At 67.4% G+C, this 57671-nt stretch carries 46 protein-coding genes (2 of these 46 cut by a window edge); 24 read left to right on the top strand and 22 right to left on the bottom strand.

Features of this window, described 5'->3' with window-relative positions:
• Positions 1-1408, top strand: the 3' portion of a protein-coding gene (locus tag QF031_RS12095; protein ID WP_307428225.1) for a bifunctional [glutamine synthetase] adenylyltransferase/[glutamine synthetase]-adenylyl-L-tyrosine phosphorylase. 1604 nt of this gene lie to the left of the window's left edge; 1408 of the gene's 3012 nt are visible here — the last part of the coding sequence; its start codon lies beyond the left edge, outside the window; it ends in the stop codon at positions 1406-1408.
• Positions 1398-1946: a GNAT family N-acetyltransferase gene (locus QF031_RS12090; protein WP_307428222.1), complete on the top strand. Its 549-nt coding sequence runs from the start codon at positions 1398-1400 to the stop codon at positions 1944-1946. Before QF031_RS12095 ends, QF031_RS12090 begins: the two co-directional genes overlap by 11 nt.
• Before the next feature lie 258 nt (positions 1947-2204).
• On the opposite strand, the gene glnA is transcribed toward QF031_RS12090, so the two are convergent.
• The gene (gene glnA / locus QF031_RS12085; RefSeq protein WP_307428219.1) at positions 2205-3629 is read right to left on the bottom strand and encodes a type I glutamate--ammonia ligase; all 1425 of its coding nucleotides are present in this window, start codon (positions 3627-3629) and stop codon (positions 2205-2207) included.
• A gap of 283 nt (positions 3630-3912) precedes the next feature.
• On the opposite strand from glnA, the gene QF031_RS12080 reads away from it, so the two are divergent.
• Positions 3913-4350, top strand: a complete 438-nt coding sequence (locus QF031_RS12080) for an RDD family protein (RefSeq protein ID WP_307428216.1) — start codon at positions 3913-3915, stop codon at positions 4348-4350.
• Between the two features lie 15 nt (positions 4351-4365).
• Here QF031_RS12080 and QF031_RS12075 read toward each other — a convergent pair whose 3' ends face one another.
• From QF031_RS12075 to lipB, 5 genes are all read right to left on the bottom strand, one after another.
• Positions 4366-5331 carry a DMT family transporter gene (locus tag QF031_RS12075; protein WP_307428213.1) on the bottom strand — a complete coding sequence of 322 codons (966 nt, stop codon included), beginning with the start codon at positions 5329-5331 and terminating at the stop codon, positions 4366-4368.
• Between the two features lie 19 nt (positions 5332-5350).
• Entirely contained in the window at positions 5351-5704 is a 354-nt protein-coding gene (locus tag QF031_RS12070; protein ID WP_307428210.1) for a DUF3817 domain-containing protein, read from the bottom strand.
• Positions 5705-5797: 93 nt separating this feature from the next.
• Positions 5798-6550, bottom strand: coding sequence for a DUF4191 domain-containing protein (locus QF031_RS12065; RefSeq protein WP_307428207.1), 753 nt, complete (start codon positions 6548-6550; stop codon positions 5798-5800).
• 88 nt (positions 6551-6638) lie between these two features.
• Positions 6639-7658, bottom strand: a complete 1020-nt coding sequence (lipA, locus tag QF031_RS12060; protein WP_307428204.1) for a lipoyl synthase — start codon at positions 7656-7658, stop codon at positions 6639-6641.
• A complete protein-coding gene (gene lipB / locus QF031_RS12055) occupies positions 7655-8350 on the bottom strand; it encodes a lipoyl(octanoyl) transferase LipB (RefSeq protein ID WP_307428202.1) in 696 nt (231 codons plus the stop codon). Before lipB ends, lipA begins: the two co-directional genes overlap by 4 nt.
• Before the next feature lie 109 nt (positions 8351-8459).
• On the opposite strand from lipB, the gene QF031_RS12050 reads away from it, so the two are divergent.
• Entirely contained in the window at positions 8460-10169 is a 1710-nt protein-coding gene (locus tag QF031_RS12050) for a serine/threonine-protein kinase (RefSeq protein ID WP_307428200.1), read from the top strand.
• Positions 10170-10222: 53 nt separating this feature from the next.
• Here QF031_RS12050 and QF031_RS12045 read toward each other — a convergent pair whose 3' ends face one another.
• A complete protein-coding gene (locus tag QF031_RS12045) occupies positions 10223-11125 on the bottom strand; it encodes a TIGR01777 family oxidoreductase (protein WP_307428198.1) in 903 nt (300 codons plus the stop codon).
• A gap of 73 nt (positions 11126-11198) precedes the next feature.
• On the opposite strand from QF031_RS12045, the gene QF031_RS12040 reads away from it, so the two are divergent.
• Positions 11199-14729 (top strand): S41 family peptidase, encoded by a 3531-nt coding sequence (locus QF031_RS12040; protein WP_307428196.1) that lies wholly within the window; start codon positions 11199-11201, stop codon positions 14727-14729.
• 81 nt (positions 14730-14810) lie between these two features.
• Here the strand turns inward: QF031_RS12040 and QF031_RS12035 are convergent, their stop codons facing one another.
• The 5 genes from QF031_RS12035 to QF031_RS12015 form a co-directional block, all read right to left on the bottom strand.
• Positions 14811-15239 (bottom strand): OsmC family protein, encoded by a 429-nt coding sequence (locus QF031_RS12035; protein WP_175319382.1) that lies wholly within the window; start codon positions 15237-15239, stop codon positions 14811-14813.
• Positions 15240-15378: 139 nt separating this feature from the next.
• Positions 15379-15732, bottom strand: coding sequence for a hypothetical protein (locus tag QF031_RS12030; RefSeq protein WP_255175169.1), 354 nt, complete (start codon positions 15730-15732; stop codon positions 15379-15381).
• A 185-nt stretch (positions 15733-15917) separates the two neighbouring features.
• On the bottom strand, positions 15918-17693 hold the full coding sequence (gene sucB, locus QF031_RS12025) for a 2-oxoglutarate dehydrogenase, E2 component, dihydrolipoamide succinyltransferase (RefSeq protein ID WP_307428185.1): 1776 nt from the start codon (positions 17691-17693) through the stop codon (positions 15918-15920).
• Between the two features lie 115 nt (positions 17694-17808).
• Positions 17809-19191: a dihydrolipoyl dehydrogenase gene (gene lpdA, locus QF031_RS12020; RefSeq protein WP_214944470.1), complete on the bottom strand. Its 1383-nt coding sequence runs from the start codon at positions 19189-19191 to the stop codon at positions 17809-17811.
• A 253-nt stretch (positions 19192-19444) separates the two neighbouring features.
• Complete coding sequence (locus QF031_RS12015) at positions 19445-20968, bottom strand: leucyl aminopeptidase (protein WP_307428178.1); 1524 nt, start codon at positions 20966-20968, stop codon at positions 19445-19447.
• 256 nt (positions 20969-21224) lie between these two features.
• On the opposite strand from QF031_RS12015, the gene QF031_RS12010 reads away from it, so the two are divergent.
• From QF031_RS12010 to QF031_RS11995, 4 genes are all read left to right on the top strand, one after another.
• Positions 21225-22163 (top strand): proteasome assembly chaperone family protein, encoded by a 939-nt coding sequence (locus QF031_RS12010; RefSeq protein ID WP_307428175.1) that lies wholly within the window; start codon positions 21225-21227, stop codon positions 22161-22163.
• Between the two features lie 51 nt (positions 22164-22214).
• Positions 22215-23561 carry an MFS transporter gene (locus tag QF031_RS12005; protein ID WP_307428173.1) on the top strand — a complete coding sequence of 449 codons (1347 nt, stop codon included), beginning with the start codon at positions 22215-22217 and terminating at the stop codon, positions 23559-23561.
• Between the two features lie 122 nt (positions 23562-23683).
• Complete coding sequence (locus tag QF031_RS12000; protein WP_307428170.1) at positions 23684-24997, top strand: DUF4192 family protein; 1314 nt, start codon at positions 23684-23686, stop codon at positions 24995-24997.
• A gap of 328 nt (positions 24998-25325) precedes the next feature.
• The gene (locus QF031_RS11995; RefSeq protein ID WP_307428167.1) at positions 25326-26630 is read left to right on the top strand and encodes an RNA polymerase sigma factor; all 1305 of its coding nucleotides are present in this window, start codon (positions 25326-25328) and stop codon (positions 26628-26630) included.
• Positions 26631-26798: 168 nt separating this feature from the next.
• Here QF031_RS11995 and QF031_RS11990 read toward each other — a convergent pair whose 3' ends face one another.
• Positions 26799-27020: a DUF7455 domain-containing protein gene (locus QF031_RS11990; RefSeq protein WP_013600696.1), complete on the bottom strand. Its 222-nt coding sequence runs from the start codon at positions 27018-27020 to the stop codon at positions 26799-26801.
• A gap of 256 nt (positions 27021-27276) precedes the next feature.
• Between QF031_RS11990 and QF031_RS11985 the strand changes: the two genes are divergently transcribed.
• Entirely contained in the window at positions 27277-29385 is a 2109-nt protein-coding gene (locus tag QF031_RS11985) for a DNA gyrase/topoisomerase IV subunit B (protein ID WP_307428164.1), read from the top strand.
• A 10-nt stretch (positions 29386-29395) separates the two neighbouring features.
• Here QF031_RS11985 and QF031_RS11980 read toward each other — a convergent pair whose 3' ends face one another.
• Both QF031_RS11980 and QF031_RS11975 read right to left on the bottom strand, forming a co-directional pair.
• On the bottom strand, positions 29396-30388 hold the full coding sequence (locus tag QF031_RS11980) for a M56 family metallopeptidase (protein WP_307428162.1): 993 nt from the start codon (positions 30386-30388) through the stop codon (positions 29396-29398).
• Between the two features lie 6 nt (positions 30389-30394).
• Positions 30395-30778, bottom strand: coding sequence for a BlaI/MecI/CopY family transcriptional regulator (locus QF031_RS11975; protein ID WP_307428159.1), 384 nt, complete (start codon positions 30776-30778; stop codon positions 30395-30397).
• A 260-nt stretch (positions 30779-31038) separates the two neighbouring features.
• Here QF031_RS11975 and QF031_RS11970 point away from each other — a divergent pair, with 260 nt between their 5' ends.
• Genes QF031_RS11970 through cydD form a run of 3 tightly spaced genes read left to right on the top strand, consistent with a single transcriptional unit; the run spans position 31039 to position 37213 of the window.
• The gene (locus QF031_RS11970) at positions 31039-32643 is read left to right on the top strand and encodes a cytochrome ubiquinol oxidase subunit I (protein ID WP_307428156.1); all 1605 of its coding nucleotides are present in this window, start codon (positions 31039-31041) and stop codon (positions 32641-32643) included.
• Positions 32644-32658: 15 nt separating this feature from the next.
• Positions 32659-33708, top strand: coding sequence for a cytochrome d ubiquinol oxidase subunit II (cydB, locus tag QF031_RS11965; RefSeq protein WP_307428153.1), 1050 nt, complete (start codon positions 32659-32661; stop codon positions 33706-33708).
• A gap of 1 nt (position 33709) precedes the next feature.
• Complete coding sequence (gene cydD / locus QF031_RS11960; RefSeq protein ID WP_307428150.1) at positions 33710-37213, top strand: thiol reductant ABC exporter subunit CydD; 3504 nt, start codon at positions 33710-33712, stop codon at positions 37211-37213.
• A 29-nt stretch (positions 37214-37242) separates the two neighbouring features.
• Here the strand turns inward: cydD and QF031_RS11955 are convergent, their stop codons facing one another.
• Both QF031_RS11955 and QF031_RS11950 read right to left on the bottom strand, forming a co-directional pair.
• A complete protein-coding gene (locus QF031_RS11955; RefSeq protein WP_307428148.1) occupies positions 37243-37761 on the bottom strand; it encodes a DinB family protein in 519 nt (172 codons plus the stop codon).
• Between the two features lie 56 nt (positions 37762-37817).
• Positions 37818-40328, bottom strand: a complete 2511-nt coding sequence (locus QF031_RS11950) for a DNA gyrase/topoisomerase IV subunit A (protein WP_307428146.1) — start codon at positions 40326-40328, stop codon at positions 37818-37820.
• A gap of 77 nt (positions 40329-40405) precedes the next feature.
• Here QF031_RS11950 and QF031_RS11945 point away from each other — a divergent pair, with 77 nt between their 5' ends.
• The 5 genes from QF031_RS11945 to QF031_RS11925 all read left to right on the top strand — a co-directional run bounded on the left by QF031_RS11945 (position 40406) and on the right by QF031_RS11925 (position 47371).
• The gene (locus tag QF031_RS11945) at positions 40406-43090 is read left to right on the top strand and encodes a bifunctional acetate--CoA ligase family protein/GNAT family N-acetyltransferase (protein ID WP_307428143.1); all 2685 of its coding nucleotides are present in this window, start codon (positions 40406-40408) and stop codon (positions 43088-43090) included.
• 41 nt (positions 43091-43131) lie between these two features.
• Positions 43132-43875, top strand: a complete 744-nt coding sequence (locus QF031_RS11940; protein WP_307428141.1) for a DUF5998 family protein — start codon at positions 43132-43134, stop codon at positions 43873-43875.
• A gap of 1 nt (position 43876) precedes the next feature.
• Positions 43877-45094 carry an alkaline phosphatase family protein gene (locus tag QF031_RS11935; RefSeq protein WP_307428136.1) on the top strand — a complete coding sequence of 406 codons (1218 nt, stop codon included), beginning with the start codon at positions 43877-43879 and terminating at the stop codon, positions 45092-45094.
• Positions 45087-45815: a thymidine kinase gene (locus QF031_RS11930; RefSeq protein ID WP_307428134.1), complete on the top strand. Its 729-nt coding sequence runs from the start codon at positions 45087-45089 to the stop codon at positions 45813-45815. Before QF031_RS11935 ends, QF031_RS11930 begins: the two co-directional genes overlap by 8 nt.
• Before the next feature lie 89 nt (positions 45816-45904).
• Positions 45905-47371 carry an HNH endonuclease signature motif containing protein gene (locus QF031_RS11925; protein WP_307428131.1) on the top strand — a complete coding sequence of 489 codons (1467 nt, stop codon included), beginning with the start codon at positions 45905-45907 and terminating at the stop codon, positions 47369-47371.
• A gap of 129 nt (positions 47372-47500) precedes the next feature.
• Here the strand turns inward: QF031_RS11925 and QF031_RS11920 are convergent, their stop codons facing one another.
• The 3 genes from QF031_RS11920 to QF031_RS11910 all read right to left on the bottom strand — a co-directional run bounded on the left by QF031_RS11920 (position 47501) and on the right by QF031_RS11910 (position 50173).
• Positions 47501-48109: a dihydrofolate reductase family protein gene (locus tag QF031_RS11920; protein ID WP_307428128.1), complete on the bottom strand. Its 609-nt coding sequence runs from the start codon at positions 48107-48109 to the stop codon at positions 47501-47503.
• 93 nt (positions 48110-48202) lie between these two features.
• Positions 48203-49534 (bottom strand): septation protein SepH, encoded by a 1332-nt coding sequence (gene sepH / locus QF031_RS11915; RefSeq protein ID WP_307428125.1) that lies wholly within the window; start codon positions 49532-49534, stop codon positions 48203-48205.
• Between the two features lie 150 nt (positions 49535-49684).
• On the bottom strand, positions 49685-50173 hold the full coding sequence (locus QF031_RS11910) for a DUF3093 domain-containing protein (RefSeq protein ID WP_307428121.1): 489 nt from the start codon (positions 50171-50173) through the stop codon (positions 49685-49687).
• A 128-nt stretch (positions 50174-50301) separates the two neighbouring features.
• Here QF031_RS11910 and dut point away from each other — a divergent pair, with 128 nt between their 5' ends.
• From dut to QF031_RS11890, 4 genes are all read left to right on the top strand, one after another.
• A complete protein-coding gene (gene dut, locus QF031_RS11905; RefSeq protein ID WP_307428118.1) occupies positions 50302-50820 on the top strand; it encodes a dUTP diphosphatase in 519 nt (172 codons plus the stop codon).
• 105 nt (positions 50821-50925) lie between these two features.
• The gene (locus QF031_RS11900) at positions 50926-51639 is read left to right on the top strand and encodes a DUF3710 domain-containing protein (protein WP_307428115.1); all 714 of its coding nucleotides are present in this window, start codon (positions 50926-50928) and stop codon (positions 51637-51639) included.
• 43 nt (positions 51640-51682) lie between these two features.
• The gene (locus QF031_RS11895; protein WP_370874563.1) at positions 51683-51991 is read left to right on the top strand and encodes a hypothetical protein; all 309 of its coding nucleotides are present in this window, start codon (positions 51683-51685) and stop codon (positions 51989-51991) included.
• The gene (locus QF031_RS11890) at positions 51988-52758 is read left to right on the top strand and encodes a DUF3159 domain-containing protein (protein ID WP_307428107.1); all 771 of its coding nucleotides are present in this window, start codon (positions 51988-51990) and stop codon (positions 52756-52758) included. The genes QF031_RS11895 and QF031_RS11890 overlap by 4 nt, the downstream gene beginning before the upstream one ends.
• 21 nt (positions 52759-52779) lie before the next feature.
• On the opposite strand, the gene QF031_RS11885 is transcribed toward QF031_RS11890, so the two are convergent.
• Together QF031_RS11885 and QF031_RS11880 are read right to left on the bottom strand one after the other, a co-directional pair.
• Positions 52780-53535 carry a potassium channel family protein gene (locus QF031_RS11885; RefSeq protein ID WP_307428103.1) on the bottom strand — a complete coding sequence of 252 codons (756 nt, stop codon included), beginning with the start codon at positions 53533-53535 and terminating at the stop codon, positions 52780-52782.
• Positions 53532-54206 (bottom strand): potassium channel family protein, encoded by a 675-nt coding sequence (locus QF031_RS11880; protein WP_307428100.1) that lies wholly within the window; start codon positions 54204-54206, stop codon positions 53532-53534. Before QF031_RS11880 ends, QF031_RS11885 begins: the two co-directional genes overlap by 4 nt.
• A 118-nt stretch (positions 54207-54324) precedes the next feature.
• Here QF031_RS11880 and QF031_RS11875 point away from each other — a divergent pair, with 118 nt between their 5' ends.
• Together QF031_RS11875 and QF031_RS11870 are read left to right on the top strand one after the other, a co-directional pair.
• Positions 54325-56301, top strand: a complete 1977-nt coding sequence (locus QF031_RS11875; protein ID WP_307428096.1) for an APC family permease — start codon at positions 54325-54327, stop codon at positions 56299-56301.
• Positions 56298-57671, top strand: the 5' portion of a protein-coding gene (locus QF031_RS11870; protein WP_307428093.1) for a class I SAM-dependent RNA methyltransferase. It continues 9 nt past the right edge of the window; 1374 of the gene's 1383 nt are visible here — the first part of the coding sequence; it begins with the start codon at positions 56298-56300; the stop codon falls past the right edge of the window. Before QF031_RS11875 ends, QF031_RS11870 begins: the two co-directional genes overlap by 4 nt.

Genomic DNA, 57671 nt, shown 5'->3' with positions numbered 1-57671 from the left:
GGCGCTGACGGCCGGGGTGAGCCGCCGGGCCGCGCTGCAGCGCCAGCTCCTGCCCATCCTGCTTGACTGGCTCGCCGAAGGCGTGGACCCCGACGCCGGCCTCCTCGCCTTCCGCCGCGTCAGTGAGGCGCTGGGCACCACGCACTGGTACCTGGGCCTGCTTCGCGACTCCAATGCCGCCGCCGAACGCCTGTGCCACATGCTCGCCAACTCCCGGCTGATCGCGGACCTTTTGGAGGTGTCGCCGGAGTCGGTGGCCTGGCTGGGACAGGACAAGGACCTGGTACCGCTGGGCTTCGAAGCCCAGTGGCAGGAGATCACGGCCAAGATGTCCCGGCACTCGGACCCGGAAAGCGCCATGCGCCTGATCCGGCTGATCCGGCGCAGGGAGATTTTGCGCATCGCCATCGCTGATTCGGCCGGGCTTCTGGACCAGGACCAGGTGGGCAGCGCTTTGGCGGACACGGACCGGGCCGCCGTCCTCGGTGCCCTGCGGGTGGCCGAAGGCATAGTCTCCGCGGACGGACCGCTCAAGACCACGGTCCTGGTGGTGGCCATGGGCCGCCAGGGTGGACGTGAGATCGGCTACGGCTCGGACGCCGATGTCATGTATGTGCACCGCGCCCTTCCCGGCTTCTCCGACGCGGAGGCACAGGAACAGGCCGGCAGGATCGTTGCCAAAGTCTCCAGCCTGCTCACCCAGCCGCTGAAACCGGCCATCATGGCGGAACGGGTCCTGCAGATGGATGCGGACCTGCGGCCCGAGGGCAAGAACGGAGCCATGGTGCGCTCTTTGGACTCCTTCGCCGAGTACTACCGCCGCTGGTCCCTGATCTGGGAAGCCCAGGCCCTGCTGCGTGCACGGCCCATGGCAGGTGACGACACCCTGGCGGCCGACTTCCTCAAGCTCATCGATCCCATCCGGTACCCGGAGTCAGTGGCGGAACAGGACGTGCGGGAGATCCGGCGCGTCAAGGCGCGGGTGGAATCCGAGCGGCTGCCGCGCGGTGCTGACCCCGCACGCCACCTCAAACTGGGCCGCGGCGGCCTCAGCGACGTTGAGTGGCTGGTCCAGCTGCTCCAGCTGCAGCACGCCGGGAAGCATCCGGAACTACGGACCACGTCCACCCTGGAGGCCCTCGCAGCCGCCGAGGAGCTTGGCCTGCTGGATGCTGCCGACGCCGGTCTGCTGGCGGAGGCCTGGCGCCTTGCCAGCCGCATCCGGTCCGCGAACGTCATTTGGAGCGGTAAGGCCTCCGACCTCCTGCCGTCCTCGCGCCGCGACCTGGAGGCCGTGGCGCGCTGGTGCGGCTACGAGCCGGGTCATGCAGCCGCGCTGGAGGAGGACTACCTGAGGGTGAGCCGGCGGGCACGTGCCGTTTTTGAACGCGTCTTCTATGGCCACTGACTGGGTCTGGCTGATATCCCTGCGGGACCTCGATGAAGGTGCCCGTGCCATCCAGCTGGGTGCGATCGCGGACCTGTCGCTGCTGCCCGGCCAGGACCGCTTCGTGGGCGACCCGCTGCGCATGGCCCTGGCAGGACTGGCGGAAGAGTTACGGCACCCCTATGTCGTGGAGTCCGGCGGCGATGCTGTCGGCCTGTTGACCCTTCAGGAAGGAGCGGCCGGCCTGGCCGGCTGGCCCGACGACTGGTCGGCCTGGCTGCTGCGCGGCTTCCTCATCGACCGGCGGCACCAGGGAAAAGGGCTGGGCGCCCTTGCGGCGGCCGCCGCTGTGGAGGCAGCCCGGAAACTTACCGCCCGGCACCAAAGCTGCGAGACCGGCGTCGTACTCTCCGTCAATGACGAAAATCCTGCGGGCCAGGCCGCTTACCGCCGTGCCGGCTTCGTTGATGCGGGACCGTATCTGGGAGGCCCGGCAGGGCCGCAGCGCACCATGTTCCACAGCTTCGCCACACCTGACGTCCCTGCTGTGCGGGCGTAACGCGCCGGGCCGGCATTGCGCTTAGTAAGCGTTTGCCCGATTATGTGGGTGGCGGTGTTCTCCAACCTTGTTGGGGGGAAGGCTGGACAGTCTTCGTCTCGGGGGGCATTCGCCAGGGGGTCCGGCTCCCGGTCTCAGCACGTCTGGAGGCGGGCCCCCACCTTAGGTCTCCGTCCGCGGCCTAACCGTCCGGACAACGCAAAAGGCGGCCACCGGGTGTACCGGTGGCCGCCTTCGCTGCTTCAGGAAGCGTTGGTGCTAGACGCCGTAGTAGAGCTCGAACTCGTAGGGGTTCGGGCGCAGGGACAGCGGGCGGATCTCGTTCTCGTACTTGTACTCGATCCAGGTGTCGATCAGGTCCTGGGTGAAGACGCCGCCGGCCTGCAGAAACTCGTTGTCCTCGCGCAGGGCCTCAAGGGCCTCCTCCAGGCTGCCCGGAGCCTTGGGGATGTCCTTGGCTTCCTCGGCAGGGAGCTCGTAAAGGTCCTTGTCGATCGGAGCCGGGGGCTCGATGCGGTTGCGGATGCCGTCGATGCCGGCCATCAGCTGGGCAGCGAACGCCAGGTACGGGTTGGAGGAGGGGTCCGGCGCGCGGAATTCGATGCGCTTGGCCTTCGGGTTGGAGCCCGTGATGGGGATGCGGATACCGGCGGAGCGGTTGCCCTGCGAGTACACCATGTTGACCGGAGCCTCGAAGCCCTTGACCAGGCGGCGGTAGGAGTTCACCGTCGGGTTGGTGAACGCGAGGACAGCGTCGGCGTGCTTCAGCAGGCCGCCGATGTACCAGCGGGCGGTGTCGGACAGGCCGGCGTAGCCCTTCTCGTCGTAGAACAGCGGTTCGCCGTTGCTCCACAGCGACTGGTGGCAGTGCATGCCCGAGCCGTTGTCGCCGAAGACCGGCTTCGGCATGAAGGTGACGGACTTGCCCCAGGCGTCAGCGGTGTTCTTGATGACGTACTTGAACTTCTGCAGGTCATCGGCCGCGTGGGTCAGGGTGGTGAACTTGTAGTTGATCTCGGCCTGGCCGGCGGATCCAACTTCGTGGTGGCTGCGCTCAACTTCAAGGCCGGCTTCGTCCAGGGCAACACACATGGCGTCACGCAGGTCAGCCTGCTTGTCCGTGGGGGAGACCGGGAAGTAACCGCCCTTGACGGGGGTCTTGTAGCCCAGGTTGCCGCCCTCTTCTTCGCGGCCGGTGTTCCAGTGGGCTTCCTCGGAGTCGATCTTGTAGAAGCTGCCCTGCGGCGAGGACTGGTACTGGACGTTGTCGAACACGAAGAACTCGGCCTCGGGAGCGAAGAACGCGGTGTCCGCGATGCCGGTGGAGGCCAGGTAGGCCTCTGCCTTCTCGGCCACGCCGCGGGGGTCGCGGTGGTAGGGGTCGCCGGTGCGCGGGTTGACGATCGAGAAGTTCAGCGCGAGGGTCTTCTCCATGCGGAAGGTGTCCAGGAACGCGGTGGTGACGTCAGGGATCAGCTGCATGTCGGATTCGGCGATGCCCTGGAAACCGCGGATGGAGGAACCGTCGAAGAGCTGGCCGTTGATGAAGAAATCGGCGTCGACGCTCTTGGCGGGGACGTTGAAGTGCTGCTGGACACCCGGAAGATCGGTGAAGCGGATATCGACGAACTTTACATCTTCGTCTTTGATGAACTTGAGGACTTCGTCCGCAGTCTTGAACATCTATGCTCCTAACGCATATGTAAATATCTGGCGTGCAAGCCATTGATCCAGCGCAATCCAAAAGCAGGGAGAACATACTGTTTCCCTGCTGGGTGTACCTGCCGGGGGATTGCTTGAAACTGCTAACAGCCTAGGGATACGGGATTTCCCGTCCGTGTCCGCATTGTTTCGGGCAGGTTACAGAATGCCCTGCTATGTCCACGGTATCTTCCGTCCACAGTGTGGTCGAGTCCCATCCACACTGTGGGCGGGCTGGTGCGGGGAGGCTCGGTAAGCTTGGACAGTGGTAGATCGCAAAGACATTGGCTCCTGGCTCAGCGGACCGGACACCTCCGGCATTTCGAAGTACCCGGGCGAACGGCTGGGCCTGCCGGAATCCGGCCCGGGATCCATTGCCCGGGCGGGGCGGAGGATCGCGGCGATCATGATCGACTGGGGCATTGCGCTGGTCATCAGCAACTTCGCCTTTGGCGGCGACTCGTGGGCAACGCTTGCGGTCTTCGCCATCGAACAGATCCTGCTGGTGGGAACCCTCGGCTACAGCATCGGCCACCGCGTCATGGGCATCGCCGTGGTCAAGCCCGGCGGCGGCACTCCTGGCCCGCTCGCGGCCCTCGTCAGGGCGGTGCTCCTCTGCCTCGTCATCCCCGCAGTCATCTTCGACCCGGACCAGCGCGGCCTGCATGACAAGGCCATGAACACGCTCCTCATCCGGCGCTAAACGTCCGTTTCCGGCTTATTCCTCTGCGGCTTCCTTCAACCGGCGCGGCCGGCGGAAGGCCGGGGCGTTGGTCACCGCCACGCCTGCGATGACCACCGCGCCGCCCACCAGTTGGGCCGCCGTGTGGACCTGCCCGGCAAGAACGGTCAGGATTGCGGTGAAGACGGTGATGAGGTTGAGGAACACCCCCGCACCGGCCGCCGGCAGGACCGTCAGGGCGCGGTTCCACAGCAGGTAGGACAGCACCGACGGGAACACGGCGATAAACAACAGTGACGCCAGCGCGGTGGTCGTAGGGGGAAGCGCCAGGCCGCCCGTCGCGAAACGGACCGGGCCCAGGATGGCCACGACCACCGCTGCCTGGACCGCCGTGGCAGTAATGGGCGGGATCTTCGGTGCCCGACGGCCGGTGATCGTGTACACCGTCCACACTACGATGGCACCCACCATCAGTACTTCACCGGTGCCAAATCCCGTGGCCATAAGCCGGCCCACATTCCCTCCGCTGATGACGATCAGGACGCCCGCCAGAGCCATCAGGACGCCCGCCACCGCCAGCGGTGTGAGCCTCTCGCGCAGGAAGACCGTGGCGGCCAGCGTGATCAGAGCAGGATTAAACGCATTGATCAGCGACGCATTAAAGGCGTCCGTGTGCTCCAGAGCAAAGTAAAGCAGGAGGTTGTAGCCGAGCAGGCCGCAGACGCTCAAGGCGAGCAGCCACGGCCACGCGGCCAGCACGGAGCGCCAGGACGGCCGCTCCACCAGTTGGGCAATCACGAGCAGCGGCACCAACGCGAGAGCCCACCGCAGGAACACCAGGCTCAGCGGGTCGATGCTCTGGACTGCACCGGCGCCCACAACGTAGTTGCCGGCCCAGAACAGCGTTGCCCCGAGCAGGGAGAGGACGGCTACCACCCGCCGGCGGCCCTGCATGCCCGTCACCGGCTCCCGCAGCTTCGCCCCTGTATCAATCGACTCCAACAGGCCGGACCCTCTCCGCTTAGGCCCGGCTGGGTTCCAGGTCGGCTGCAGCCTCAGCTCCCCGGTCAGCAGCGAGGTAACCGCGCCTGCCGGCCCACACCTCGAACAGGATGGTGGCGAACGGGAAGACGGCGGAGAGCCCGGCCAATACAGCCACCAGGAACGGCCACCGCTGCAGGCGCCACAGCATCAGCGCCGCAGCCCCATAGCCGATGAACAGCGCACCGTGGACAGGCCCGGCGATCTCGACGCCAAGTTCCGTGGTGCGGGCGACCCATTTGAAGTACATTCCGGTCAGCAGCGCAGCCCAGCTGCACGCTTCGGCCACAGCGAGGATGCGGAAGATGCGGATCACGGTTGTCCGGAGGGGCATGGTCGACTCCTGTCACAGGTAAATGCGGGGCGGGTTGGGGCAAGAAAAAACGCCCCGGCGGCCGGCTGTGCCGGTACCGGGGCGTCCTGGTGGCTAACGCCCGCGGTTGGGACGGGCCTTGTAGGGATCGATGCCCTTGGGGATGGGAAGCCTGTTGCCCATGGAGGCGATGCGCTTGGAGACGGTGCTGACTTCCAGTTTGGTCAGTTCGTTCTTCATCTTGCCCATCTGCTTGGCCACCTGGCTCAGCGGCACCTGGCCCTCGCCGCGCCCCGTCTGGATGGTGTGGACAGGAACGTTGGGCAGGATCCGCGCCAGGCGCTTGCGCTCGGCATCGAGCAGCGGCTTCACCCGGTGGGTGGGGCCTTCGCTGACAAGGACGACGCCGGGACGACCAACGGCACGGAACACGGCATCCTGCGTGCGGGGGTTCACAGCCACAGGCTGTTCCTCGGTAATCCAGCCCCTACGGAGGGTCCCGAGGGCAGCGCCGGAGGCGCCGGGCTGGTTTTCAATCTGGGCAAACGCGGCCCGTTCTGCCCTGCGGGACAGGATGAAGGTGGCGGCCAGCAGGCCGAGCGGAATGCCGATGATCAGGCCGGTGATCCAGTTGTCCAGCCAGAAACCCACCAGGAAGCTTACGGCCACAACACCAAGGAAGACCGCGAGCATCAGCCACGGCACCATGGGATCGTGGCGGCGGGTCATGGTGAAGACCTCGCCGATCTGCTTGAGCCGGCTGGGCTTCTTGGCCTTTGCTTCCTTGGGCTTGCGCGTGAACAGGCCGCGCTTCACCGCGCTTGAGCCCGCGGAAGGGGAGTTGCTGGAGTCAGGGGATTTCGCCATAGTGCCTCAATTCTACGTGACTTAAACCGAAGGGCCGGACGCTTCAAACTTCCGGCGTCCGGCCCTTGGCCCCCTTACATTTCCCGGGTCAGGAGTGGGTTGCCAGGAGGGTGGCGGCTTCCTGGCGGGTGGTGCCGGAGTCCTGGATGCCTTCTGCGATGTGGGCGAGTTCGGCGGGGATGTCGCGGCCTTTTTTGCGCATGGCGGTGGCCCAGAGGCGGCCGGCGCGGTAGGAGGAGCGGACCAGGGGCCCGGACATGACGCCGAGGAACCCGATTTCTTCGGCTTCGTGCTGTAGGTCGACGAATTCCTGGGGTTTGACCCAGCGGTCCACGGGCAGGTGCCGCTCGGACGGGCGCAGGTACTGGGTAATGGTGATCAGGTCGCAGCCCGCCTCGTGGAGGTCGCGGAGGGCTTCGGAAATTTCGTCGCGGGTTTCGCCCATGCCCAGGATGAGGTTGGATTTGGTGACCATGCCGTGATTGCGGCCCTGGGTGATGACGTCCAGGGAGCGGTCGTAGCGGAAGGCGGGGCGGATCCTTTTGAAGATCCTTGGCACGGTTTCGACGTTGTGCGCGAAGACCTCGGGTTTGGAGTCGCAGATCGCGGCGATGTGGTCGGGGTTGCCGGAGAAGTCGGGGATGAGCAGTTCGACGCCGGTGCCGGGGTTCAGTTCGTGGATCTTGCGGACGGTTTCGGCGTAGAGCCAGACGCCTTCGTCTTCGAGGTCGTCGCGGGCCACACCGGTGACGGTGGCGTAGCGCAGCTGCATGGATTGGACGGAGCGGGCCACCTTGGTGGGTTCGAACCGGTCCAGGGGTGAGGGTTTACCGGTGTCGATCTGGCAGAAGTCGCAGCGGCGGGTGCATTCAGAGCCGCCGATCAGGAAGGTGGCTTCCTTGTCTTCCCAGCATTCGAAGATGTTCGGGCAGCCGGCCTCTTCACAGACGGTGTGCAGGCCTTCCTTTTTCACCAGGTTCTTCAGGCCCACGAACTCCGGGCCCATCTGGACCTTGGCCTTGATCCACTCCGGCTTGCGCTCCACCGGGACCGCAGCATTGCGCTGCTCGATCCGCAGCATCTTCCGGCCTTCAGGTGCCAATGTCACAGTAGAGCTCCTTCAGGGCTCGAAACCAATGCTTCTTCATGTTTGCGGAACTCCGCGACGAACCGGTCCATAATATCCGCGGGCCGGATCTCCCGCCCTGTCTCCAGGGACATGGTGGTTACGCCGGCGTCGGTGATGCCGCAGGCAATGATCTGCCCGTACGGCGCCAGGTCATTGCTGCAGTTGATGGCGACGCCGTGCATCGTGACGCCGTTCAGCACGCGGATGCCGATTGCGGCGATCTTGCGGTCCGGGCCTTTGGAGTCGGCCTTGATCCATACGCCGGCGCGCCCTTTGATACGTTCGGCCTTGATGCCGTGGTCCGCCATAACGGTGATCATGATGTCTTCCAGGCGCTCCACGTAATCCCGGATGCCGGAGCGGTTCTTCAGCCTCAGGATGGGGTAGGCCACCAGCTGTCCCGGGCCATGCCAGGTGAGCTTGCCGCCGCGGTCCACCGGAACCACGGGCGTGCCGTCAAACGGGCGCTCATGGTCCTCTGTCAGCTTGCCTGCCGTGTAAACGGCGGCGTGCTCCAAAAGCAGGACTGTGCTGGGGGCAACTCCGGCGACAACTTTGTCATGGAGTTCGCGCTGGGCATCCCAGCCTTCCATGTAATCAACGAGGTCGGGGGCAAGACCCAGCTGTGAAAACTCAAGAGTCATGGCATCCAGCTTAGACCCCGCGGCCACGCGGGCCCGGTTTAGTGTCCAAGCTCACCGGCGGCTTCCATTGTGACTGCGGCAGCCAGGGCTGTGGATAACTTCTGCAGCGGGCCCGGAACTCGGCTAGACATGTTCCATGGATGATGCACAGGTGCCGGATGTCCCCGGGTACGACGTCGGCCGGCTGCTGGGCAGGGGCGGCAGCGCGGATGTATGGCTGGCCCGGGAACAGCGGACCGGAAGGGATGTTGCGCTCAAGTGCTTCCGCAAAGCCGGCAGCAGGGTGCGGGGTGGCACAGCCGTTACCGAGGAGGAGATGCGGCGGGAGATCCGCATCCTGTCGGTCCTGGACCACCAGCATTTGGTCAGGGCCCACGATGCGGTGCGGGTTGCGGATTCGGGCAGCGGGAAGGCCTTGACCATGGACTATGCTGCCGGCGGCTCCCTGGCGCAGCTGGTGGCCGCGCGTGGCAGGCTCAGTGTGGGGGAGACCGTCACCGTCCTGACTCCCATCGCGCAGGCCCTGGGCTATCTGCACGGTAAAGGTTTTACCCATTCGGATGTCTCCCCGGGGAATGTGCTGTTCACCGGGCAGGGCAAACCCATGCTGTCGGATGTCGGCGTTGCCCGGATGCTCGGGGACCCCGGCGGCGCGGGAACCGCCGGAACGCTGGGCTTCCTTGATCCGTCGCCGATCGACGCCGTCCGTGCCGGCCTGCAGCCCGAACGGGACGTTTACTCCGCTGCCGCGCTTGGCTGGTTCTGCCTGACAGGTGTTGCGCCCGGCCGCACTGCCGACCGGCCGCCCTTGTCCCTCCTGGTTCCCGGCGTGCCCAAGGAACTCGCCGCAGTGCTGGAAGCAGGGCTGAATGAGGACCGGCGGCTGCGCCCTGACGCGCTGGCGCTTGCCACGGCCGTCTACCGCAGCGCCGAACCGCAGCCCGTGGACCTTTCCGACGCCGTCCACCCCACCGTCCTGCCTGAGCTGTTGACGCGGCGGCACACTGCCCCCGAAACGAGGGGTGGCGGCCTCCGGCGGAAACTCCAGGCTCTGCGCCGCCGCATGGCGACGAGCCGCTGGTCCGCCTTGTCCTATGCCCCGGCTTCCAGCACTCCACCCCTCGGCCGGTCAAGACGCCATTCCGCGGCAGAACATGTGCCCTCGGCCGGAACGAAGGCCGCCGCCGGACTGCGGAGGAAAGCCGCCGCCCGAGAGCGCAGGAAACATGCCGAGGGGTCTGCCGCCGGACGGACGGGAAGGACGCTGGTGCTGGCGCTCCTTCCCGTCATCGTCGCGGCGGTTGCCGGGATGTGGTGGCTGTCTGCCGGCGCGCAGCCGCCCTGGCCCGGCACCGCTGCGGCCGGTTGGCCGCCTGCATCAGCACCTCCGACCGGAGCCGTTGTGCACGGGGGAACAGGAACCGCAGCGCCGGTCGACGATGCCAGGCAGCGGGCCCGGGCAGCTGATCCCGCCGTTGCCGTGCAGGGCCTTGCATCGCTGCGGGATTATGCGTTCAGCAGCGGCAGGCTGGAGCTGCTCGACGACGTGAACGTGCCCGGCTCCGCTGCAGCTGCCGCCGACGAACGCATAGCCGCCCCACTCCGTTCCGCCGGGCACCGCCTGGCCGGGTTCGCCAGCACACTTTCCGGGGTGGCGGCGGAAGAGGGCGCCACCCCGGACCTCGCCGTCGTCCGGGTGGTGTCCGCAACCTCCGGCTTCCGCAGGGTCGACGCGGGGAACACCGTGCTTGCCGCGGGGGTACCCAGCCAGCCACAGGCGCTTCGGTTGGTCCTGGTCTCGAAGGATGGCCAGTGGCGGGTCAGCGACGTCCTCGCCGTCCCGTGAACCGGTGGCGGAGCCGGCCGTGTGGGGTCCTGGCCTACCCGTGGCCGGGGCAGCTAGGCGGAGCCGTCCTTGGCGGCCACCCAGCGGGCAGCGTCTTCCAGGCTGCCGTGCTGCCACTGGAAGCCGGCGGATGCCAGCACCGCCGGTTCCATCCGCTGGCTGTACAGCAGGAGCTCCTCGCCCAGTCCCGGCATCACCGTGCGCAGCACAGGGGCCGGAACCCGCAGCACGGCAGGCCGGTGAAGGGCATGGGCCAGCGCCGCCACAATCGTGTTGACGTCCGCCTGTTCAGGTGCGGTGACATTGACCGGGCCGGAGACCGGAGAGTCCAGGAGGAAAAGGAAGGCGGCGGAAACATCCGCAAGGGTGACCCAGGGCCAGAACTGGCGTCCGTTGCCAAAGGGACCGCCAACACCCAGCCGCAGCAGTGGTAGCAGTTTCCCCAGCGCTCCGCCCGAACGGCTGAACACCACTCCCGTGCGGGGCAGCACCACGCGCACGCTTGCCGGCGCCGCCAGTGCCGCCTGCTCCCACTCGACGCAGATCTGCGCGAGGGTGCCGGAGCCTGCAGGTGCGTCCTCGCGCAGGACCGTATTTCCGGCGTCGCCGTAGTAACCGGACGCCGACTGGCTGATGAAGGAGGCCGGCGGCGCATCCATTTGCGCCATGGCGTGCACCAGGGTCCTGGTGGGGCCCAAGCGGGAACTGAAGAGCTCCTCCACCCGCCCCCGCGTCCATGGCCTGTCACCTATGCCGGCGCCGGAAAGGTTGACCACGGCGTCAGCGCCGGCGAGCGCAGAGGGCTCCAGGACGCCGGCCACCGGGTCCCAGCGGACTTCGTCTGCACGGGCAGGCGGGCGCCGGACCAAGGTCACTACGGAGTGGCCGGCCGCGCGGAAGGCGGCGGACATGGAGGTGCCGATGAGCCCGGAGGCGCCGGCCATGACAATGTGCATGGTCCATCACACCACGTCACAGCGGGTTGTGTGCCTCCCGCAGGGCGGGGGAGGGGTTGACTATGATCGAACGATGACCTCTTCGAGTTACTTCCGTTTCCCGCATTTGCACGGCGATCTGGTCACCTTCGTGGCCGAGGACGACGTGTGGATCGCGCCCCTGGACGGCGGCCGTGCCTGGCGTGTCTCGTCGCTCCAACTGCCTGCCCGCAACCCGCGTTTCACCCCGGACGGCAAGCGGCTGGTGTGGACCGTGGTCCAGGGAACAGCTCCGGAGGTTGTGTCGGCACAGGTCGACGGCGGCGGGTACCGGCAGCTCACCTACTTTGGCCACAGCACCACAAAGGTCAGGGGATTCACCGCCGGAGGGGCCGTTGTGGTCACCAGCGCCTTCCGGCAGGCGGAAAGCCGGCACACCCACGCCTACAGTGTTCCCCTGGAAGGCGGCTGGGCACAGGAACTCCCCTATGGTCCGGTGGAATCCGTGGCGTACGGGCCCGAAGTAGGGGATGAGCGTCCTGTGGTGCTGGCAAGCGTGCTGTCCCGAGAACCGGCATGGTGGAAGCGGTACCGCGGTGGAACGGCCGGGAAGCTGTGGATTGACCGCGACGGCAATGGTGAATTCGAGCGCCTCCTGCCCGACCTTGACGGCAACCTCACCGACCCGCTCTGGGTGGACGGCCGGATCGCCTTCCTCTCCGACCACGAGGGCTACGGAAATCTGTACTCGGTGCTTCCCGACGGACAAGACCTCCGGCGCCACACCGACCACCAGGACTTCTACGTCCGGCACGCCGCCACCGACGGCAAGCGGGTGATCTTCGAGTCCGCCGGCGAACTCTGGGTCCTCCAGGACCTCGCCTCGGAAGCGGCCAAGCTGGACATTACCCTCGGCTCCGCCTCGCAGACCAGGCGTCCCGCTCTCCTCGACGCCGTCAAGCACCTTGGCGCCGTGGTGCCGGACACGACAGGTGCCGCCAGCGCCGTGGAAACGCACGGCACCATCCACTGGCTGCGGCACAAGGACGGGCCCTCCCGCATCGTTGAGGCCACCCCCGGAGTGCGTGGCAGGCTTCCCAGGCCCCTCGGTGACGGCCGGATCGCCTATATCGCCGACCACGGCGGTGTTGAAGCGCTGAACATCAGGGACATTGCCGCGCCCGTCCCGCACACCGCTGCCCAGGCAGAAGCAGGAAGGGGCAAGGCCGGCGCCGCTTCACGTACTGCAGTCTCCGAAACACCAGGTTCCCCGGACACGGACCAGGCGGCGGAGGGAACGGTCAGCCTGCCGCAGCCCGTTCCCGCATCCGGGGCCGCGGTGCTGGCGGCAAGTACTGCCCATGCTCCCGCGGACGACGAGCAGGCTGATGTTGCACCGCAGGCAGGCGCTCCGGGCGCGGAAGCCCAGACGCCGGCGGCAGCGGCAGGAATCAGTGTTCCCACACCTTCGCGGGCCAGCTCCCTGGAAGCAAGCCCGGACGGCCGGTGGGTAGCCCTCGGGACGTCGTTCGGCGACGTGTACGTGATGGACACGGGCAACGGTGACCTTCGCCAGGTGGCCAGCATCGGAGAAGGCAGCATCTCCGAACTGGCGTGGTCGGCGGACTCACGCTGGCTCGCGTGGTCGGAGCCGGTCACGTCCTTCGGTTCGCGCAGCCGGCTGCGCCTGGCCACCGTGGACCGGCTCGACGCCGAACCCGTGGACGTCACTGACGGCCGCTTCCGCGATGCCTCACCGGCATTCACGCCGGACGGGAAATTCCTCGCCTTCCTGTCCAACCGCAGCTTCGACCCCGTGTATGACGGGCACTCGTTCGACCTCTCCTTCCCCAGCCCCATCAAGCCGTACCTGGTGGCACTGACGGCTGAGACGCCGTCGCCCTTTGGCCCTTCGGTTGATCCCGCGGGCGCGGAACCGGACGCCGGTGCGGACGCAAAACCCACGGACGCAGACGAGGCCGGGGACAGTGCCGTGCCTGCCGTTACGGTGGATGCGGAGGGCCTGGCCCACCGCGTGATCGGTGTGCCTGTTCCGCAGGGCAACTACAGCTCGCTGGAAGCCGTTGACGGTGCACTCCTCTGGCTCGACTCGGTCCTGGCCGGCGTAACCGGCGACGGGAAGGCCAGCCAGGAGGACAAGGACGCCCGTCCCAGCCTGGTCCGGTACGACATCGCGCGGCGCAAGCAGGCGACCCTCGTGGACGCCGTGGACAGCTACCGCCTCTCCGGCGACCGCAGCAAAGTGGTGCTCGTTGCCGACAAGCAGGTGACCGTGGTTCCGTCGGATGCCAAGGCAGATGAGGAATCCGGCAAGGTGGTCAAAGTGGACCTGGGCCGGATCCGTGTCCTGATGGATCCCCTGAGCGTCTGGGGACAGGCGTTCGACGAGGCCTGGCGCCTGCAGCGCGACTTCTTCTGGACCGAGGACATGGCCGGCCAGGACTGGGAGTCCATCCACGCCCGTTACCGCCCCCTGGTGGAACGGCTGGGGTCTCACGACGACCTGGTGGACCTGCTGTGGGAACTGCACGGCGAACTGGGAACCTCCCACGCGTACGTGCGCCCTGCCGCCGTCACCGAACGCGGCAGCCGCGGACAAGGCAGGCTCGGCGCCGATCTCACGCACACTGCCCGCGGCTGGGAGATCACCCGCATCCTGGCGGGCGAGTCCTCAGACCCGCTGGCAACCTCCCCGCTCACCAGGCCGGGCGTCGGTGCCAAGGCCGGAGACGTCCTGCTGGCCATCGACGGCGTCCCGCTGTCCGAAAACGTCACTCCTGCCATGCAGCTGGTCGGGGCGGCCGGCCGCACCGTGGAGCTCACCCTCCTCAACGGCCCCGGACATGGCGGTGCTGAAGGCACCCAGCGCAGGGTCGCCGTCGTGCCTGTCAAGGATGAGGAGCGCCTGCGGTACCAGGAGTGGGTGGCGGGCAACCGGCGGACAGTCCGGGAGGCGTCGAACGGAACCTTCGGCTATCTGCACATTCCGGACATGATGGCCAACGGCTGGGCCCAGCTGCACCGGGACCTGGACACGGAAACCGCGTTCGACGGCCTGATCGTCGACGTGCGCCGCAACCGTGGGGGACACACCTCGCAGCTTGTTGCTGAGCTCATTGGCCGCAAGGTCACGGGTTGGAGCATGCCGCGCGGGGAGAAGCCGCGCACCTACCCGCACCACGCGCCGAGGGGGCCGGTGATCATCCTTGCAGACGAATTTGCCGGCTCCGACGGCGACATCATCACCCAGGTCTCGAAGCTGCGCGGCATCGGTCCGGTGATTGGAACCCGCACCTGGGGCGGTGTTGTTGGCATCGACAACCGCTTCACGCTGGCGGACGGCACCGGCGTCACGCAGCCCCGCTACGCGAACTGGTTCAGCGGCGGCGTGGGCTGGAGCGTGGAAAACTACGGCGTCGATCCGGACATCGAGGTGACGTACCCGCCGCACGCCTATGCTGCCGGACGGGATCCCCAGCTGGAGTACGGCATCGGTGCACTGAAGGAAATGATCCAGGAACTGCCCACTGACCGGCCTCCGGCCCGCTCGGGCTACCGGAAACTGTTGCCTGCTCCGCTGCCGGCGCGCCGGCACGACGGCTGACCTCACCGGCAACAACAAAGGCCCTGCCCTTCCGGAATTCCGGAGGGGCAGGGCCTTTGGCGTTGTGCGGGGCCTTGCGGCCTAGGACTGCAGCGTGGCGTCGAGGGTGATCTCGATTCCGGCCAGGGCCTGGGACACAGGGCAGCCCTTCTTGGCGGCCTCGGCAATGCGCTGGAAGTCTTCTTCAGAGATGCCCGGAATGCGGGCATTGAGGGTCAGGTGGCTGCCGGTGATGCCGGTGCCCGGCTGGAAACCGACCTCTGACTTCGTGTTGACCTCTTCAGGAGTGAAGCCTGCCTGGCTGAGTTCGTGGCTGAAAGCCATGGAGAAGCATGCCGAGTGGGCAGCGGCGATCAGCTCTTCCGGGCTGGTCTTTCCGCCGGCAGCCTCGGTGCGCGCCTTCCAGGTGACATCGAAGGTGCCCAGGCCGGAGCTGTCCAGGGTGGTGTTCCCCGAGCCCTCGGTCAGGCTTCCGGTCCATACGGTGTGGGCGTTGCGTGTTGTAGCCATGTCTCTCCTCAACGTCGATTCGGTCCGGGTCCGGCAGCATGGCCGGGCCCACCGTTTCCCATCCTAGGGACCCGGCCCCTCCGGTGCACGGATTGTCCGCTCTCAGAGGATTATGACCGGGTGCCCGGATGTGGGTGGGCTACTGCCAGATGGTGGCGATGGCGATGTTGACCAGTGCCAGGCCGCCGACGCCGTGGGCGAGCCCGGTGGAGACGGGCTGTCCGTTCTTGACCTTGCGGGTTCCGATCACGGCCAGGACCGCAACCACGACAGCGATGACGAACTTGATGCCCAGCTTGGCGTAGTTGGGATCCTTGTCCGGCAGGAACGGAAGGATGCCCATCATGGCGATGCCGGTGAGCAGCTGCAGGAAGGCGCCATCACGCTGGCGCGGATGCACGGTGGGGGTCCGCATCGTGGCGATCCAATAGCCCACGATCATGGCTGCGCCCACCACGTGCAGGAAAACCAGGATGTTGAAGAGAATAGTCATGCCTCCAGCTTAGCCAGTCATTTCTACCGCCTGTAGCAAAGCCACGCGGTCCCGGAGTTCCGGCCCTGCCGAACGTTGGGGCGCTTTGGATTAACCAACGACGGCGGCTTAAACAACGACGGCGGCGCGCGCCGCCGGTGGTTGTCCCACCGTTGGCGCCCGCCGCCGTCGTTCGTGGCTGACTGTTACAGTCCCAGGTCCGCTTCGAATGCGCCTTCTTCAAGGCGCGCCTTCAGGGTCTGGAGGAACCGGCCTGCATCGGCGCCGTCCACCAGGCGGTGGTCGTACGTCAGGGACAGGTACATCATGGAGCGGATGGCGATCGAGTCGTCACCGTTTTCATCCACGACCACTACGGGCCGCTTGACGATGGCACCGGTGCCCAGGATGCCCACCTGGGGCTGGTTGATGATCGGAGTGTCGAACAGGGCTCCGACCGAACCGATGTTGGTGATGCTGAACGTGCCGCCGGACAGTTCGTCCGGACCGATCTTGCCGTCGCGGGTGCGGGAAGCAACGTCGGCGATCTTGCCCGCCAGTCCGGCGAGGTTCAGGCTGCCGGCGTCTGAGATGACCGGGACCAGCAGGCCCTTGTCGGTGTCGACGGCGATCGCCAGGTGCTCGGCGTTGTGGTAGGTGATTTCCTGCTTTTCCTCATCGTAGGCAGCGTTGAGCTTGGGGTGCTGCTTGAGGGCCTCGGCAACCGCCTTGGCAATGAAGGGCAGGAAGGTCAGCTTGGTGCCGTTCTGGGCCTGGAACGAGTTCTTGGCACGGGCACGCAGCTTGGCGACCTTGGTCATGTCCACTTCGTGGACCTGGGTCAGCTGGGTGGAGATTTCCAGCGACTCACGCATGCGCCGGGCGATGACCTGGCGAATGCGGGGAGCCTTCTGGGTGGTGCCACGCAGTGACGAGGCGGCTGCACCGGATGCGGCGGGGGCAGACGCGGCCGGGGCTGCCGACGGAGCCGCAGCAGGAGCGGGGGCGGCCTTTGCCTCGGCGGCGGCGATCACATCCTGCTTGCGGATGCGGCCGCCAACGCCTGTGCCGGACAGCGTGGAGATGTCCACGCCGTGCTGGTTGGCCAGCTTGCGGACCAGGGGAGTGACGTAGCCGGACTCGGAGCCACCGGCCGATGCGGCTTCCTGGGCTGCCGGAGCAGCAGGAGCCTGGGAGGCAGGGGCCTGTGCAGCCTGGGGTGCAGCCTGCTCGGAAGGAACAGCCTGGGCGGGCGCGGTCTGGGCAGGGGCGGACTCTGCCTGTGCGGGCTTGGGCGCCGCCTGCTCGGGAGCGGCCGGTGCAGCCTGCGGGGCGGCAGCAGCGGGAGCGCCGGAGCCGATAACGGCGAGCACGGAGCCTACCTCGGCGGTCTCGTCCTCGTTGACCCGGATTTCCTGCAGGGTGCCGGCAACCGGGGACGGAATCTCGGTGTCCACCTTGTCGGTGGAAACTTCCAGCAGCGGCTCGTCCACCTCGACGGAGTCGCCAACGGCCTTGAGCCAGCGGGTGACGGTGCCTTCGGTGACGCTCTCACCCAACGCGGGGAGGGTGACCTCGTGACCTTCGCCGCCGCCGGCAGCGGGTGCTTCCTGCGCTGCCTGGGCCGGGGCTTCCTGTGCGGGTGCCGCTTCGGCCGGGGCTTCCTGTGCGGGTGCTGCTGCAGGTGCCTCTTCGGCGGGAGCAGCCGCGGGAGCTTCTTCGGCCGGCGCGGAACCGCTGCCGGAACCGTCACCAATGCGCACCAGCGGCGCACCTACTTCGGCGGTCTCATCTTCAGCGACCAGGATTTCTTCAATCACGCCAGCTACAGGAGAGGGGATTTCAGTGTCTACTTTGTCGGTGGAGACTTCGAGCAGCGGCTCGTCCACCTCTACCCGGTCACCTACCTGCTTGAGCCAGCGGGTGACGGTTCCTTCGGTGACACTCTCACCGAGGGCGGGCAAGTTAACGGATTCAGACATGTCGTCCCCGTTCTCCTTATTGATCTGTGTAGTGCGAATGGTTGCTGCCTTGTTGGAAGCCTAGTGCACCCGGTCTGAGAGACCGGGTGCACCGGGCCTGGTAATGCTGGGGTGATCAGCCGTGGAGCGGCTTGCCGGCCAGCGCCAGGTGGGCTTCGCCAAGGGCTTCGTTCTGGGTGGGGTGTGCGTGCACCAGCTGTGCCACATCCTCCGGGTAGGCTTCCCAGTTCACGATCAGCTGGGCCTCGCCCACCTGCTCGCCCATGCGGGCGCCGATCATGTGGACGCCCACCACGGGGCCGTCCTTCTGGCGGACCAGCTTGACCAGGCCGGAGGTGCCCAGGATGGAGCTCTTGCCGTTGCCGGCCAGGTTGTATTCCTGGGTCTGCACCTGGTCCTCGCCGAACTTTTCCTTGGCAGCCTTTTCGGTGTAGCCGACGGTGGCGATTTCAGGTTCGGAGTAGGTGACCTTGGGGATGTTGATGTCCTCGACAACCACCGGCTTCAGGCCGGCGATTTCCTCGGCCACGAAGATGCCCTGCTGGTAGCCGCGGTGGGCCAGCTGCACACCGGGGACAATGTCGCCCACGGCGTAGATGTTGCCGACACCGGTGTGGAGGCGCTCGTTGGTGATGACGAAGCCGCGGTCGATGGTGACGCCGGCTTCCTCGTAGCCCAGGTTGGCCGTGACCGGGCCGCGGCCGACGGCGACCAGCAGCAGGTCGGCTTCGAACGTCTTGCCGTCCACCAGGGTGACCTTGACGCCGTCGTCATTCTGTTCCACGCCCTGGAAGAAGATCCCGGTGGAGAACTTGATGCCGCGCTTCTTGAAGGCCCGCTCGAAGTTCTTGACGATCGTCGCGTCCTCATTGGGAACGAGGGAGGGCAGGCCTTCGACGATGGTGACGTCCACGCCAAACGACTTCCAGACCGAAGCGAATTCGACGCCGATGACGCCGCCGCCCAGGATGATGGCGCTCTTGGGGATGAAGTCCATGGTGAGGGCCTGGTCCGAGGTGATGACCTTGCCGCCGATTTCCAGGCCAGGGAGGGTGCGCGAGTAGGAGCCGGTGGCCAGGACGATGTTCTTGCCCTTGTAGGCGGTGCCATTCACCACGACGGTGTCGGTGCCCTGCAGCTTGCCTTCGCCTTCGATGACAGTGATGCCCTTGGACTTGATGAGCCCCTGCAGGCCCTTGTACTTGCCGGCGATGATGCCGTCCTTGTACGCATTGACGGCGTTGATGTCGATGCTGTCCAGCGTGACGTTCACGCCGTACTTGGCGGAGTCACGGGCGTGGTCGGCCAGTTCTGCGGAGTGCAGCAGGGCCTTGGTGGGGATGCAGCCATTGTGGAGGCAGGTGCCGCCCAGCTTGCCCTTCTCCACGAGGCCGACGGTGAGGCCGAGCTGTACCGCACGCAGCGCCGCAGCGTATCCGCCGCTGCCGCCGCCGAGTACCAGGATGTCGAATTCTTGCGCAGTTGCCTGATCGGCCACTAAAACGCTCCCTCGCGTGAACGATGACGCGGTCAGCGCGCATCATCTGGTCTTGGAACTTGCACTGCCGTGATTATGTCAGCAGGGCAACTCTCTTGCATTTGTGACTACCGTGGTTCACCTTAGCGAACCACCTATCCATGCTCCACCTTGGCACTGCCTTTGTGGAGCGCTTGTGTCCAGTCTCACGCGGCTCTGTGGCGCAGGGATCGCCTGCGCCGCAGAGCCGCGTTGGACTGGCTTCAGCAGCCGGCTAAGCAGCTGCCAGGATGTCTTCCACGTAGGCAACCAGGGTCCGGACGGTGCAGCCCGTGCCTTGCTTGTGGGTGTAGCCGTAGGGGCTGCCGTTGTTAAAGGACGGTCCTGCGATGTCAATGTGCGCCCAGGGGATCTGTTCGCCCGTCTTGTCCGTACCCACGAATTCGCGCAGGAACACGGCTGCGGTCATCATTCCGCCGTGGCGTTCGCCGATGTTGGCAAGGTCCGCCACCTGGGAGTCCAGGGTGGGACGCAGTTCCTCCGGCAGGGGCATGGGCCAGACCAGCTCGCCGGCACGGTCCGCCGCCGCTTTGAGCGCGCCCGTGACGCTGTCAGAGCCCATGACCCCGGCCGTGCGGTTGCCCAGTGCGATGAGCTGGGCTCCGGTGAGGGTGGCGACGTCGATGATGGCGTCCGGGTATTCGCGGCTCGCGGCGACGATGCCGTCCGCCATGACCAGGCGGCCTTCGGCGTCGGTATTGAGGACCTCCACTGTCTTGCCGCCGAACATGGTCAGGACGTCGGCAGGACGTGAGGCGCCGCCGCCGGGCATGTTTTCCGCGATGCAAAGCCAGGCGGTCGCCTTGACCGGCAGGCCCAGGCCGGCGAGGGCCAGGACAGTGTTAAGGACGACGGCGGCGCCCGCCATGTCGCTCTTCATGTCGCCCATGTTCAGGGCCGGCTTGAGCGAGATTCCGCCGGTGTCGAACGTGATGCCCTTGCCCACGAGCGCGATCTTGGCGGTGGCCTTGGCAGGGGAGTATTCCACCTTGACCAGACGCGGCTGCCGGGTGGACCCCTTGCCCACGCCCATGATGCCGCCGAAGCCTTCCCTTTCGAGGCGCTTTTCGTCCCAAACGGTGACCTTGACCGGCAGGCCCTTCGCGAGGTCCTTTGCGGCCTCCGCGAATGACTCCGGGTAGAGGTGGCTGGGCGGGGTGTTGACCAGGGACCGGGTGGCGTTCACGGCCTTGGCCACCAGGCCGGCACGCTTCAGCGCCGCCTCCAGCTCCGGAGTGCCGGCCAGTTCGGTGAAGATCACGGCGTTGCGGACGGGGTCCTTGAGCCCGTCCGTCGAGGAACGGAACTCGGTGAATGAGTAGGCGCCCAGCGCGGCACCCTCGGCGACGGCCGTGACGTCCTGCACCGTCGCCGTCGGGAACGCCAGGGTGACTGTAGCCACGCCGGCCAGCTGCCGGAGGGCCGATCCCGCTGCCCGGCGGAGCGATTCGGCCGGAAGCGGCCCGGTGGCCGGAACCTTGCCCACGCCGGCCAGGACCAGGATGCCGGCACCCGTTTCGGACAGGCCCGGCAGCCGCACCAGCTGGTCCGCGGCGCCCGTGACGCCGAGTGCCTTGAGAGAGTCCGCGAGGGCCTCCGCTGACTTCGCCGTCAGGGGGTTGTCCAACAGGACCGGCCCGTCGGTTCCCTGCCCCACCCCGATGACCACTGCATCACTGGGGTTCCTCTTAAGGTCCCGCGAGACGGTACTAAGGTTGACTTCAGTATTCTTGACCACAGGGATGAGTCCTCAATTCTCGAAACGTTCGGGCAGGGATGCATGTTGGGCGCTCTGCCATGGTGGCCCCGGATCCCGCCGTTCTGGATGGTCCCCGGGTACGTGCAGGCCCGCCTGGCAGGCCAGTTCCGATCGTAGCCCTTCGCCGGCGCGCCGGGAGAATTTCCTGAGAGGTGCGCCACACCGTCCGGCGGAATGTGCCGCGCCCCCGCTGCGTTATGAATGATGTCAACCCGCACCCTGAAAGGAACATGCCGTGCTTGAACGGATTTCCGGCTCCCTGCTGGACCCCGACGCGCTCTATGCCAGCAACATCGAGCTGTTCCACAGCCCCGAGCTCCAGGGACTGAACATGGTCATGGGTTTCACCGGGTTTGCCGACGCCGGCCACGTGGTAAAGCAGATCAACGCAGAGCTGCTGGACTCCCTCGATGCCCAGCCCGTCGCGGTCTTCGATGCCGACCAGCTGATCGACTACAGGTCCCGGCGGCCGCACCTGAGCTTCGTTGAAGACCACATCCAGGACTACCAGGAGCCCCGGCTGGCTCTCTACCGGCTGGTGGACGGACTGGGAAAGCCGTTCCTCCTCCTGGCCGGCTTCGAACCCGACCTGCAGTGGGAACGGTTCGCCCGCGCCGTGGTGAACATCGTGGAGAAGCTGGACGTCAACCTCGTTACGTGGATCCACTCCATCCCTATGCCCGTGCCGCACACCCGCCCCGTGGGCGTGACGGTGCACGGGAACCGGCCGGAGCTGATCGAGGGCATCTCGGTGTGGAAGCCCACCGTTGAAGTTCCCGCCGCCGTTGGGCACCTCCTGGAGCTGCGCCTCGTGGAAGCCGGACGCAACGTTGCCGGCTACGTGATCCATGTACCGCACTACCTTGCCGAGGCCGAGTACCCCACCGCCGCCGTCGCCGGGCTGGAATACCTTGGCGCCGCGACCTCCCTGATGCTGCCCACCGACCGGCTCCGTGAATCAGGCCGCGAAGTTAGCCGCCAGATCGCCGAGCAGATCGAGGGGTCGGAGGAAGTCCAGCAGGTGGTGTCCCGGCTTGAGACCCGGTACGACGAGAAGTCGGACGGCATCGTTCGCCGGTCGCTGTTGGCCAACGAAAACGATGAGCTTCCCGACGCGGACGACTTGGGTGCCGCCGTGGAGGCCTACCTGGCCAGGGAAAACCCGGGGCAGTAGCCCGGCGTCACAGCTTCAGGTTCGCGCCCGGGAGCCGGGCATAATGAAGTGGTGACTGCACCCCGCGCCTGGCTTATCTGGACCATTGGAATCTTCGGGTACCTGGTGGCCGTGGCACAGCGGACCTCGTTCGGCGTGGTGGGCCTGGAAGCCACGGAGCGCTTCCACGCCACGGCGTCGGCCATTTCCTTCTTCACCGTCCTGCAGCTGCTGGTCTACGCCGGACTCCAGATTCCCGTGGGCGTGCTGGTGGACAGGCTCGGTTCGCGCGTCATGATCGCCGGGGGCGCTGTCCTCATGGGGCTGGGACAGCTGCAGCTGGCGTTTGCCGAGAGTATTCCCGGGGGAGTCCTGGGCCGCGTCCTGGTGGGCGCCGGCGATGCGATGACCTTCATCTCGGTGATCCGGCTTATTCCGCTGTGGTTCGCCCCCGCGCGCGTCCCGCTCGTCACCCAGCTGACCGGCATGTCCGGCCAGCTGGGGCAGCTGTTCAGTGTCCTGCCCTTCGCGCTGGTGCTGCACCAGTCCGGCTGGACCCCTGCCTTCCTGATGCTGGCAGGGATGTCCGCACTCGCCGTCGTACTTGTCATCGTGCTGCTGCAGGATGCTCCCCCCGGCACCGAGCGGCCGGCCGCCCGGCAGGGCCTCAGGGCAACCGGTGCCTCGCTGGCCCGTGCGTGGCGGCAGCCCGGCACCCGGCTGGGGATGTGGAGCCATTTCACCATCCAGTTCAGCGGCACCGTGTTTGCCATGACCTGGGGTTATCCGTTCCTGATTTCGGGGCAGGGCCTGGATGCCGGCACCGTCGCCGCCCTGATGGCGCTGTATGTCGCCGCGGCCATGGCGGTGGGCCCCTTCATCGGGCGTTTCGTGTCGCGCCACCCCCTGCGCCGCTCCACCATGGTGCTGCTGATCGCCGCCGCCACCGCCGCAGCCTGGGCGGCGGTGCTGCTGCTGCCCGGACGGGCTCCGCTGTGGCTGTTGGCCGGCCTGGTGGTGGTACTCGCCATCGGCGGCCCCGGCTCGATGATCGGCTTCGACTTCGCCCGGACCTTCAACCCCGCGCACCGGATCGGCACCGCCACCGGGATCGTCAACGTTGGCGGCTTCATCGCTGCCCTGGTGTCCATCTTCCTCATCGGGCTGGTGCTCGACCTCCTCTACGCCACGGGGTTCTCGCAGGGGGTGCTGTATGGCCTGGATCCTTTCCGGCTGGCCCTGAGCGTCCAGTTCCTGCTCCTGGCGGTCGGCGCCGCGGCCATCGTGGCCTCGCGGCGGAAGGTTCGCCGGCAGATGGCCGCCCAGGGAATCGTGGTGCCGCCGCTGCGCAGCGCCCTGGCCCGGCAGCGGAGGGAAAGCCTGGCCCGCCGCCGCCAGCCGGCGCGGACGGACGACTGAGGCGTTTTCGTTCCTTCCTTTGCCACCGTTCCTTTTTTGTCACTGTTCCTCCACCGGGCCGTTTGCCCACATAGCTGAGCTTGCCCCTGCCCGCGGCAGTTCCGGCGGCGAAAGCTGGAGCCATGACAGCTCCAGAACGATTAACAATCCGCGGGCCGGAAGACATTCTTGGCTTCATTCCACACAGCCTGGGGTACTGGCCGGTTTCCAGCCTGGTGGCCATGACGCTGCACGGCACCAGGCTGGGCGCCACGCTGCGGCTTGACCTTCCGTCACCTGACGGGCAGGGCGATCCTTTCGGGTTTGCCGGCGCCGTCCGGCGCTACCTTGAGTCGGACCAGGATGCGGACGGCGCACTGCTGGCCGTCTTCACCTCTGACGCCGGAATGGTCCCGCCGAGCGCCTACGACCTCCTGATTTCCACAGTGCAGTGTTCCCTGGACCAAGCCGGGATGCCGGTCCGTGCTGCCTGGTTTGTGGGCGATGACTATTGGCGGGACGCCCTGTGCAGCGATGGTTCATGTTGCCCGCTTCCGGGGCGTCCGGTTCAGGAGATCCGGGACAGCATGCTGAATACGGAAATGGTCTACCGGGGGAGCAGCGTCGGCCCGGCACCAAGGGCCGGAAGCGCGCCGGAAGCGCCGGTGCCTGCCATGCACCTGGCCGCAGTCCTTGAAGCACAGGCCGGCTGGCAAGAGGAATTGGGAGGGCGGTCCCGAAGCCGTGCGCAGTTCAAGGCCGTGCTCGGCTTTTGGCAGATGCTGCTGGACCGCGGCTCGGCGGATGCCGGGTTGCCTGATATAGAGCGGGATGCCTTTCTTCGTGCCACGCTCCTGGTCCCCACGTGGCGGGACGCCGTGATGGTGATGGCCGCCGCGGGCACGAACGCTGCCGAAGCCGGCGCGGAACAGTTCAACGTCTTTGCGGAAGGTGATGACGGGGGCGGCGCCGACGGGTCCGTGGTGTTGCTGCCGCTGCTGCCGCCAGCCGAATTCCCCCTCCGGGCCTCGCCGTTGGGCAAACCGGGGACGGAAACGGCAGGAGGAAGGGCAGCTGCCCTTCGGCCGCCGCGCCGGGCCAAGGATGGGGCGGCCCGCTCTGGTTCCGTTCCAGCCGGCTACGGCGAGGTCCTTATGGGCGTTGCGCCCGACGTCCCCGACTGGGCAGGCTTGGAAACGCTGGACCGGGTCCTCGGGCAACTGGCTGTGCTGGGAGGTCAGGCTGCTGCCGCGGCGCTGACCATGCGCGGCTGGGTGGCGTGGTGCCGGGGCCGCGGTTCCTACGCTGCCGCCTACCTGGGGCAGGCCCTCGAGCTGGAGCCGGAATACAGGCTCGCGGAACTTCTGCTGGATCTCGTGGGCAGGGGAACGCTCTGTGGCTGGGCGGCGCGCAGGGAGGCCGCCTGGCAGAAGTTCGGGGAGGACCCCGCCGGGTGAAAGTGGGAGCTGTGAGGGGCTGCCCACCAGGGTAAGGAGCGTGATACGCCGGCCGGCGTGGGCAAGACCTTCGGCAAGTGGCGGGAACGGATTGCGGCGGGGAGGCCGGATCCGGGCAAATCATGAGACAATGGATGCCGAGACCCGGTTGGGTCCGTGTATCGAGTGCTTGTAACGGTCCCGCAAGGGAACAATACAGCCGCTTCGGGAGTTGTCTTAAGTGACTCTGCCGTCCGTGGTGGCGCTTGGTTTTCATCACGGACTTGACAGGGTCATAGTGGTGTTGCCCGTATGGTGATTCCACAGACCACCGCTAGAAAGGTTTTCTGTGACCCCGTCTTCCACGAAGAAGGATTCCGCCGCCCAGGATGTCTTGTCCCCTGAGGAGAAGCAGGCCGCGACCAATGCCAAGCGGGCAGCCACGCGGGCAGCCAACAAGGCTTCGGCCGGCGAAGCTGCGGCGGACGGCAAGCGCGAGCCCAAGAAACGTGGGCCCAAGCCCGGCGCCAAGGCCGCAGCAGCGGCTGGAAAGACCGCCGGTGACGTTGACGCGGACGAGGTCGAAGAAGTCGAGGAAGACATCGACGAGACCGCACTCGAAGTCGTTGAGGAAGATGCCGAAGCTGATCCCGTCAAGGGTGCCGCCGGCAGCGGCAAAGGCTTCGTCTACTCTGACGCAGACGATGACGACGCCCCCGTGCAGCAGGTCATGTCTGCCGGCGCTACGGCTGACCCCGTCAAGGACTACCTGAAGCAGATCGGTAAGGTGGCCCTGCTCAACGCCGAGCAGGAAGTCGATCTTGCGCTGCGGATCGAGGCCGGGCTCTTCGCCGAGGAAAAGATCGCCGCCGACGACGGGTCCATGGATCCGAAGTACAAGCGTGAACTCGAATTCATCATCCACGACGGCAAGCGCGCCAAGAACCACCTGCTGGAGGCAAACCTCCGCCTTGTGGTCTCACTGGCCAAGCGCTACACCGGCCGCGGCATGCTGTTCCTGGACCTGATCCAGGAAGGCAACCTGGGCCTGATCCGCGCCGTGGAGAAGTTCGATTACACCAAGGGCTTCAAGTTCTCCACCTACGCCACCTGGTGGATCCGGCAGGCCATCACCCGCGCCATGGCCGACCAGGCCCGTACCATCCGCATCCCGGTGCACATGGTTGAGGTCATCAACAAGCTGGCACGTGTCCAGCGCCAGATGCTGCAGGACCTGGGCCGCGAACCCACGCCTGAAGAACTGGCCCTGGAACTGGACATGACCCCCGAAAAGGTGGTCGAAGTCCAGAAGTACGGCCGCGAGCCCATTTCGCTGCACACCCCTCTGGGCGAGGACGGCGATTCCGAGTTCGGCGACCTGATCGAGGACTCCGAGGCCGTTGTCCCGGCTGACGCAGTCAGCTTTACGCTCCTGCAGGAGCAGCTGCACTCCGTGCTGGACACCCTTTCCGAACGCGAGGCCGGCGTCGTCGCCATGCGCTTCGGCCTGACCGACGGCCAGCCGAAGACTTTAGACGAAATCGGCAAGGTCTACGGCGTCACCCGCGAACGCATCCGCCAGATCGAATCGAAGACCATGTCCAAGCTCCGCCACCCCTCCAGGTCCCAGGTCCTGCGGGACTACCTGGACTAGGCCCGCACGAAAAGCAGGGGCCGTTCCGGACCCACCCTTGGGTGGCTCCGGAACGGCCCATGCTTTTTAGGTGCCGTTTTTCCCAGTGAGGCGCTGCGCCGTTAAACGCCTGCGGGGCCCTTCCGTGGTGGAAAGGCCCCGCAGGGTTCGTTGTTACCGATGCCTCATCTAGTCGATTTCCACGGCAGCTTTCTCGTGAAGCTTTCCCGTCTCATCGTGCCAGTCGGAGCTCAACGGCTTGAGCGTCGCCTCGACTGCACGGGCGTGGTGGCCGCAGAACAGCAGCTCACCGCCGGAGGACTCGAGTACAACCCGCACATATGCCTGGGCTCCGCAACGGTCGCACCGGTCGAGTGCGTTGAGCGTGCGGTCTGCCACTGCTGTTGTCATGTCGGCCTCCTTAGTAGATCAGTACATCTATATAACCAGCATTCGTATCCAAACCATCGCAAGGATGGGGCAAGTTCGCTGTGCGCGTATCCGCAAGCTTCCGTCAAGAATGGCCAAGTTCCGCCGGACACGGAGGTCCGTGGCGCGCCGCACAGCCGCCGGCGGGTGTGGCAGACGGCTCTCACCGCCGCCGCCGACTACTCTGGAAGGTGCGGTTCCAGCGCCGCAACGACGTCCCTGAAGGAGTTCACCACCAGTGGCACCAAGCTCTGAGTACACCGCCCGGCACCTCTCCGTCCTGGAAGGCCTCGAAGCCGTCCGCAAGCGCCCGGGCATGTACATCGGCTCAACCGACTCGCGCGGCCTCATGCACTGCCTCTGGGAAATCATCGACAATTCCGTGGATGAGGCCCTGGCCGGGTTCGGCCACGACATCCGCATCATCCTCCACGCCGACAACTCGGTGGAGATCCACGACGACGGCCGCGGCATCCCCATCGACAAGGAGCCCAAGACGGGACTCACCGGTGTCGAGGTGGTCTTCACCAAGCTGCACGCCGGCGGTAAGTTCGGCGGCGGCTCCTACACCGCCTCGGGCGGCCTGCACGGCGTGGGCGCCTCCGTGGTGAACGCCCTGTCCTCCCGCCTGGACGTGGAGGTGGACCGCGGCGGCAAGACCTACAAAATGTCCTTCCGGCGGGGTGAACCCGGACGCTTCACGGACACCGGGTCCCGCCTGGACCCGGCAGCGCCGTTCACCCCGTTCGTCAACGACTCCGTGCTGGACGTCGTTGGCAAGGCCAAACGCGGCGTCACCGGAACCCGGATCCGCTACTGGGCCGACCGGCAGATCTTCACCCCGGATGCCAAGTTCTCCTACGAGGACCTGGTGGCACGTGCCCGCCAGACCTCCTTCCTGGTGCCCGGACTCAAGCTCACGGTGCGGGACGAGCGCAGGCTGGCAGGGACCCCCGGCGAAGCGGGGCCGCATGAGGAGGTCTTCCACCACGACGGCGGCATCTCGGAGTTCGTCGAGTTCCTCGCCGCTGATCCTGCCGTCACCGACGTCTGGCGCCTGCACGGCTCGGGAAAATTCAAGGAGACCGTCCCGGTCCTTGACGACCGCGGACACAGCCAGTTGGCCGAGGTGGAGCGGGACTGCGAGGTGGACGTGGCGCTGCGCTGGGGCATCGGCTACGACAGCACCGTGCGCAGCTTCGTAAACATCATCTCCACCCCCAAGGGCGGGACGCACCAGTCGGGCTTCGAGCAGGCCCTGGTTAAGACCTTCCGCAAAGCGGTGGAGGCGAACGCTCGCAAGCTCAAGGCCGGCAACGACAAGATCGAAAAGGACGACATCTTTGCTGGCCTGACGGCGGTGCTGACCGTGCGGCTGGCGGAACCGCAGTTTGAGGGCCAGACCAAGGAGATCCTCGGCACCAGCGCCGTCCGGGCCATCGTAGCCCGGGTGGTGGAGAAGGAAATCTCCGCCAAGCTGTCCGCCAGCAACCGCAATGACAAGGCCCAGTCCGCGCTGTTGCTGGAAAAGATCGTCAGCGAGATGAAGTCGCGCATCTCGGCCCGCGTCCACAAGGAGACGCAGCGGCGCAAGAACGCGCTGGAAACTTCCTCGATGCCCACTAAGCTTGCTGACTGCCGGACGGACGACGTCGAGCGTTCCGAACTGTTCATTGTGGAAGGCGACTCCGCGCTGGGCACTGCCAAGCTGGCGCGTTCCTCCGACTTCCAGGCGCTGCTGCCCATCCGCGGCAAGATCCTGAACGTCCAGAAAGCGTCGGTGGGGGACATGCTGTCCAACGCCGAGTGCGCGGCCCTCATCCAGGTGGTGGGCGCAGGCTCCGGCCGCAGCTTCGACATCAGCGCCGCCCGGTACGGCAAGGTGATCCTCATGACGGACGCCGACGTGGACGGCGCCCACATCCGGACCCTGCTGCTGACCCTGTTCTTCCGGTACATGCGCCCCATGATCCTGGAGGGAAGGGTATTCGCAGCGGTGCCGCCGCTGCACCGCGTGGAGGTCATCAACGCCGGCCAGAAGGCCAACGAGATGATCTACACCTACTCCGAGGCGGAACTCCACGTGCTCCTGGCCCGCCTGGCCAAGGAGGGCAAGCGGTACAAGGAACCGATCCAGCGGTACAAGGGCCTGGGGGAGATGGACGCCGAGCAGCTGGCGGAGACCACCATGGACCCGCGGCACCGCACGCTGCGCAAAGTCGGGATCGAAAACGCGCAGCAGGCGGAGGAGATCTTCGACCTGCTGATGGGCTCGGATGTGTCACCCCGCAAGGACTTCATCATCGCCGGAGCGTCCAGCCTGGACCGGGAGCGCATCGACGCCTGACCGCGGTGGGTCAGCCGAGCAGTCCGGGAACCACCAGCAATGCGGTCGGCAGGGCGAGCAGCAGGGCACTGCCGGCCATGACCGCGCTGCGGACGGCGACAGGAAGCGGCGGCTGGGGCGTCAGGAGGCGGCTGACCCGCGAAGCTGCGGTACGGACGGCGTCCGAGCCGGATCCGCCTGATGCCGCTTCAAGCCCGGACAGGGCCAGGGTGGGAGAGGAAGGCCGGACATCACCGGCGCCGGCACCCCCCGCTGAGCCACTTGCCACGATGGCGATGGCCTTAATGAGGGTGGTTTTGCTCTCGGTCCGCAGGGCCACATCGTCGGCCAGCATCTCGATCAGCGAGTTCACGGATTCCTGGGCCAGCCGTGTGGTGGGCAGCCACGGCAGGGCCTGCCGCCAGGCGGCGAAGGCCCAGAGCAAAAGGTGGTGCCGCTGGTTCAAATGGGCGTTCTCGTGGATCAGGACGGCCCGGAGTTCTGCCGGTTCAAGGGCTGCCATCAGGCCGTCCGACAGGACTGTCACGGAACGGGCGCCGCCCGGAAGGCAGTAGGCCACCGGTGAGTCATGGCTGATGACCAGGGTGCCGGCGTCCTGGCTGGAAGGTGACGCGAGCAGCGCGAGCAGTTCGCGGTGGCGGCGGCGCTGGCGCTGGATTTTGTAGTACGTCAGCAGCAGCGTAAAGACCAGGTGGGCCGTGAGCAGGGCGGCAGCGGACAGCGCGAAGATGTGCCAGAAGCCAAGTGCCGTGGTGGGGGCGTTGAAAAGCACCATTCCGGCGAGGGCGCGCAGCCCCGCGATGAGGTTGTCACCAACAGGCTCCAGGCCGTAGACCAGCATGGCACCGATCATGGACAGTCCACCTGCCAGCGCGATGGCCTGCCACAGGAGCATTGCCGTGAACGGCGACCTGGCGGGCCAATGTGCCCGTGACAGGAGGATCGGCACCGGCCAGGCCAGGATGATCGCAAGGACCGCCAGCAGGTATGAGGCCCAGAACATGGTCTGCTAGAGGTGGCCCAGCAGTTTGCGCAGCGTTTCGGCTTCACCTTCGGACACAGACCCAATGAAGCGGGCCAGGACGGCCTCGCGGTCCGGCGCTGAGCCGAGGACCTCATGCATCAGTTCCGCGGTGTGGTCCGCACGGCTCGACACAGCCTGGTAGCGGTGCGGGCGGGTTCCGCGTTCGCGTTCCACCAGCCCTTTCTTCTCCAGGCGGGAGAGGACCGTGAGCACCGTGGTAACGGCCAGTTCCTTGCCCTCGTGCCCGGTACCGCCCTGTGCCGCCGACGTGCGCGCCAACTGGTCCCTCAGGGTATTGGCCGTAGCCGCTTCCTGGCCCCCCCAGAGCAGATCCATCACTGCCCGTTCCAGTTCACCAAGACTAGCCATGTCATTTTTCCTTTATTTCCCCGCACCGTGCGCCCGGAGGGGCGCGGTGACGTCACGCGGTTGTTCAACTACACAACTAAATTTACCCCGAAACCAGCAAACCTTCTACATCGGGTAGAACATCTGGCGCGCCGCGCCCCGACGCGCCATCCTAGGGAGGGGGAGTGGTTTTCGTCCGCCATCGAGGATGTTCTACACTTTGTAGAAGTTGGAGTTCTACAAAGCGTAGAAGACTGCATTGGCTAACAGTAGGGACCGCCATGGACGCCTTGGAAATTGCACGCTGGCAATTTGGTATCACCACCGTCTACCACTTCATGATGGTGCCGCTGACCATCGGCCTCGGCCTCGTGGTGGCCGTCATCCAGACCGCCTGGTACCGCACCGGCAAGCCCGAGTACCTGCGCATGACCAAGTTCTGGGGAAAGTTGTTCCTCATCAACTTCATTATGGGCGTGGCCACCGGCATTGTGCAGGAGTTCCAGTTCGGGATGGCCTGGAGCGAGTACAGCCGCTTCGTGGGGGATGTCTTCGGGGCGCCCCTGGCCCTTGAGGCCCTCCTGGCCTTCTTTGTCGAGTCGACGTTCCTGGGCCTGTGGATCTTCGGCTGGAAGCAGCTCAAGCCCGCCATCCACCTTGCCTGCCTGTGGGTGGCGGTCATCGGCTCGGCGCTTTCCGCTTACTTCATCATCGTCGCCAACAGCTGGATGCAGCACCCGGTGGGGGTGGAAATGATCAACGGCCGGCCGGTGATGACCGACGCCTGGGCCGTCTTCACCAACAACACAGCGCTCGTGGCCGTCCCGCACACCCTGTTCGGCGCCCTCGCCGTGGCAGGCGGCTTCCTCCTGGGAATCGCCTGGTACCACCTTTGGCGGAGGAGGCACGATGGCGTGGATACGGTGGGTGCCGACGGCCGGGTCATCCCCGGGGAAGACGCCCGCATCCCGGGGCGCGACCTTGCCGACCACAACGTGTGGATCCGGTCCCTGCGCATCGGCGCCGTCGTCGCCATGATTTCGTTCGCCGGCACCGCGGTCACCGGCGACCTGCAGGGCAAGCTGATGTTCCAGCAGCAGCCCATGAAGATGGCCGCCGCCGAGGCCGCCTGCCACGACGGCACCGGCTTCTCCGTCCTGAGCGTCGGAAACGTGGGATCCAAGAACTGCGACGACGTGGTGGCCGTGATCGAAGTCCCGGGCATCCTGTCCTTCCTGGCCAAGGGCGACTTCACCACCGAGGTCAAGGGCGTCAACAGCCTGCTGCCCGAATACAAGGCCAACTACGGAACCCACCTGCCGGACAACCCCATCTACGGTGAGCGCGCCGGCCAGGAGATCCAGTACGTGCCCGTCATGGAGGTCACCTACTGGGGATTCCGGATGATGATCGGCTTCGGCGGCCTCGCCGCCCTGGCGGCACTGGTGGCGCTCTGGCTCACCCGCAAGGGGACAGTGCCGGAATCCCGCTGGCTCATGCGCCTGGCAGTCTTCGGCATCCTGGCCCCCTTCGGCGCCAACGCCGCAGGCTGGATCTTCACCGAGATGGGCCGCCAGCCCTTCGTCGTGGCGCCCAACCCCGATCCCAGCGGCATCGACCAGGTGTTCATGTTCACCGCCGCCGCGGTATCCCCGGGCGTCTCCGCGGGGGAGCTGATCACGTCGCTGGTTGCCCTGACCGCCGTGTACGCGGTCCTGCTGGTGGTGGAAGTGAAACTGCTGGTCAAGTACATCCGCGGCGGCGTCGTGTCCGCAATGCCGGAACTTGGCTCAGCACCGGCTGACGAGAACGAGGACCAAACCCCCGGCCCCGGCGGCAACGGGGAATCCAAAACTGCCGACGACGTCCTGGCCTTCGCCTACTAGCAGAGGAAACACACAATGGAACTGCTTCCCACCATATGGTTCATCGCCATCGCGGTGCTGTGGACCGGCTACCTCTTCCTGGAGGGCTTCGACCTGGGCGTCGGCATGCTGATGAAGCTCTTCGCCCGCAACAACACCGAACGCCGCGTGCTGCTGAACACCATCGGACCCGTATGGGACGGCAACGAAGTGTGGCTGCTGACCGCCGGAGGCGCCACCTTCGCCGCCTTCCCCCTCTGGTACGCCTCGCTGTTCTCCGCGCTCTACCTTCCCCTGCTGGTGGTCCTGCTGGCCCTGATCTTCCGTGCAGTCGCGTTCGAGTACCGCGGCAAGGTGGACACGGACAGCTGGCGGAACCGGTGGGACTGGGCCATCGCACTGGGTTCCTTCTTCGCGGCCTTCGGTGTGGGCGCCGCCCTGGCCCTGACCACCACCGGCCTGCCGCTGAACGCCAACGGCGACCGCGAAGGCGGTCCCATGGCCTGGTTCAGCGGCTACGCCCTGCTGGGCGGGGTCGCGGTGGTGGGGTTCGCACTGCTCCACGCCCTGGCCTTCCTGGCCCTCAAGACCGACGGCGAGGTCCGGCACCGTGCCCGCCAGTGGTTCGTGCGGCTCCTGCCGGTCCTGCTCCTGCCCATCGCGGCATGGGCCCTTGCCGTCCAGTTCATGGATGGCAAGCCGTGGACCTGGGCTGCCGTGGTCCTGGCCGTTGGCGCTGCCGCCACCGCCTGGCTGCTGGCCCGGAACGGATCCGAAGGCAGGGCATTCCTGGCCCTGGGCGCCTTCCTGGTCCTGGGCACCGCCTCCATCTTCGGGGCCGTGTTTCCGGTGGTACTTCCCTCCACGCTGGACAGCGCCTTTGACCTCACCATTTCCAACGCCTCATCCTCGGACTACACCCTGGGGCTGATGAGCATCGTGGCCGCCTTTGGCCTTCCCCTGGTGATTGCCTACCAGGCCTGGACCTACTGGGTGTTCCGCCGGCGCGTCAGCGCGGCGCACATCCCGGAAGCCCACAGCTTCCTCCCGGCGGTGGCGGCCAAGGCCTTCACCACCAAGGGCTGACATGCGGCCGTCCTTCCCCGCCGGTCCGGCAACCCGGTCCGCAATCTACTGGCTGGGACTGCTGGCTGCGCTCAAGGCCCTCTCCCTGGTCCTCATCGGGCAGGCGGTGGCCTCCGTCCTTGCCGGACTGGTCGGCGGGAACCCTGCCTGGGCGCAGCAGATCGCGGCCGGGCTCGCCGGCGTCGTCCTCCGGTCCCTGACGGTCTGGGGGCAGGCCGTCGCCGCCCGCCGCGCAGCACTGGGCGTCAAGGAAGAGCTTCGCGCCGAACTGCTGGAGCGGGCCCTGCGCAGCGGGGTGCGCGGGACCGGCCCCGGCGACGGTGGCCTGGCGGTATTGGCGACCCGCGGCCTGGACGCCCTGGACAGCTACTACACCCAGTTCCTTCCGGCGCTGGTCAACTGCGCCGCCGTTCCGCTGTTACTGGGAGCCCGGATCCTCTTTGCGGACTGGGTCAGCGCACTGGTCATCGTGCTGACCGTGCCGCTGATCCCGGTGTTCATGGTCCTGATCGGCCGGTACACCGAGGACAACGTGCGGCAGGCCCAGGCCTCCCTGGCGCGGCTGTCTGCGCACATGCTCGAGCTCGCCAAGGGCCTCCCGGTCCTCGTCGGGCTGGGCCGGGCCACGGCGCAGCGCAAGGCGCTGGAGGAGATCTCGGAGGAATACCGCTCGCGCACTATGGGCACCCTGCGGACGGCGTTCCTGTCCGCCCTGGCCCTGGAACTCATCGCCACCATCTCCGTGGCGGTCGTGGCCGTCTTCATCGGCGTCCGGCTGGTCCACGGCGACATGCCGCTGGAGGCGGGCCTCCTGGCGCTCCTCCTGGCGCCGGACTGCTACCTCCCGCTGCGGGAACTCGGCACCGCCCACCACGCCAGCGACGATGGCAGGGTGGCGCTCGCCGAAACGGCCGCCGTGACCGGTGCCCCCGAGCCAACACCGCTGGCCGCGGCCAAGGCCGGCAGGCCGGGCGCCCCCCTGGAGGTCACCGCACTCACCGTGACCTATGCAGGGAGGTCAGGAGCCGCCGTCGGCCCCCTCACCTTCACCGCGCCGCAGGACAGGATCACCGCCCTTGACGGCCCCAGCGGCGCCGGCAAGAGCACCGTCCTGGGCGTCCTCGCCGGCACCATCGGCCACGGCGGCGGAACGGGCGGTACCGGGACCAGCAGCACAGGGACAAGCGGCACTGGGACCAGCATCACCGGATCCATCAGCGGCCTGGACCGCGGTGCCGTGGCCTGGGTGCCGCAGCACCCGGTCATGGTGGCCGCAACCGTCCTGGACGAGGTGCTGTTGTACCTTTCGCCGGACTCCGCCCACGGCCTGGACCGGTTCACAGCCGAAGCTGCTGCCCGCCGCTGCCTGGAACGGGCAGGAGCGGGCCACCTGGCCGGCAAGCACCCGGCGGAGCTGAGCCCGGGCGAGCTGCGCCGGGTTGCCCTGGCCCGCGGCCTGGCCAGGATCGACGCCGGTGCCACCCTGCTGCTGCTCGACGAGCCCACCGCCCACCTGGACGACGCCTCGGCACTCATCGTCGAGAACACGATCCGCCGGCTCCGCGGCCAGGTCACCGTGATCCTGGTGGCCCACAACCAGCGCACCCGCCAGCTGGCGGACCTGCTGGTGCCCGTGCTGCCGGCGGACCCGACGCCGGCAGCGGTGCACCACGGCAGCGTTGACGGCATCCTGCCGGCAGCACCCGCCCCGGCAAACAGCCCGGCATCCGCAGACGTGCCCGGCGCATCGGAGCCAGCCGCCACGGCAATCGCGGTGCACGGGGACGGAAAGTCCGGCGGAGACACCCGTAAGGCCAGGGCCGGCGTTGCCCGGTCCGCTCCTAGCGCCGGCCGGCTTCTCGCAGCGCTCCTGGCGCCGGTCCGGGGCAAGTTCGCTGCTGCGGCGTTCGTCGGCACCCTGGCGGCCGTCTTCGCCATCGCGCTTTCCGGCCTTTCCGGCTGGCTCATCATCCGTGCCAGTGAGCAGCCGCCCATCCTCTACCTCCTGACGGCCATCGTCGGCGTCCGCTTCTTCGGCATTGGCCGCGCGGTGTTCCGTTACTGGGAACGGCTGCTGCTGCATGATGCCGTGTTCGCAGCCCTCACCCGCCTCCGCGGCCGGCTGTGGGAATCCCTGAGCCGCAGGGCACTGTCACTGCGCCGGCTCCTGCAGGGCGGCAACGTGCTGGGTACGGTGATCGACGACGTCGACACCGTCCGCGACCTCCTGCCGCGCGTGGTCCTGCCGCCCGTCACGGCATTTGCGGTCTCCATCCTGGCCGTGGCCGCGACGGGCGTCCTGGTCCCGGCCGCCCTTCCGGCCGTGGTGGGCGCTGCCATCAGCGGCCTGCTGCTGGCGCCCGCCGCCGCCCTGTGGGGAGACCGGAAGTCCGCCAGCGCCGAGCAGTCCCTGCGCTCCGGCGTCCTGCGCCGCGTCTCCGCTGCCCTCGATGCCCGGGCCGAACTGCACGCCAACGGCGTGGCGCCCCGCGTGCTCGACGCGCTGCTGGCGGAGGACCGGGAGGCCACCCGCGCGTCCCAGCGCTCCGCATGGGCCGACGGCCTGGGACACGCCGTTGCCACCGCCGCCTGCGGTGCTGCCGCCCTGGCCGCCGCGTTGCTCGCGGGCCCGGAGGTCCTGGAAACCCGGGTGGCGCCCGCCACGGCAGCGGTCATCGTCCTGCTGGTCCTCGCGCTGGTGGAACCGTATGCAGCCATGACGACGGCGGTGCGACAGTACCCCGCGCTCCGTGCCGTCCTGCGCCGCGTGGGGGAGTCCGGGGCCCTTGAGGGAGGCGGCGCAACGACCGACGGCCTGCATCCCGTTCCCCCCAGGACAGGCGGGGCCCCAGGCGTCGAACTGGTGGACCTGGCAGCAGCCTGGCCGGGAGGCTCTCCGGTGTTTGCAGGAGTGAACGCCGCGGCAGCCCCCGGGCGCTGGCTGGCGGTCACGGGGCCCTCAGGCTCCGGCAAGTCCACCCTGCTCTCGGTCCTGCTGGGTTTCCTGCCGCCCGCCGCAGGCCAGGTGAAGGTGACCGGCCGGGCGGCGTGGTGCCCCCAGGAGGCCCACCTCTTCGACTCCACCATCAGGGGGAACCTGCTGCTGGGACGGCCGGCAGCAAAGGGCGCACCGCCGGCGGCGGACCACGAGCTGGAGGCCGTCCTGGCCGCCGTCGGACTTTCCGGGCTGGTGGGCCGGCTGCCGGCCGGGCTGGACACCCGGATCGGGCCCGGCGGTGCCTTCCTGAGCGGCGGCGAGCGCCAGCGCCTGGCGGTGGCGCGGACACTGCTGACCGGCGCGGAAGTGATCCTGCTGGATGAGCCCACCGCGCACCTGGACGCGGAGTCTGCGGCAGCCATGCTCGCGGACCTGCGTTCCGGCCTGCGGGACCGCACGGTGGTGCTGGTCACCCATAACCCGGCCGACATCCTGGCCGGTGACGGACGCCTCGACCTCCCGGCATTCGCCGCAAGGGGCCGGGCGCCGCTGGCGCGTTCGCGCTGAAGCCCGGGAGGGACCCGGGAAGCGTACTCCTAGCCGTCGACGTCGTGCAGGTGATGGACGACGTCGTGCAGGAAGTATTGGGAGAGTGTGAGGACGGTGAACTCCGAGCCGTTGCTCCGCAGCCCCCTGCGTCCCCAGTCCTCTTCCGGGACCCCGGCGAAGGACTCGGCGGCCTCATGCCCTTCTGCGGCCAGCTCGGGTCCCACCTCTGATGGGTCGGCGTTGGCGTAGTCCTTCTCGATGGCTGTCCGGTCCTGGTCCCAGTCCGCGAAGCGGGCGCCGTCCTCCGCCAGCATCAGGTTCAGCCGCTGGACGAACAGGGTGAAGACGTCCCTCACGTGGCACGCGTACTCCAGTGCCGACCACGTCTGGTCGTCGCGGCGCTCCGCCGCGTCCGACCGGCGGAGGACGGCCAGCCACCGGGGAATCATGCTTTCGATGCTCCCTGGAACCGTTGCCGGGGTGGCGGAGGAGGCATCGAAATTGCATTCCGGGCAGGGGCGGGACAGGACCCAGGTCCAGTCTTTTTCATCAGGAACGATAGGCATGGGAGCAGTCTAAGCGGTGCGGTTGGCGCAGCTGCGCTACAAGCTACGCCGCCGCGTCAGTCCTCCGCTGAAGAAGCGTCCGGCCAGGCCATGGCCGGGCCCACCGCTTCGACGGCCTGGGAGAGCGGTACGCCGGAGCCGTCACGCCGGCCGTGTTCCTGCGGCAGCGACCGTGCCACCCCGGCGGCGGATGAAGCCTTCGCCGGGCCGTGCCCTGCCCAGGCGAGCAGCAGCATGTCCTCGCCCCTGAGGAACCGGTGTGACCTGACACCCGCGGTGGCGCGTCCCTTTGCGGGATACTCGGAAAGCGCCGTGACCTTGGCCGTGCCCGGGGCCGTGCCGGGGAGGGCACCGTTGGTGCCGGCGATGGTGACCACGACGGCGGACCCGTCATTGGGCTGTACGGCGCCGAAGAAAATGGCCTGGTCACCCGCGGCGAGTTTGATCCCGGCCATGCCGCCGGCGGTACGCCCCTGGGGACGGACGGCGGAGGCGGGGAACTTCAGCAGCTGGGCCTCCCGGGTGAGGAACACCAGTTCGGCGTCGTCAGCGCCGGCCGGAGCCACGCCCACCACGGAGTCCTTGTCCTTGAGGGTGATGACTTCCCAGTCTTCGCGGTTCAGCGGGTAGTCCGGCTGGACACGCTTGACCACGCCCTGTGCCGTGCCGACGGCCAGGACTTCATCCAGGCGAACGAACGCCACCAGCGACTCGCCCTTCACCAGCGTGAGGAAGTCCTTGGCTGGAACGCCGCCGGCCAGGTTGGGCAGCCCGGCCATGGGCGCAAGCACCGGCATGTCCATGACCTGGAGCCGGAGCATGCGGCCCAGCGAGGTGACGGCCGCGATCTCGCCGCGCGCGGACGTCTTCACCACCGAGGTGTAGACGTCATGTTTGCTGCGCGGACCTGCCTCGGCGAGGGGCTCCTGGTTGCTGGTGCGGGCCACCTGCCCGGAGGCGGTGAGGATGGCCCAGCAGGGGTCGTCGGCGATTTCCAGTGACAGCGGAGCGGCTTTGCCCTTCCTGGCCCCGGCAATTTCGGCGGCCACGGTGGGGGCCACGGCCTCGGATTCCAGCAGGACCGTCCGCCGCGGGGTGCCGTGTTCCTCGGCGATGGCGGCGAGTTCGTCGGAGACGACGGTGCGCAGCAGCTCCTCGGAGTCCAGGATGGCCTGCAGCTCGGCGATTTCGCGGCGCAGCTCGTCCTGCTCCTTCTCCAGCTCGATCCGGGAGTACTTGGTCAGCTGGCGCAGGCGCAGCTCCAGGATGTAGTTGGCCTGGATCTCGGTGAGGTCGTAGATGGACATCAGCCGCTCACGGGCGGCGGCGGCCTCGTCGGAGGACCGGATGATCTGGATGACCTCGTCGATGTCCACGATGGCGATGAGGAGGCCCTCCACCAGGTGCAGCCGGTCCTTCTTCTTTCCCAGCCGGAACACGGTGCGGCGGCGGACCACGTTGATGCGGTGGTTGACGTAGACGGACAGCAGGTCCACCAGGCCCAGCGTCTGCGGCTGGCCGTCCACCAGGGTGACGTTGTTGATGCCGAAGGAGTCCTCCATCGGCGTGTACCGGTACAGCTGCTGCAGCACGGCGTTCGGGTTGAAGCCGTTCTTGAGCTCGATCACCAGCCGCAGCCCGTGCTTGCGGTCGGTCAGGTCCACGATGTCGCTGATGCCGGTCAGCTTCTTGGCGTTGACCGCGTCCTTGATCTTCTCGATCACCTTTTCCGGGCCCACCATGTACGGCAGTTCGGTGACCACCAGGCCGGTGCGGCGCGCGGAGAGCTGTTCGATTTCCACCTTGGCGCGGGTCTTGAAGGATCCGCGGCCGGTGGCGTACGCATCCCGGATGCCGTCCAGGCCCACGATCCGGCCGCCGCTGGGCAGGTCCGGTCCCGGGACGAACCGCATGAGGTCATCCAGGGTGGCGTCCGGGTTGGCGATCAGGTGCCGGGCCGCGGAGATGACCTCCACCAGGTTGTGCGGGGCCATGTTGGTGGCCATGCCGACGGCGATGCCCGTGGCGCCGTTGACCAGCAGGTTGGGGAAGGCTGCAGGAAGGACGTCCGGCTGGGTGAGCTGGTTGTCGTAGTTGGGGACGAAGTCCACCACGTCTTCGTCGAGGTGGTTGGTGAGCGTGAGGGCGGCCGCCGCCAGCCGGGCCTCGGTGTACCGCGGCGCTGCCGGGCCGTCGTCGAGCGAGCCGAAGTTGCCGTGTCCGTCGATGAGCGGAAGGCGCAGCGAAAAGTCCTGCGCCATGCGCACCATGGCGTCGTAAATGGCGGCGTCGCCGTGCGGGTGCAGCTTGCCCATGACCTCGCCCACCACACGGGCGCTCTTGACGTGGCCGCGGTCCGGGCGCAGGCCCATGTCGCTCATCATGTAGAGGATGCGGCGCTGTACCGGCTTGAGCCCGTCACGGGCGTCGGGGAGCGCACGCGAGTAGATCACCGAGTACGCGTACTCCAGGAACGATCCCTGCATCTCGGAGGTGACATCGATATCGACGATGTTCTCCGTGTAGTTCTCGTCGGGGATCGGGGCTGGACTTTGGCGGCGGGCCATGGGGTTTGGTGAATCCTTCTGGGTTTACAGCGCAGCCGTTGGGGTGTGCTGCCGGAGTTTTTGGCTAGGCTAAGCCTATGGTGGATCAGCCCGGGGACGGCGAATATCCGGAACATTGGGAAGCCGATGTCGTCCTGCGGGACGGCGGAACCGCGCATTTGCGGCCCATCCACCCGTCGGACGTGGACGCCGTCCAGGCCTTCCACACCGGGCAGTCGCAGAATTCAATCTACATGCGCTTCTTCGCGTTCAAGGCCAGGTTGTCCGCCAAGGAGCTCAAGCGCTTCACCGAGGTGGACTACAAGGACCGGGTGGCGTTCGTGATCACCATCCACGGCGAAATCATCGGCATTGGACGGTACGACCGGCTCATCGATCCCACCGAGGCGGAAGTCGCCTTCAACATCGCCGATGCCCACCAGGGGAGGGGGATCGGTTCCATCCTGCTGGAACACCTCGCCACCGCCGCACATGAGAACGGGATCCGGAAGTTCACCGCGGAGGTGCTGCCGGAAAACCGCAAGATGCTGATGGTCTTCTCGGACGCCGGCTACGACGTCAAGCGCCACTTCGACGACGGCGTCGTCAGCCTCGAGTTCAACATCGACCCCACCGAAAAATCCCGGGCCGTGATGGAATCCCGCGAGCACCGCGCCGAGGCGAGGAGCGTCCGGGAGCTGCTGGCGCCGTCGTCCGTTGCCGTCATCGGTGCCAGCCGCAAATGGGGGACCGTGGGGTACCAGCTGCTGGAACACATTATCGAGGGCGGCTTCCACGGCTCCGTTTACGCCATCAACCCGGACGCGCTGGAGCTCGCGGGGATGATGTCCTACGGCAAGCTCTCCGAAGTTCCCGAACCCGTCCAGCTGGCCATCATCGCCGTGCCGTACGAGGAAGTCCCCGGGGTGGTGGCAGAGTGCGCGACAGCGGGCGTCAAGGGCGTGGTGGTCGCCTCGGCAGGCTTCGCGGACGACGGCGAACGCGGCCTGCTGCGGCAGCGCGCCCTGGTGCGCCAGGCCAGGGCGAACGGCATGCGGGTGATCGGGCCGGCATCGCTGGGCATCGCCAACACACACCCCGACGTGTCGCTGAACGCCTCCATGGCGCCCACCATGCCGCTGCGCGGCAGCCTGGGCCTGTTCAGCCAGTCGGCGGCCATCGGCGTCTCGCTGTACGCCGCCTCCAGCCGGCGCCGGCTGGGAGTGTCCAGCCTCCTCTCGGCCGGCAACCGGGCGGATGTGTCCGGCAACGACATGATGCAGTACTGGGAGGACGACGCCGATACCTCCGCCGTGGGCCTGTACCTCGAGTCCATCGGCAACCCGCGCAAGTTCTCCCGGATCGCGCGGCGCCTGGCCCGCACCAAGCCGGTCATCGTGGCGAAGTCGGACACCATGGGGCTGCGCCTGCCGCCGGGCCATGCCGTCCGCACCACCCAGGCCCCGGCCGGGGCGCTGGACGCGATGCTGCGCCAGTCCGGCGTGATCCGGGTGGAAACCGTGGAGCAGCTCGTGGACGTGGCACAGGTGGTCTCCGGCCAGCCGCTTCCCGCCGGACCTGACGTTGCGGTCTTCAGCAACTCCCAGGCGCTGGGCAACGTGGTGGCGGACAGCGCCGCGGCGCACGGACTGGGGGTGGCACAGGTGGTCTCAGGACTGGACCTCGACGCCGGCCAGTCGGTGGCCCTTCCCGCGCTGCGGAAGGCACTCCTTGACGCCCTGGCCTCGGACGCGGTGCACGCCGCCGTCGCAGCACTGCTGCCCGCCCGCGGCCTGACCGCCGACGCCGTCGCGCAGGTCCTGGCCGAATGCTCGGCAACCGCCGGTAAACCCGTGGTGGCTGCCTTCACCGGCATCCTGGATCCCGCCATCCACGTGGAGGGCCTGGTGGGAGCGGAGGGATGCACCGTCCCCTGCTATTCCAATCCCGGTGCCGCCGTGGCCGCGCTCGCCGCCGTGGTCAGGTACGCGGAGTGGGCCGCGCGCGACCAGGGGCAGTTTGTGGAACCCGCCGGCTGCGACCCCCGGCAGGCCGAAGCCGAGCTCGACGAACTGCTGCGGGATGTCGCGGGGGAACAGCTCAAGCAGCTGGACCCCGCCGCAACTGCTTCCCTGCTGGGGCACTACGGCATCTCCGTCCTGCCCTCGCTGCCGTTCACCACACCGGATGAGGCGGTGGCGGCCGCTGACGCGCTGGGCTGGCCCGTGGTCCTGAAAACCACTGCTCCTGCCCTTCGCCACCGGCTGGATCTGGGCGGGGTGCGCCTGGGCATCGAGGACGAGCAGTCGCTGCGCCAGAACCTGGTGCAGATGCGGCGTGCGCTCGCGTCCTATGGAGACCCTGCGCTGGAAGTGCAGGCGATGGCGCCTGTGGGGCAGGCCTGCACCTTCCGTGCCATCGAGGATCCATTGCTGGGCCCGGTCATCTCGTTCGGGCTCGCCGGCGACGCCGTCAACCTGCTCGACGACTGGTCGCACCGGGTGCCGCCGCTTTCCGCCGCGGACGTGCACGACTTCATCCGTGCCCCGCGGGCCTCCCGGAAGCTCTTCGGCTACCAGGGCCTGCCCGCTGTTGACGTGCAGGCCCTGGAGGACCTCGCCGGCAGGCTGGCGTGGATGAAGGACAACCACCCGGAGATCGCGCTGGTGGAATTCAACCCCGTTTTGTGCGGCACTGCGGGGGTAACCATACTCGCCGCCGACGTACGGATCGGCAACGCCGCGCAGCGCACGGACAGTGCCCGCCGGGCCATGCTGGGCTGACGCGGTTAGCAAGTGACCGGACGATCTGTGAAAATGGGGGCATGAGCTTCCAGCCTCCCGCGTCGGCGCCCGAAACGCCCGACAATGAAAACCAGGCAGTCCGCCAGCACAGCTCACACAACCACGGAGTCCAGGGCCAGAGCCTGGAAGATGCGCTGCAGAAGGCGGGGTTCTACCCGCCGCTGGTCTCGGATGTCGTCGACGATGCACTGGACGGCCGGGACTGCGTGGCCCACCTGGTGCACCTGGAAACCCACTTCGACCGCGCCGAGGTACGCCGCCACATCACCGTGCTGGTCCTGACCGCGGACATGCTGGTGATTACCCATGTGGATGACCAGCAACTGGATGACGCCGGCGAACAGATCGTCGCCCAAATCTCCACGGAGTCTGTTCCCGTGGCCCAGATCCGGTCCGTGGTCCTCAGCTACATGTACGCCCAGCCGCAGAACTACAAGCCATCGGACCCTGTCCGCGAGCTCACCTTGTCCATCGCCTGGTCCGGCGGCCAGCGGCTGGACATGGGTCCGGCCAGCTGCGGTGACCCGCAGTGCGAAGCGGACCACGGTTACACCGGAACCATCGCCCAGGAAGACATCGTGCTCCGGATCAGTGCCGAGGCGGACGGCCTGCAGGCGGTGCAGGACGCCAAGCTCTTCGCCCGGGCCCTGCGCGCAGTCAACACCGGTTCCGCCGCGCCCGTCCCGCACGTCCAGTCCATGGCGCCCCGGCCGCGCTCGGGAGTGTTCGGCAACCGGCTCAGCCGCGGGCACCAGCAGCGCTGAGATGCCGGAAGACCGCCACCAAGCAGTACAAGCCGCTCCCGACCTTCCGCCCGCTCCCGCCTACGGGCACCGTTCCATCGCCGAAGTCCTAACCAGCGCGGCAGCCAGCCTCGGCGTGGACGGCTTCACCAACACCCTGGGACTTCCCGGCGCCTCCAGGGTCTGCATCGTCCTGGCCGACGGCCTTGGCCGGAACCTCCTGAAGCAAAAGGCCGCGCACACGCCCTTCCTCCGCGCCGTGATGCAGGCGGGGCAGGGTGAGGTCCCCGTGTGGCTGGACTCCGCCTTTCCCTCCACCACCGCCGCGGCATTGTCCAGCTTTGGCACCGGTCTTCCGGCCGGGCAACACGGCATGGTGGGCTACGACGTCCTGGATCCGGACCAGGACAAGGTGGTCAACCTGCTGGGGAACTGGGATCCCGGCGTCGACCCGTCCGCCTGGCAGCCGTTCCCCACGGTTTTTGAACGGATCGCTGAGGACGTGGACGTCAGCACTGTCAGCCTTGCCCAGTTTGACGGCTCGCCCATGACCCGGGCCGCGCTGCGGGGCGGGAGGTTCATTTCGGGAACGACCTCCCATGCCCGGACCGCGGCCGCTGCCGAAGCCATGTCCGCCTCCGGCCCGTCCCTCATGTACTTCTACATGAACGAACTGGACAAGGCCGGCCACCGCTACGGCTGCAAGTCGGAGCAGTGGGAACACCAGCTGGAAGAGCTCGACGCCACCGTCAAGCGGCTCAACTCGTCCCTTCCCGCCGGCACCACCATCCTGCTCACCGCCGACCACGGAATGCTGGATATCCCCGAGCCGCAGCGCATTGATTTTTCGAAAGACCCGGAACTGGTGGACGGCGTCCGCCACACCGCCGGTGAGCCGCGCATGGTGCACCTGTACCTGGAAGAGGCGCACCTGGAGGCGGCTGCCGGCGGCCGCGAGCGGCTGCTCGCCGCGTGGAAAGCCCGGTTCGGTGACCGGGTGTGGGCCTTCACCCGCGAGGAGGCCATTGCAGGTGGGCTCTTTGGCGACGTGCGTCCTGCTGTGGAAGGCAGGATCGGTGACGTGATGGTCGCGGCGCGTGACGCCGTCGCGCTTTACGACGGCCGGCGCATGCGGCCCACTGCCATGGAAGTAGTGGGCCAGCACGGCTCGCTGACCAAGGCCGAGCGGGAGGTTCCGCTGCTCTGCTTTACCGCCCAGGGAAGGAGCCGCCGTGGCTGAGCTCATCTTCTTCTCCGGCACCATGGACTGCGGTAAATCGACCCTGGCCCTGCAGATGGACTACAACCACCGCGCCCGGGGCCGCGGCGGCGTGCGGTTCAGCCGGAATGACCGCGCCGGCGAGTCCCGCATCTCGAGCCGGCTCGGTTTGGAGACGGACGCGGTGGAGGTGCTGGACAGCACGGATTTCTGGGAGGAAGTCATGGTCCGGCGCACGCAGGGCCAGCGCGTTGACTACCTGATCTGCGACGAAGCCCAGTTCTACACCCCCGGGCAGGTGGAGCAGCTGGCCAAGGTGGTGGACGAAATTGACGTCGACGTCTTCGCGTTCGGCATCACCGCTGACTTCCGCACCCGCCTGTTTCCGGGCTCACAGCGGCTCATCGAGCTCGCCGACCGCGTGCAGGTGCTTCAGGTGGAGGCGCTGTGCTGGTGCGGCCGCCGGGCCACCCACAACGCCAGGACGGTCGACGGCGTCATGGTCACCGAGGGCGCGCAGGTGGTGGTGGGCGACGTGGACATGGTGGCCGAAGCCGCCGCCCCGGAGGCCGGGCACGTTCCCGTGGTGGGCTACGAGACGCTGTGCCGCCGACACTTCATGCGACGGGTCACGGCGCATGGGGCGTCATTGATGGCACAGCAGGACCAGTTGCTGCCGTTCGAGGTGGATGCGTGCCTGTGGCGGGGTTCCGGCGGGCTGGGGGAGAACCGCGGGACGTAGGGCTGTTTGTGGTCCGCTGATTCCCCAACACTTCTGCTGGTGCAAGGCATCGAGGCCTCATTGTCGTACCCCGTTGTCATGATTGGTTTATGGGAACAGCGGCGGTGGTGAGGGCTTTTGCGGATATCCGGGCTGCCCTTGCTGTGCTTAGTGCGGAGGTGGACGGGCAGGGTTTGTTGCCGTTCTCGGCTGCTGATCCGTTGGCTGGCTTGGCGGATGGGTGCCTGGACATTCTGGCCGGGTCCCGGGAGGTGGAGGCCGGGATTGCTGCGTTGAAGGCCAGGGCGGCGGTTGCGTATGTGGAGAGCGCCGCTGCTGTTGCGGGGCCGGATGTTCCGGTGCAGGCGCAGGAGATGGCGGTCGCGGCGGAGATCGGATGCGTGCTGGCTCTGGGGCCGCGGGCGGCGGGTTCGTTCCTGGCCACCTCGCACGCCGTCACGGCGACGTTGCCGCGGACGTTGGAGGCTTTGCAGGCCGGGGTGATCTCCTGGAGCCACGCGGTGGTAATGGCGGACGAGACAGCCAGTCTGGACGCTGTTGGGGCGGCGGCGTTGGAAGCCCATTTCCTTGACCCGGACGCACCGGACCCGGCGCGGGGGTGCCCGGTGGGTGGGCTTCCGGCGCACCGGTTCAAGGCCAAGGCCCGCACCTGGCGGGAACGCCACCATGCTGAGAGCATCGAAGTCCGGCATGCTAAGGGGGTGGCGGACCGGCGGGTGGAGTTCCGGGCGGACAAGGACGGGATGGCGTGGCTGGCAGCGTGCCTGCCCGCTGCTCAGGCCCTGGCCGGGTGGAACCGGCTTACGGCTATCGCCCGGAGCATGCAGGGACCGGATGAATGCCGCAGCCTGACCCAGCTCCGGGCGGACACTTTCGCCGACGTGATCCTCACCTACGGCACCACGAACGACGGCGACACCCGTGGCAGCGATAGCTTCACCAAGGGTGCAGGCACCGTCCGGGACCGTGTGCAATCACCGATCCGGGCGCAGGTGCTGGTCACGGTCCCGGTGTTCTCCCTGATGGGTATGACCGATGAGCCGGCGATGCTGGACGGGTACGGCCCCATCCCGCCGTCGATGGCCAGGGGCCTGGTCGCGAACGGTGCAGGCTCGTTTTACCGGGTGTTGGTGGATCCGCGGGACGGGGCGCCGTTGGAGATCGGCCGGGAAAGTTACCGGGTGACCGGCGCGATGCGGGCCTGGCTGCGGATGCGGGACGGCAAGTGCCCGTTCCCTGGCTGCAGCAACAACTCCCTGGACAACGACGCCGACCACCTCCTAGCCTGGGCCAACGGCGGCACAACAGGGATCGCCAACCTGGGTCAGCCCTGCCCGAAACACCACAAACTTCGACACACCACCGGGTGGAGACCCACCGCGGCCACCAAGAACGAACCACCCGGCTGGATCTCACCCACCGGCCGGCACTACCAAAGCGAAGACCAGGACTGGGAACCACCCCGCTGGCCGCCCGAGTTCTTGCCTGCGGCCCGCAACAGACCCGAAGAACGCAGCCTCCTGGAAGACGCCCTCCTCCAGTACCTCGCCATGTAACCTGCATAGTTGCGGCACACTGCTGGTTGAGTCGCGCTGCTTACTACTGGGACTGTCACTTCGGCACCACTGGATGAGCGCTGCCTGGCGTTTTGTTGCGGGATGGGCTGTCCTGGTTGGCGGGGCGTTCTATTGCGGGGTGCGGCGGTAGCGGATGTGCGTGGCCAGCGGGGAATGCAGGACCTCGACGGGTTCGAAGCCAAAGGACCCGGCACCTTCGAAGATCCGTTCACCCGAACCAAGCAGGACGGGAGCGATGTCCAAGGTGAGTTCGTCGATCACGCCTGCGGCCAGTGCCTGCCGGACAGTCGAGGCACCACCCGCGATGTCCACCCCGTTGCCCCCGGCGGCCTCAAGGGCTGCCGCGTAGGCCGCGTCGAAGCCCGAAGTAACAAAGTGGAAGGTTGTCCCGCCCTCCATCTGGATCGGGTCGTGGGCATGATGCGTCAGTACGAACACCGGAGCGTGGTAAGGCGGTTCGGGGCCCCACCACCCGGTCCAGTCACCATCCCACTCGCCGCGGATGGGGCCGAACATGTTCCTGCCCATCACGTACGCACCCCTGGGTCGCATCAGCCAGTCAGCGGCGGTCTTGTCCTCATCGTTCGCCCGAGGATCGCCGATATGCCAGCCGTGCAGCTCCAGTCCCCGCTTGCCCAAGGGGTTCTCGCGGCTCTGGTCAGGGCCGGCGACGAAGCCGTCCAGCGACATGGACATGTGGCAGGTGGTGAACGGCATGGCGAACCTCCGCTTTTACAGCTTTTGACCGACAGTGTGCGGGGATCCTAACACGCAGCGGAGGCGGGAAGGATCAACGTCGGGGAAATGCCCTTAGTCGCTTCGGGTGCCGAAGACGATTTCATCCCAGGACGGGACGCTGGACCGCTTGGGCCGGGCAGGCCGCTCCGGCGCCTCGGTCTCCGGCAGCTGGCCGGTGGCCGGCGATGCGTCGTCTTGCTTGGCGGGGCGGCGGGGGTTGCCGCCCAGCAGTTCATCCAACCCGCCCCCACCGGAACTTCCGGAACCTGCCCCGGACCCTGAAGCCGGCGCGGATCCGGAGGGTTTCTGCGGGGTGGCCGCGATGGTGATTTCCCTCGTGTCGGTGCTGACGCCGTCATGAAGCCGCAATGCGTCGTCGTGGCCGTCCCGGTGCGGAGGAATCAGGCTGAGCCTTGAAAGCATGGACGGCCGGGTATCCCTGCGCCGGATAAAGGAATCGCCCTGGGCGGCCGGCGCATCCCGCTGGTCATCCTGGGGCTCCGGTTGCTCTGCCTCCGGTTCGGCGGCTACCTCGGACGGGCGGGGGTGGGCGGCCGGCACGCCATGCGTCAGAAGCAAGGCCAGGGCGTCGTCGGAATCCTCATCCACGCCCAGCCGCTGACCACGCCTCAACCGGAGCATGTCCAGCAGGCCGTCCGGGTCCTTGCCGGAATCCTGGGCAGGGCCGGCCTGGTTGCCGGGAGAAGCCTTGGCCGTATCCGCGTCGGTCTCAAAATCGAAGGGCCGGTCGGACACCGCAGTGAGCCGGCGGGCGGGAACAGGCCCGTCCAACGGCTCGAGTTCACTCAGCTGCTGGGCCCAGCGGTTGGTGTTCTGCAGCGTCTTGCGGGCAGGGTTGAACGTCCACAAAGCCGGTGGTTCCTCGCCGATGCCGGAGGTTCCGCCGGGCTTTGCCTCGAAGCTTGCCGAGACAGTCCACGTGCCGTCCTGGCGCCGCCACGAATCCCACTCCACTGTGGAAGGGTCGATGCCGTGGGCTGACAGGCGGTGGGCCACCATGTCGTTCAGGGTTGCGGGGTTGTCGCCGAACGCAGACCGGTAGATGTCGTGGCCGGGGGAGGGCGCCGCGACTTCAACCTTCCGGGCCTGCTGGGCAACATATTCGCGCTCCGCCAGGACGGGGCCCTCATATCGTTCCACCTTGGCCAACGGCATCCCGGACAGTTCGGCGACATCCGCAGCGGTGGCGCCGGCGCGGATCCGGGCCTGGATATCCCTTGGGGACATGGGAACAGCTGGCCGTTCCGTCCGTGGTTTTGCCGTAGACCGGCTGGCTGTCCTGAGTGCCTCGTCGATCGGCAGCTGGAACATCTCGCCGCCGGCCCCGCTCAACAGGAGATGCGTCCCGTCGTCGTGCACGCCTACAAGCCGTAGATCCTGCATACAAATCCTCCACCCTGGCATTACTATCAAGCGAAACTCTGCCACCCGGCGGCCCGTATTTGCCTCAAGGAGCAGGGCGCGCCGTGAATTTCCGCTCGATTCCAGGGCTCAAGGCCGGGTGAAGGGCCCGCAGCCGGGAATTGGCCGGCATCAGCGCCGGGTGAGGGCTGCCGTCAGCTGGTCCGGGTGGCGGGTTGAAGCCAGCCAGTACGGGGTACGGTCGGCCGGGTCCGTAATCTCGATCTTCACCACGGGATTAATCCAGCCGCGGATGCAAAGATAGGCCAGCCCATTCAGCCGGGTGCCCCGTTCCGCCGTCGCTTCTTCGCCGGTGAACTGCTGCACGCTGCCGACAAACCGTCGTTCGATGGTGGCCCTTCCAACGGCAAGGGTATCCGCGGTCACGGTGATGGCGGGGGTGGAGAGAACCAGAAGGACCGCGATGATCGCGAAGAGCACCAGCGCCGCGGTGTAGCCCGCCGCCATGCTGATGGGGGCGAAAACCAGGATTCCGGCAGCGGAGACGCCGGCACCGATGATCCAGATCCAGGCGTTGGGCCACAGCTTCTCCCTGTAGGTAACAGGTGCCCCGGCGGAGGGTGTGCTGGGAACGGATGCGTGCGGGCTTGATTCGGGCATAGGCCAAGCTTTCCACCTTTGGCTGGGTATTTCACCTTGGGCGGCCCCGCTGTGCTGCCGCTTTCGCCGGCCATTCCGGCAAAGGCTGCCTAGGACTGATTCGGGGGCGCGGGTTAGAGTGAGTGACTGTGACTGATCAACCCGCAACGGTAGACCTTGCCCCTGGCGCAGCATCACCCGCTGCTGCTGCCCCCACCCTGCAGGTGCAGTTGAAAATGCTGGATCCGGAGCTGGAGGCGCCGTCCTACGCGCATCCGGGCGACGCCGGCGCAGATCTTCGCGCCCGCGAGGACGTGGTCCTGCTGCCGGGGGAGCGGAAACTGGTTCCCACGGGCGTGGCCATTGCGCTGCCTGACGGTTTCGTGGCGCTGATCCACCCCCGGTCCGGCCTGGCCACCAAGCACGGTCTCACGATCGTCAACGCTCCCGGTACCGTGGATGCGGGCTACCGGGGCGAGATATCGGTAACCCTGCTCAACACCGACTCATCCCGGCCAATAGAGCTCCGGCGCGGCGATAGAATTGCCCAAATGGTCATCCAGCGGGTGGAGTATGCCCAGTTCATTCCTGTCAGTGAATTGAGCGGGTCCGTGCGCGGTACGGGAGGCTTTGGCTCCACAGGCGGATTCAACGTTCCCGGAGCATAACCCGGCTGCACCCGCTGCCACGCCAGCATGCACGACGCCGGAACCTCCAGGGTCCCGGCCGGCAGGTTTCAGAACTGGCACACTTGAAGAATTAAGGAGTCACCCATGGTCTTTGGGTTCGGCAGGAAAGCAAAGAAGGAAGATCCGGCGGAGCCGGTAGAGGAGCTCACCCTGGCGGAGGCCGGCGAAGACGCGCCGGCACCGGACGCACGGCGCGGGCAGGGTCCGTTGGACGAGGCCGAGATCACCAGCCGCGACGGCTTCGTGGACCTGGGCGCCCTGCTGATCGCGCCGAGCGAGGGCCTCCAGCTGCGGCTTGAGGTGGAAGAGGCCACGCAGCGCGTTGTGGCTGTGACCCTTGACCTGAACGGCTCCAGCCTTCAGCTGCAGGCCTTCGCCGCCCCCAAGACCGAGACGCTCTGGGACGAAATCCGTGAACAGATCGGCCAGTCGGTCGGCGCCCAGGGCGGCCAGGTCGAAGAGGTGGAAGGCGCCTTCGGCACGGAGCTGGTGGCCAAGCTGCCCGCCGGGCTCCCGGACGGCAGCCAGGGCTACCGGGTGGCCCGCTTCATCGGCGTTGACGGCCCCCGTTGGTTCCTGCGCGGCGTCCTGGGTGGACCGGCGGCACTGGAACGGCCCGCAGCTGAACCGCTTGAGGCTTTGTTCCGGCAGGTCGTCGTGGTCCGTGGTGACAGCCCCATGCCGCCGCGTGACCTTTTGCAACTGCGGCTGCCCAAGGACGCCTCCGCCACTCCTCCGCCCGCCGCGCCCACCCTGGAGGAGCCCGAACGTGGTCCCGAAGTTACCCAGATCGGCTGAGCCCCACCGGGACGGTGCCGCAGCCGGCTCCGGCATCACACCCCTGGGGCAGTTGCCGGACAGGGGACGGGTCCTCTGCCAGGGGCACGTCGACTCAGTGACCTTCGTTCCGGCCGACCGCACCCCTCAGTTCAGCGCCATTGTTGCCGAGGACGACGCCGACCGTCCCGCCGCAGGGGCGGGGCGGGGCAAGCCGCCTCGGCTCCGCGTGGTCTGGCTGGGCCGGCGTCGCGTGCCGGGCATCGAAGCGGGAGCCGAGATCCGGGTCGAAGGGATGCTGGCCCGCGGCAAGGACATGCCCACCATCTTCAACCCGCGTTACGAGATACTGTCCCGCCAGGAGGGCGAATGACCGAGCACCAGCCCCACCAGCCATCCGGTGCTTCAAACCCTCCCGGACGGCCGCAGGAGGGAGAGCCGAAGACTGCTGCCCCGTCCCCGGTTGCCGGGCTCGCCGCTGAATACGCAGCCAAGGCCGGCCTCCACCGCACCCACGACGGGCGGGTGGATGTGCTTCGCAGCGCCGGCGGAGTGCAGGGCATTGCCGAAAGCATCGTTCCCGGCCTGGTCTTCCTGGTGGCCTTCACCGTCACCCGCGAACTTCCAGTGTCCCTGATTGCGGCCCTGGCGTCGGCGGCCGTGTTCACCGTTGTCCGGCTGGTGCAGCGCCGGCCCCTGACCCAGGCCCTGGCGGGTGTCGCCGGCGTCGGCATTTCCGCATGGCTGGCCAACACCACCGGCAAAGCGGAAGACTTCTACCTCCCCGGCTTCTTCACCAACGCCGCCTACATCCTGGCGATGGTGCTCTCAATCGCCGTTAAGTGGCCCGTGGCCGGGCTCCTCTTCGGCTTCATCCGCAATGAGGGCGTGGAGTGGCGCAAGGAACCCGCCCGGGTCAAGGCATACCGTCTTGGCACGTGGATCATCGTCGCCGTCCTGGCGCTCCGGCTTATCGTCCAGGTGCCCCTCTACCTGATGGGCACCGAGGGCCTGGCCGCCCTCGCCACGACGCGCCTGATCATGGGAGCACCCCTGTACATCCTCGGCGTCTGGGTGGCCTGGCTCGTAACCCGGCCGGCTCCAGCCGAAACTGAAGCCGGCGCGGACCAAGCTGCCTGACGCCAAAGGCGCGGCAGGAACCTAGCCGTCGAAGCCGTCGTCGTCCGGTGCATGCCCGTGGCCGGCGGCCGCAGGGGTCGCAGCCTCCGCGGGCTGTTCGCCGGTGTCGATGCTGCCGGGGGCCGAGGAGAGCAGCTCCCGCAGTCCGTCCTCGGCTGCAATGGTGGTCACGAAGAAGAGTTCGTCGCCGCCGTCGATCACGTCGTCCCGGCTGGGGGTGATGGGTGCCTGATCCCGAAGGATTGCCACCAGGGTGGCGTCCTCAGGCCAGTGGATGTCGCCCACGGTCATGCCGATCACATGCGAGTCGTGCGGGACGGTGAATTCCACCAGGGACGCCACCCCGGTCTGCAGCGTCAGCAGTCGGACAAGGTCGCCGATCTCCACTGCCTCCTCCACGAGGGCGGTCATCAGCTGCGGGGTGTTGACCGCGACGTCCACGCCCCAGGAATCGTTGAACATCCAGTCGTTCTTCGGGTTGTTCACCCGGCCCACCGTGCGGCCGACACCAAACTCGGTTTTCGCCAGCAGGGACACCACCAGGTTGACCTTGTCATCGCCGGTGGCGGAAACCACGACGTCGGCGTCCTCCACCTTGGCGCCCTGCAGAGTGGAAAGCTCGCAGGCGTCGCCTACCAGCCAGTGGGCGCCCCGAAGCCCGCTGCGGCCGATCACCTCGGGTTTGAGGTCGATCAGCAGGATCTCGTGCTTATGCGCCAGCAGTTCCCGGGCGATGGATGATCCGACGCTGCCGGCGCCGACGATAACGACTTTCACTGATACTCCTTGGCGGGGGCTTTGGCGAGGATCTGGGAGATCTGGGCGCTGCGGTCCACCTGCAGCATGGCGTGCACTGTGTCGCCGTCCTGGTAGGCAGTCCCCGCATCGGGAAGCAGGCCCTCGCCAAAGCGGGTGAGGTAGGCAACGCGGACGTCCGCGGCCTTTTCGATGCTGCTGATCCGGTGCCCGATCCAGCCGGCGTCCAGGTCCAGTTCGGCCAGGACCAGCCGTCCGGACGGCTCACGGAAGTCGCCTGCCAGATGCTGTTCCGGAAGGATGCGGCGCAGCACCTGGTCGGCGCTCCAGCGGACGGCGGCCACGGTGGGGATGCCCAGGCGCTGGTAGATCTCGGCGCGGCCCGGGTCGTAGATCCGGGCGACCACATGCGGCACGTGGAAGGTTTCGCGGGCCACCCGGGTTGCCAGGATATTCGAGTTGTCACCGCTGGAAACGGCGGCGAAGGCGTAGGCCTCGGCCACTCCTGCCTGCTTGAGGGTGTCCCGGTCAAAGCCCACACCGGTGACTTTCCGGCCGGTGAAGCCCTGCCGGAGCCGGCGGAAAGCGCGGTCGTCCTGGTCGATGATGGCCACGGAATGCCCGGCATCCTCCAGCGTGTGCGCCAGCGTTGCCCCCACCCGGCCACATCCCATGATCACGAAATGCGCCACCGTATCTCCTCTGTATTTATGTCAGGATCGTGCAGCTAGAACTCTACCGGCACGGCCCTGGTTCAGCCGGGCCCGGCCCCGTCATGACATCGCCCGCGAATCAGACTAACTTTGTGGGGTGTTGACAATACTGAACGCCGTCAAACGCGTACTGGTGGGCCGGCCCTTCCGGAACGACCGCCTGGCCCACACCCTCCTCCCGAAGAAGATCGCACTTCCGATCTTCGCGTCGGACGCCCTGTCATCCGTGGCCTACGCCCCGGATGAGATCCTGCTCACCCTGGCCCTCGCCGGCGTCAGTGCCGTCGCCATCTCGCCGCTGGTGGGGCTGGCCGTCATGGTGGTGCTGCTGACCGTCGTGGCCTCCTACCGGCAGAACGTGCACGCCTACCCGTCCGGTGGCGGTGACTACGAAATCGCCAACGAAAACCTGGGCAAGTACGCGGGCCTGACCGTGGCCTCCGCCCTCTTGGTGGACTACGTCCTGACGGTTGCCGTGTCCATGTCCTCGGCCGCCGCGTACCTCACCACGGCTGTCCCGTCCCTGCACGGTGAGCAGGCCGTCATCGCCACCATCGGCGTCGTCATCCTTGCCCTAGTGAATTTGCGCGGCATCAAGGAAGCGGGCAGCGTCTTCGCCGTCCCCACCTACATCTTCATGGCCTCCATCCTGGGCATGACCGCGGTGGGCATGTTCCAGGCCGCCACGGGGCAACTGGGGCAGGCGCCATCGGCGGCCTTCACCATCGTCCCGGCGGAGGGCTTCGACCAGGGCCTGGTGGGCCTGGCCGGCGCCTTCCTGCTGCTGCGGGCCTTCTCCTCCGGCGCCGCGGCGCTTACCGGGGTCGAGGCCATCAGCAACGGCGTGCCCAACTTCCGGCACCCCAAGAGCAAGAACGCGGCCACCACCCTGCTGCTCCTGGGCGTGATCGGCGCCGCCATGCTGGCCGGCATCATCTACCTGGCCAATGCCACCAAGGTCCACATCGTCCTGGACCCTGCCAAGGAATTCCTGCTGAACGGAAGCCCCTTGCCTGAGGGCTACATCCAGAACCCCGCCATCAGCCAGATTGCCCAGACGATCTTCGGCGCGGGCAGTATCCCCTTCTATATCGTGGTGGCCGCCACCGGCGTCATCCTGGTGTTCGCATCCAACACCGCCTTCAACGGCTTCCCGGTCCTGGGCTCCATCCTCGCCCAGGACGGGTACCTGCCCCGGCAGCTGCGCACCCGCGGCGACCGCCTGGCCTTCAGCAACGGTGTGCTGGCCCTCGCGGCGGGCGCCCTGATCCTGATCATTTCGTTCGACGCCGACGTCACCAAGCTCATCCAGCTCTATATCGTTGGCGTCTTCATCTCATTCACCCTCAGCCAGCTGGGAATGATCAGGCACTGGGGCCGGGAACTGAAACTCGCCAAGGACAAGGCCGTGCGGCGCCGGATGATCAAGTCCCGCACCATCAACACCATAGGTTTCGGAATGACGGGCCTGGTGCTGGTGATCGTCCTCATCACCAAGTTCGAACAGGGCGCCTGGATCGCGCTGCTGGCCATGTTCATCCTGTTCCTGATCATGTGGAGCATCCGCGCCCACTACGACAACGTGGCCAAGGAACTCGCGGTGGACGAGGACTCCTCCCCGCGGGCGCTGCCCACCCGGGTGCACGCCGTCCTGCTGGTGTCCCATGTCCGCAAGCCCGTCCTGCGGGCCCTCGCCTACGCCCGGGCCTCCCGGCCTTCCCGGCTTGATGCCATCACGGTGGATATCGACCCCGAGGAGACGGCGCACACCATTGCCGACTGGGAAAAGCTCGAAATCCCGGTCCCGCTGACCGTCCTGGCCAGCCCCTACCGGGAAACCGTCACGCCCATCATGGACTACGTCAAGCAGATGCGGCTGGACTCCCCGCGGGACCTCGTGGTGGTGTACATCCCTGAATATGTGGTGGGCAAATGGTGGGAGCAGCTGGTGCACAACCAGACCGCCCTGCGCATCAAGGCCCGCCTCCACTTTGAGCCGGGCGTCATGGTGGCCAGCGTTCCCTGGCAGCTCAAATCATCCGAAGAAGCAAAGAACCTCCAGGACGTGCAGTGACCAGCAGAACCTCCACCGCCGCCCAGACCGCAGAAGCCGGCCACGCCGGCGAAGAGGCGGTGCTCGACGTCGGGCCCGTGGCCCATGGCGGGCACTGCGTGGCGCGCCACGAGGGCCGCGTGGTCTTTGTCCGGCACGCCATTCCGGGGGAGAAAGTCCGGGTCCGGCTGACCGAGGCCGGGGACGACGCCAAATTCTGGCGGGCCGACGTCATCGAGGTGCTTGAAGCCTCCCCTGACCGGGTGGAGCACTTCTGGCGTCCGGCCGATTCCCTCCGAGCCTGGAGCCACGGGCACCCGCCGGTGGGCGGCGCCGAGTTCGGCCACATCACGCCGGACCGGCAGCGCAGCCTCAAGGCGGACGTTCTGGGTGAACAGCTTACCCGGCTGGCCGGCTTCGAGCAGATGCCGTCCGTGTGGACCGGCGGCGTGGAACAGGTGGGGGAGAAGCACGACGGCGGCACCGGCCTTGGGTGGCGCACCCGCGCAAGTTTTTCGGTCACCCCCGGCGGCAGGCTCGGAATGCACGCCCACCGCTCCGACCACATCATTCCGGTCCGGGAAATGCCCCTGGCGAGCGAAGCGATCAACGCCCTGCACCTGTGGGAGCTGGACCTGCAGGCTGTGGAGCGGGTCGAGGTGGCCGCGCCGGCCAACGGGTCGCGCCCCCTGGTGCTCCTGGCCCCGGCGCCGGGAACCAAGGAGAAGCGTTTGCGGGCGATTGCCGCGGATGTGCCGGGGGAAGCTTCCGTTGCGGCCTTCGATCCGCTGACCGGGCAGGTGACCCAGCTCCGGGGACGCACCTGGGTGCAGGAGTCCGCCGTGGGCCACGAGTACCGCGTCACCGGCGAGGGCTTCTGGCAAATCCACCGCGACGCGCCCGGGACTCTTGTGGGCGCTGTCACAGAATTCCTGCAGGGAGGGGACTTCATCCACCCCGGTGCGGTGGTTGCCGACCTCTACGCGGGCGCCGGCCTCTTCACCGCCGTCCTTGCCGACGCCGTGGGTGAGGCGGGGTCGGTGCTGTCCGTGGAAGGGGCGCCGGGAACCAGCCGCGACGCCCGCAAAAACCTGCACTCAGCCGCCCAGGTGGAGGTGGTGCAAGGCCGCGTGGAGCGGGTCCTGCGCCAGAAACCGCGGAACTTCGACGCTCTGGTCCTCGATCCGCCCCGGGCGGGCGCCGGGAAAGCCGTCGTCGGGCAACTGGTTGCCTCGCGCCCCCGTGCCATCGCCTACGTGTCCTGCGACCCGGCGTCGTTTGCCCGTGACCTGGGTTACTTCCGCCGCTCAGGCTGGGAGCTCGCAGGGCTGCGGGCGTTCGATCTGTACCCCCACACCCACCACCTGGAGACCGTGGCACTGCTGACTCCA

The organism is Pseudarthrobacter defluvii (assembly GCF_030816725.1).
GTDB classification, from domain to species: domain Bacteria; phylum Actinomycetota; class Actinomycetes; order Actinomycetales; family Micrococcaceae; genus Arthrobacter; species Arthrobacter defluvii_A.
This window is presented reverse-complemented; position numbering and strand designations above follow the sequence as displayed.

Excerpts from the sequence above, each read along its gene's own strand:
- QF031_RS12090 (WP_307428222.1), top strand. The coding sequence starts at position 1,398 with ATGGCCACTGACTGGGTCTGGCTGATATCCCTGCGGGACCTCGATGAA.
- glnA (WP_307428219.1), bottom strand. The coding sequence starts at position 3,629 with ATGTTCAAGACTGCGGACGAAGTCCTCAAGTTCATCAAAGACGAAGAT.
- QF031_RS12070 (WP_307428210.1), bottom strand. The coding sequence starts at position 5,704 with ATGCCCCTCCGGACAACCGTGATCCGCATCTTCCGCATCCTCGCTGTG.
- QF031_RS12065 (WP_307428207.1), bottom strand. The coding sequence starts at position 6,550 with ATGGCGAAATCCCCTGACTCCAGCAACTCCCCTTCCGCGGGCTCAAGC.
- QF031_RS12050 (WP_307428200.1), top strand. The coding sequence starts at position 8,460 with ATGGATGATGCACAGGTGCCGGATGTCCCCGGGTACGACGTCGGCCGG.
- QF031_RS12045 (WP_307428198.1), bottom strand. The coding sequence starts at position 11,125 with ATGCACATTGTCATGGCCGGCGCCTCCGGGCTCATCGGCACCTCCATG.
- QF031_RS12040 (WP_307428196.1), top strand. The coding sequence starts at position 11,199 with ATGACCTCTTCGAGTTACTTCCGTTTCCCGCATTTGCACGGCGATCTG.
- QF031_RS12035 (WP_175319382.1), bottom strand. The coding sequence starts at position 15,239 with ATGGCTACAACACGCAACGCCCACACCGTATGGACCGGAAGCCTGACC.
- QF031_RS12030 (WP_255175169.1), bottom strand. The coding sequence starts at position 15,732 with ATGACTATTCTCTTCAACATCCTGGTTTTCCTGCACGTGGTGGGCGCA.
- sucB (WP_307428185.1), bottom strand. The coding sequence starts at position 17,693 with ATGTCTGAATCCGTTAACTTGCCCGCCCTCGGTGAGAGTGTCACCGAA.
- QF031_RS12000 (WP_307428170.1), top strand. The coding sequence starts at position 23,684 with ATGACAGCTCCAGAACGATTAACAATCCGCGGGCCGGAAGACATTCTT.
- QF031_RS11990 (WP_013600696.1), bottom strand. The coding sequence starts at position 27,020 with ATGACAACAGCAGTGGCAGACCGCACGCTCAACGCACTCGACCGGTGC.
- QF031_RS11980 (WP_307428162.1), bottom strand. The coding sequence starts at position 30,388 with ATGTTCTGGGCCTCATACCTGCTGGCGGTCCTTGCGATCATCCTGGCC.
- QF031_RS11975 (WP_307428159.1), bottom strand. The coding sequence starts at position 30,778 with ATGGCTAGTCTTGGTGAACTGGAACGGGCAGTGATGGATCTGCTCTGG.
- QF031_RS11970 (WP_307428156.1), top strand. The coding sequence starts at position 31,039 with ATGGACGCCTTGGAAATTGCACGCTGGCAATTTGGTATCACCACCGTC.
- cydB (WP_307428153.1), top strand. The coding sequence starts at position 32,659 with ATGGAACTGCTTCCCACCATATGGTTCATCGCCATCGCGGTGCTGTGG.
- cydD (WP_307428150.1), top strand. The coding sequence starts at position 33,710 with ATGCGGCCGTCCTTCCCCGCCGGTCCGGCAACCCGGTCCGCAATCTAC.
- QF031_RS11955 (WP_307428148.1), bottom strand. The coding sequence starts at position 37,761 with ATGCCTATCGTTCCTGATGAAAAAGACTGGACCTGGGTCCTGTCCCGC.
- QF031_RS11950 (WP_307428146.1), bottom strand. The coding sequence starts at position 40,328 with ATGGCCCGCCGCCAAAGTCCAGCCCCGATCCCCGACGAGAACTACACG.
- QF031_RS11945 (WP_307428143.1), top strand. The coding sequence starts at position 40,406 with ATGGTGGATCAGCCCGGGGACGGCGAATATCCGGAACATTGGGAAGCC.
- QF031_RS11940 (WP_307428141.1), top strand. The coding sequence starts at position 43,132 with ATGAGCTTCCAGCCTCCCGCGTCGGCGCCCGAAACGCCCGACAATGAA.
- QF031_RS11935 (WP_307428136.1), top strand. The coding sequence starts at position 43,877 with ATGCCGGAAGACCGCCACCAAGCAGTACAAGCCGCTCCCGACCTTCCG.
- QF031_RS11925 (WP_307428131.1), top strand. The coding sequence starts at position 45,905 with ATGGGAACAGCGGCGGTGGTGAGGGCTTTTGCGGATATCCGGGCTGCC.
- QF031_RS11920 (WP_307428128.1), bottom strand. The coding sequence starts at position 48,109 with ATGCCGTTCACCACCTGCCACATGTCCATGTCGCTGGACGGCTTCGTC.
- sepH (WP_307428125.1), bottom strand. The coding sequence starts at position 49,534 with ATGCAGGATCTACGGCTTGTAGGCGTGCACGACGACGGGACGCATCTC.
- QF031_RS11910 (WP_307428121.1), bottom strand. The coding sequence starts at position 50,173 with ATGCCCGAATCAAGCCCGCACGCATCCGTTCCCAGCACACCCTCCGCC.
- QF031_RS11900 (WP_307428115.1), top strand. The coding sequence starts at position 50,926 with ATGGTCTTTGGGTTCGGCAGGAAAGCAAAGAAGGAAGATCCGGCGGAG.
- QF031_RS11890 (WP_307428107.1), top strand. The coding sequence starts at position 51,988 with ATGACCGAGCACCAGCCCCACCAGCCATCCGGTGCTTCAAACCCTCCC.